The sequence below is a fragment of the Hydrogenophaga sp. genome (assembly GCF_014773545.1).
GTDB lineage: Bacteria > Pseudomonadota > Gammaproteobacteria > Burkholderiales > Burkholderiaceae_C > Hydrogenophaga.
In genome coordinates this window covers 55176-111505 of sequence record NZ_SDDV01000002.1, presented here as the reverse complement: position 1 = coordinate 111505, position 56330 = coordinate 55176, and the positions used below count along the sequence as shown (strand labels likewise).

Sequence of the window (56330 nt, the reverse complement as noted above, 5' to 3'; positions counted from 1 at the left end):
CCGGTTTTGACGTCGCGTCTAACCTGGTCGGCTACGCCCCGCTGGGGTTTTTGCTCGCACTGGCGCTGCAACGCAGCGGCTGGCAGCGCGCCTTTTGGCCACTGGCGGTCGGGCTGGCGGCCTTGCTGTCGCTGACGGTCGAGATGCTGCAAAACCTTTTGCCGATGCGCATCCCGTCCAACCTCGACGTGGCGCTCAATGTCGCCGGGGCGGCCCTCGGCGCTGGCCTGACCTGGGTACTGGTGCGGCTGGGCGGGGTGCAGCGCTGGAGCCAGTTTCGCGCCGCCTGGTTCGTCCCCCAGGCGCACGGCAGCCTGGTCTTGCTGGCGCTGTGGCCGCTGGCGCTGCTATACCCGTCGTCGGTGCCGTTCGGACTCGGCCAGGTCTGGCCGCGGCTCGAAGCCGTGCTGCTGCCCTGGTTGCAACAAACCCCCGGGCTGGCGTGGCTGTCCCTGCGGGTGCCACAGCCGCTTGCAACCACTGCGCTGACTGATGCACTCTGCGTCGCCCTGGGCCTGCTGGTTCCCTTGCTGATGGGCTACGCCGACATTCAAACCGTGCTGCGCCGCCTGGTGTTTGCGGTCTTGTTGCTGCTGTGTGCGTTTGCCAGCGTCAGCCTCTCAGCCGCACTCACCTACGGGCCCCAGCACGTTTGGGCCTGGATCAGCCCCATAGCGGTGCAGGGGCTGCTGTGGTCTGCACTGGCCGCGCTGGCCGCGCTGGCACTGCCGCGCCGGGCTTGTACGCTGCTCATGCTGCTGTGTTTGCTGGTCTTGCTCGGTTTGCTCAACCGGGCACCGCTGAGTCCTTATTTTGCGCAATCGCTTGAACTCTGGGAGCTGGGCCGGTTCATCCGTTTCCACGGCCTGTCCCAGTGGCTGGGCTGGTTGTGGCCCTATGCGGCGCTGATCTTTGGCGTACGCGTGTTGCTGCGGCGCAGCGGCCCGGCCTGAAGCTCAGGCAGACGGGCCATGCCCTTGGCAACCACGACTCTGAGCGAGCAGGCCGCTCCAGGTACCGGCGCCGCTCATCCAGACCTCAAGCGTGGGAGTGTGAGAATTTCTGTGTGTGAAGCGGTTTCTAGGATTATTCAGGGGCCTGCGGCAGCTTGAAAATCACCTGCTGTGCCCGTTGCAGCCAAGCGTCGCGCGATCGGGTCTAGGCGCCCAAAAAAACAAGGCAACGCCAGCGTTGCCTTGTTTTCAGCTCAGAGCCGACCTCAATCTGTCGAGGTTTACAGCAGCGACTTGAGCAAGCGAGCCATCTCTGAGGGGTTGCGCGTGATCGTAAAGCCACAGGCTTGCATGACGGCGAGCTTGGCTTCTGCGGTGTCGGCGCCGCCAGCGATCAGTGCGCCGGCATGCCCCATGCGCTTGCCCGCCGGCGCCGTCACGCCCGCGATGAAGCCGACAATGGGCTTTTTCATATTGTCCTTGCACCACAGTGCCGCTTCGGCTTCGTCGGGGCCGCCAATCTCGCCGATCATGATGACGGCGTCGGTGTCCGGGTCTTCGTTGAAAGCGCGCATCACGTCGATGTGCTTCAAGCCGTTGATCGGGTCGCCGCCGATGCCCACCGCACTCGACTGGCCCAGACCAATCTCGGTCAGTTGTGCCACGGCTTCATAGGTCAGCGTGCCCGAGCGCGACACCACGCCGATGCGGCCCTTTTTGTGAATGTGGCCCGGCATGATGCCGATCTTGATTTCGTCCGGCGTAATCAAACCGGGGCAGTTCGGCCCCAGCAGCAGTGTTTTTTTGCCACCAGCGGCCTCTTTGGCTTTCATGCGGTTGCGCAGTTCGAGCATGTCGCGCACCGGTATGCCCTCGGTGATGCAAATCGCCAGATCAAGATCGGCCTCGACCGCTTCCCAGATCGCCGCTGCAGCACCGGCAGGTGGCACATAAATCACCGATACGGTGGCGCCGGTCTGGCTGGCGGCTTCCTTTACCGAGGCATAGATCGGGATGTTGAAAATCGATTCGCCCGCTTTTTTCGGGTTCACGCCAGCAACGAAGCAGTTTTTGCCGTTGGCGTATTCCTGACACTTCTCGGTGTGGAACTGCCCGGTCTTGCCGGTGATGCCCTGGGTGATGACCTTGGTGTCTTTGTTGATGTAGATGCTCATGATGAATCCTTGTCAAAAACGCTCTGTGCTGGCGTGCGCTTGCTTTGTCGCTGCGGCTGGCGCGCCCGCGGGCCGTGCAGACCGCAGCCGCTGCCAAGCCAGTCGGCTCAGTTGACCGTGGCCACCACTTTCTGCGCCGCGTCGGCCATGGTGTCGGCGCTGATGATGGGCAGGCCGGATTCGGCCAGCATTTTCTTGCCCAGTTCTTCGTTCGTTCCCTTCATGCGCACCACCAGCGGCACCTGCAGGTTGACCGCCTTGCAAGCGGAGATGATGCCGGTGGCGATGGTGTCGCACTTCATGATGCCGCCGAAGATGTTGACCAAAATGGCCTTGACCTTGTCGTTCTTGAGCATGATCTTGAAGGCTTCGGTGACCTTCTCGGGCGTGGCGCCACCGCCGACGTCGAGAAAGTTGGCCGGCTCGGCGCCGAACAGCTTGATGGTGTCCATGGTCGACATGGCCAGACCGGCACCGTTGACCAGGCAGCCGATGTTGCCGTCCAGGCTGATATAGGCCAGATCGAACTTGCTGGCCTCGATCTCGGCCGGGTCTTCCTCGTCTAGATCGCGCAGCGCCACCAGTTCCGGGTGGCGATACAGCGCGTTGGCGTCGAAGTTGAACTTGGCGTCCAGCGCCATCACCTTGCCTGCGCTGTCCCGGTTGAGCGGGTTGATCTCGACCAGCGAGGCGTCGGTCTCCATGTAGCAGCGGTAAAGCTTTTGAAAAATGTCAGTCGCCTGGGCGATGGATTCGGCCGGCATGCCAATCGCGCTGGCAATTTTCTCGGCTTGCGCCTGCCCCAGACCGAGCAGCGGGTCGATGTACTCGGTGCTGATTTTCTCTGGCGTGGCGTGCGCGACTTCCTCGATGTCCATGCCGCCTTCGCTGGAGGCGATGAAGGCGAGTTTCTGCGTCGCCCGGTCGGTCACGATGGAGACGTAGTATTCCTTGCAGATCTCGGCGCCGTCTTCGATGTAGAGCCGGCGCACCTTCTGACCCTGCGGGCCGGTCTGGTGGGTCTTGAGCTGCATGCCCAGGATTTCAGCGGCCAGTCGACTGACGTCGGCCAGCGACTTCGCCACCTTCACGCCGCCGCCCTTGCCGCGACCGCCGGCGTGGATTTGAGCCTTCACCACCCAGACCGGGCCGCCCAGTTTTTGCGCGGCCTCCACCGCCTCTTGCACCGTGAACGCGGCAATACCGCGCGGCACCGGCACACCAAACTGGCGCAAGATTTCCTTGCCTTGGTACTCGTGGATCTTCATGAGGATTCTCTCAGGGATGGACTGACAACAGGCACGACCCCACCGATGGGCCGCGGGGTGAAGGGCGCCGAACAAGGGCGGCCGAAATTGTATTATGTTGCAACGCAGCAAAGCATTTGACGCCGCGCACATAATGCATAATTATACGGATTCGTAACTGAATCGAAACTGACAAGGCAGGGCGCAACATGGCTCAGGTATTCATTGACGGCGAAGCCGGCACCACCGGACTGCAGATTCGGGACCGGCTGCGCTTGCTGGCCGGCGTTGAACTGCTGAGCATCGCACCCGAGCGGCGCAAGGATCCGCTGGCCAAGGCCGACATCATGGCGCAGGCCGACCTGGTCGTCCTCTGTCTGCATGACGAGGCCGCGCTCGAAGCGGTCGCCATGGTAGACCGCCTGCCTGGCCGCAGGCCGCGCATCATCGACGCATCGACCGCACATCGCTGCGCCAGTGGCTGGGTCTATGGCCTGCCCGAACTCTGCCCCGGGCAGCGCGAAGCGGTGGCCAGCGCCGAACGCGTGGCCAACCCGGGCTGCTACGCCACCGGCGCCATTGCCTTGATTCGCCCCCTGGTGGCAGCGGGCTTGCTCGCGCCCGATGCCGCGCTGTCGCTGCCGTCAGTGAGTGGCTACTCGGGTGGCGGGCGCAGCATGATAGAGGCCTACGAGGCAGGTGCGGCGCCACCGTTCGAGGCCTACGCCCTCGGCCTGAACCACAAGCACCTGCCAGAGATCATGCGCTACACGGGCCTGACGCGCACGCCGATTTTCCTGCCGGCGGTGGCTAACTTCCGCCAGGGCATGCTGGTGCAATTGCCGCTGCACCTGGATCTGCTGCCGGGCCAGCCCAGCGCTGCCGATTTGCAGCAGGCCTTGCTCGACCACTACGGCGCCAGCGCCGCCGCCGCTGGCTGGATCAGCGTCGAACCCGCCAGCGCAGACGGCAAGCTCGACGCCAGCGCGCTCAAGGACAGCAACCGGCTCGAGTTGCGCGTATTTGCCAACGAGGCGCAACGTCAGGCGGTGCTCATCGCCCGCCTGGACAATCTGGGCAAGGGTGCCAGCGGTGCAGCGGTACAAAATCTGCAGTTGATGCTGGGCCTTTGAACCCGAAGCGGTGCCGCTGAGACGGCTTGCTGGCGCTTACGCGTCAGCGTCCGCGTCTTCGGCGCCGCCGACCACGCGCCGAACCACATCGGCAGCAAAGCCGCGCCCCAGCAAAAACCGCATCTGCTTGCCGCGCCCGGCGGCGTCGGCAGCCGGCGTGCCGAATTTTTTTTCCCATACGGCGCGTGCGCGCTGCACCTCGCTGCCGCGCAGTTGATCGACGGCCTGAGCTACGGCGCACGCATCCAGACCCTTGGCCTGCAGTTCTTGGCGCACGCGGGCGGCCCCCAGGCGGGCGGCGCGCCGGTGCAGCAGCGATTCGAGCACCCGCTGTTCGTCGATCAAGCCCCTGGCCTGCAAATCGTCGAGCAAGTGGCTCAGTTCGCCGACTTCGGTCTGATGCGCCATGAGCTTGCGCTCGAGTTCGAGCCGCGAATGCTCGCGCGTGGCCAGCAAACGCAGGGCGCGGCCCCGCAGGCTGAGGGATGTTGCGACCATAGGAAGCGAGAACGGTCTGGCTTGCGCGCCCAGCGCAGCGAAGCGCTCTTGGCTCAGCTCTGCGCCGCAGCCTTATCGGCCTTATCGGCCTTATCGGCCTTCTCGGCCTTCTCGGGCTTGGCGGGCTTGAGCGGCGCCGCCGCGCTGGCGTCCACCGGCAGCAGCGGCACGCCCAGCACAGCGCGCACCTTGTTTTCGATTTCGAGCCGCAGCGCCGGATTTTCGCGCAGGAACTCGCGCGAGTTGTCGCGTCCCTGACCGATTTTTTCACCCTCGTACGCGTACCAGGCGCCGGATTTTTCGATCACCCGATGATTGGCGCCGAGATCGAGAATTTCCCCCTCACGGCTGATGCCTTCGCCAAACAGAATGTCGAACTCGGCGGTCTTGAAAGGCGGTGCAACTTTGTTTTTTACCACCTTGACCTTGGTTTCGCTGCCGATCGCGTCTTCGCCCCGCTTGATCGTTCCGATGCGACGGATGTCGAGCCGCACCGAGGCATAAAACTTCAATGCGTTGCCACCGGTGGTGGTCTCGGGGCTGCCGAACATGACGCCGATCTTCATGCGGATCTGGTTGATGAAAATCACCATGCAGTTGCTTTTCTTGATGTGCGCGGTGAGCTTGCGCAGCGCCTGGCTCATCAGCCGCGCCTGCAGGCCGGGCAGCGCGTCGCCCATCTCGCCCTCGAGTTCGGCCTTGGGCGTGAGCGCGGCCACCGAGTCGATCACGATCAGATCGACCGCTCCCGAGCGCACCAGGCTGTCGACGATTTCCAGCGCCTGCTCACCCGTGTCGGGTTGCGAAATCAACAAATCGTGCAAGCGCACACCGAGCTTTTGCGCGTACTGGATGTCCAGCGCATGCTCGGCGTCGACAAAGGCGCACTGACCGCCGAGTTTTTGCATTTCGGCGATGACTTGCAAGGTGAGCGTGGTCTTGCCCGAAGACTCCGGGCCGTAAACCTCGATCACCCGTCCACGCGGCAGGCCGCCGACACCGAGCGCGATGTCGAGTCCGAGCGAGCCGGTCGAGACGACTTGAATGTCCTCGATCACCTCACCCTCACCGAGCCGCATGATGGTGCCCTTGCCGAATTGCTTTTCGATTTGCGCCAGCGCGACCTGCAAGGCCTTGGTTTTTTCGCTGTTGAGGGGATTGGCTTTGACGGCGTTGTCCATGAAAGGGCTCCAAGTCGGTGGGTGAGAAACGGGTTGCAGCGTCTGTTGCCGCCGGCTGCACGCTGGATGTTTGAACCGCAGTGTAGCTTCGAGCTGAAATGAAATTTTGACGCGCGCGTGCTGCACCTGGTGGCACACGACCCGAACGTGCCGCTGGCGCTGTCCAAGCTGGCGGCGCGCGCGCGGCGCATCGTCTTTACCGCCACCGGTTTGCTCTGGCAAGCCTATGGCGCAGGTCAAGCCTGAGGCCGCCGCGCCATAAAATGCATTCACCCCTGCAAGGAGACCGAGATGCGCATTCTGATTGCGGAAGACGACCAGGTGCTGGCCGATGGTTTGCTGCGCGGCTTGCGCACGGCCGGCGCGGCGGTGGACCACGTGGCCGATGGCTGCGAAGCCGAGGCCGCGCTGTTGACCAACACCGAGTTCGACCTGCTGATTCTCGATCTGGGCCTGCCTAGACTGCACGGGCTCGAAGTGCTCAGACGCCTGCGGGCGCGCGGCTCGGCGCTGCCGGTGCTGATTCTGACCGCGGCCGACAGCGTCGACGAGCGCGTCAAAGGCCTGGACTTAGGCGCCGACGACTACATGGCCAAGCCCTTTGCGCTGCAAGAGCTCGAAGCCCGGGTGCGCGCGCTCACGCGCCGCGGCATGGGCGGCGCCTGCGCCACCATCAAACACGGGCCCTTGCTATACGACCAGACCGGTCGGGTCGCCACCATAGACGGCAAACTGATCGAGTTGTCGGCACGCGAACTCGGCCTGCTCGAGGTGTTGCTGCAACGCGCCGGGCGCCTGGTCAGCAAAGACCAGTTGATCGAGCGGCTGTGCGAATGGGGCGAGGAGGTCAGCAACAACGCCATCGAGGTCTACATACACCGCCTGCGCAAGAAGATCGAAAAGGGGCCGATCCGCATCGCCACCGTGCGCGGCCTGGGTTACTGCCTTGAAAAAATCTCTGGCTGAAGACCCGCACGCCAGCGCTGCGGCGTTCGGTCTGCTTGAGCGCGGCCAGCGCAGCCTGTTCGGTGAAATTCTGGACTGGATGCTGACACCGCTGCTGCTGTTGTGGCCGCTGTCGCTGGCGCTGACCTGGCTGGTAGCCCAAGGCATTGCCAACAAGCCGTTCGACCGTGCACTCGAATTCAACCTGCTGGCTCTGAGTGCCTTCGTGCAGTCGCACGACAAGGCGCTCGCCTTCGAGCTGAATGCCCAGACTCGTGCGCTGCTGCACGCCGATGACAGCGTGCGCAATTACCACCAGGTGCTGGGGCCGGGCGGCAGGCTGATCAGCGGTGTGCGCGACTTTCCGCCGCCGCCACAGGCACGCGCGCCGGGCCGGGTGCTGCTGCGCGACGACGTGATCGCTGGCGAAGCTGTGCGCGTGGCCTACACCTGGATCGTGGTCGATGCGCGGCAGCCGCAGTTGGTGCTGATGCAACTGGCCGAAACCAAGAGCAAGCGGGCGGTGCTGGCGACTGAGATCATCAAAGGCGTGATGGTGCCGCAGTTCATCATCTTGCCGCTGGCGGTGTTGCTGGTCTGGCTGGCGCTGGTGCGCGCCATCCGTCCCCTCAACGAGCTGGAGCAGCGCATTCGGGCCCGCCAGACCGACGACCTGAGTCCGATCGCGCAGACTTTCGTGCCGCTGGAAGTCGCATCCCTGGTGGCGTCGATCAACCACCTGCTGGGACGGCTGAAGATCTCACTCTCGACGCAAAAACGCTTTCTGGCCGACGCCGCGCACCAGCTCAAGACCCCGCTGGCCGGTCTGCGCATGCAGGCCGAATTGGCGCTACGCGAAACCGATCCGCTGGAGATTCGAGGCTCGCTGCAGCAGATTGCGCGCTCCAGTGCGCGGGCCACCCGAACCGTCAACCAGTTGCTGGCCCTGGCGCGCGCCGAAACCACCGGCCGCACCCTGCCCAGTCTGCCGGTCGATCTGGCCGAACTGGTGCCGGCGGTGGTGCGCGACTCGGTGCCGCGCGCGCTGGAACACGGCGTCGATCTGGGCTACGAAGGCGCCGAGCCAGGGCCGGTCGATTACCCGCTGCACGGCAACCCCACGTTGCTGCAGGAAATGGTGCGCAACCTGGTCGACAACGCCATCCACTACAGCGGCCGTGGCGGCGTGGTGACGGTGCGCTTGCTGCCCGACCCGGACAGCGGCGTGCCGCTGCTGCAAGTAGAAGACAACGGGCCCGGCATTGCCGCGCACGAACGCGAGCGGGTGTTGCAGCCGTTTTATCGGGCACTGGGAACCAACGTCGACGGCTCCGGGCTGGGCCTGGCCATCGTGCACGAAATCGCCCTGCAGCACGGCGCCTGCATCGCCATGTCTGACGTCCACCCCGGGGCTGTCAACCCGGGCTTGCTGGTCACGGTCCGGTTCGCAGCACCAGGGCGCAGCGCGCACTCCGCAGAGCCGATCGACACTTGAAACGCGGGCGCGGCCACTGCCTGCTGGGCCAAGACCAGGGCCGCGCGACTGACGCCGAAAACCGGCAGCCCTCAGTGCCCGAGTCCGACCGGCGCCGGCGCGCTTATCAAAATACGGGCAAACAGGCGGTCGAACAGCGGGTCACGCGGAATGCTCGAGCACAGCGGGTCGCGGTTGCTGGCAAAGGCGGCGTTGAGCACGCGCCAGTCGGCTTCGCTCAGGTGCTTTTCCGCTTCGGGCAAGATCACGGCCTCTTCCTGCCGGATGTGCTGCAGGTAAAACCCGACGTAGCGCGTCACCTCGTCTTCAAATGCGCGCCGACGCGGCTCACCCAGGTATTCCCAGGCCATCAACAGGTGAATCAGCTCGCGCACCCGCTGCTCGCCGGTCATGTGTTCTTGCTCGAGTTGCTCGATCAGGCCCAGGGTGTGCGGCGCAGCCCGCGCCAGCCGCGGAAACAGCAAATCCGACTCTTTCGGGTGGTGGTGGCGCTCGGGGAATTCGTCGATGTAGAACAACATGGCTCGCAGCACGTCGAAATACAGCTCGCGCCGGTCCTTGCCATCCGCCTCGGGCCCGCGCTGCACCATCTGCAGCAAGGCGTTGAGCAGCGCAGTCAGCGTGGCATGCTCGTCGCGGATCACGCGCAGGGCTTCGCGATGCATGGTTTTGTCTCCGGTTCAATGGTGTTTTTTATCGGACCTTGGAGCATGTCAAAAACAACACGAATTCAATTTGATCCAGGTCAATGCCTGGCAAGCCCTGATCTGAATCCCATTCGTTCAGCGCCCCCGCGGCGGCTGCCAGCGCTTGAGCAGCAGCGCGTTGGCGACCACGCTGACCGAGCTCAGCGCCATCGCCGCACCCGCGATGATCGGACTCAGGTAGCCGAGCGCGGCCAGCGGGATCGCGGCGACGTTGTAGGCAAAGGCCCAGAACAGGTTCTGCCGGATCTTGGCCACCGTGCGCCGGGACACATCGAGCGCGGCCGCCACCAGCAGCGGGTCGCCGCGCATCAGGGTGATGCCGGCGCTGTGCATGGCCACGTCGGAGCCACCGCCGTGCGCGTGGCTCATCGCCACGCCCACGTCGGCGGCGGCCAGCGCGGGCGCGTCGTTGACGCCGTCACCGACCATGGCGACCACACTCTTTTTGCCGCCAGCGCCAGCGCGCAGACGCTGCACCAGCGCCGCCTTGTCGCCCGGCAGCACCTCGGCCAGCACCTCGCCGTCCTCGGCCTTGAAACCGAGTGCGCGCCCGATTGCCAGCGCCGCGCCCCAGTTGTCACCCGAGACCATGAACAGGCGCAGGCCTTGCGCGCGCAGGGCCTGCAGCGCCGCCGCCGCGCCCGGCTTGATCTGATCGGCGAAAGCCAGCACGGCCAGCACGGTCCAGCCACCCAGCGGCTGCGCCGCGGCCGATGGCGGGCGCTGCGCCAAAGCGTCGAGCTGGCCCTGCGCCCCGCTGGCGAGCGTCTGGCTGAGCAGCACCGACACCGTCGCGCCGCCGTCTTGCAGCTCCTGCGCGCGCGCCGCCAGCGGCCCCAGCGCCACCCCCAGCTCGTCGATCCAGCGCCGGCTGCCCAGCGCCAGCAAGACGCCGTCTACGCGGCCCAGGCTGCCGCGCCCGCTGACGGCCTGCACGTCGGTCGCGTCAGCGCCTGCTGGCGTCAGCCCGCGTTCGGCAGCGGCATCGAGCACGGCGCGCGCCAGCGGGTGCGCGCTGTGCGCCTGCAGCGCCGCCGCGGCGCGCAGCGCCTGCGCCGGGTCGACCCCGGCGGCGACCTCGAGCGCGCTCATGCGCGGGCGCCCGAGCGTGAGGGTGCCCGTCTTGTCAAGCGCCACGGTGTCGACCCGGTGCGCGACTTCGAGCGCCTGCACGTCCTTGATCAGGATGCCGTGCCGCGCTGCCACACCGGTGCCTACCATGATCGCGGTCGGCGTCGCCAGCCCGAGCGCGCAGGGGCAGGCGATCACCAGCACCGCCACCGCAGGCAGCAAGGCCGCCTCCAGCGTCGCACCCTGAGCGATCCAGCCCAGCAGCGTGGCCAGCGCGATCAGCAGCACCGCCGGAACGAACACCGCCGCCATCTGGTCGACCATGCGCTGCACCGGCGCCTTGGTGGCCTGCGCGTCTTCCACCAGCGCGATGATGCGCGCGAGCACGCTGGTGGCCCCGACCGCGCCCACCAGCACCTCGACCGCGCCCTCGCCGTTGATGGCGCCGCCAGTGACAAAGTCGCCCGGCAGCTTGGGCACCGGCATTGCCTCGCCGGTGAGCAAGGATTCGTCGGCCTGGGTCTGACCTGCGTGCAGCCTGCCGTCGGCCGGAAAACGTTCGCCCGGCAACACCCGCACCCGGTCCCCCGGCAGCAATTCATCGACCGCCACATCGATCACCTCGGTGCGACGCACGCCGCCCCGCAACAGGTGGGCGCGCTCGGGCCGCAGCGCGTGCAGGGCGCGGATGGCGCTGCTGGTCTGGCGCCGCGCGCGCGCCTCCAGCCACTTGCCGAGCAGCACCAGCGTGATCACCACCGCCGCCGTCTCGTAGTACAGATGCACCATCTGGCCCGGCTCGGCGCGCCACCACAGCCAGGTCGAGAGCGCAAACGCGGCACTGGTGCCAATGGCCACCAGCAGCTCCATATTGGCGCTGCGCGCCTTCAGGGCGTGCCAACTGGCCCGGTAGAACGGCGCGCCGAGCCAGAACTGCACCGGCGCGGCGAGCAGGAACTGAATCCAGGCCGGCAACATCCAGTGCTGGCCGAACAAATCCCCGGCCATCGGCAGCACCAGCGGCGCCGAGAGCAAGAGCCCGGCCAGCACCGGCAAAAAATCGATCGCAATGCCGTGCCAGCGCGCGATCTCCTCGGCCCGGATTTGCGGTGTGCGCGGATCGTAGCCGGCCTCGCGCACGGCGCGCTTGAGCCGCGCGCTGGCCTCGGCCACGTCAGCGTCGAGCAGCGTGATGCGCGCCGACTCGGTCGCCAGGTTGACACTGGCAGCGCTGACACCGGGCTGTTTCAGCAACGCCTTTTCGACCCGCGCCACGCACGAGGCGCAGGTCATGCCGCCGATGCCAAGGTCGATCTGCTGCGTCGGCGCAGCCGTCGGCGCGTTATTGGCAGCCGCAGTCGGAATGTCCATGGATTGAAGCATACCCTCTGGTTCAAGCAAAAAATTCCGCGTTGCTGCGGTGCCCTCTGCGCTCAGCGCACAATGTCCCACCATGCAAACCCAACTGACCCCCGAGTATCAAGGCAGCGCCGCTGGCCGCGCGGCCCAGGCCATCGTGCGCAAGTGTGTGCACTGCGGCTTTTGCAACGCCACCTGTCCCACCTATCAACTGCTGGGCGACGAGCTCGACGGCCCGCGCGGGCGTATTTACCTCATCAAGCAGGTGCTCGAAGGCAATACGCCGACACGCAAGACGCAGTTGCACCTGGACCGCTGCCTGAGCTGCCGCAACTGCGAATCGACCTGTCCGAGCGGGGTCGAGTACGGTCAGTTGGTCGACATCGGGCGCGTGCTGGTGGAAGAAAAGGTGGCGCGGCCAGCGGGTGAAAAGGCGTTGCGCTGGCTGCTCAAAAAGGGTTTGCCGTCGCCCTTGTTTGGCCCGGCGCTGCGCGTTGGCCAGGCGCTGCGCCCGCTGCTGCCTGCGGCGCTGAAGAAAAAGCTGCCGCCACGCCAGAACCCCGGCCGCTGGCCGAGCACGCGGCGCGCGCGCCGGGTGCTGCTGCTGGCCGGCTGCGTGCAACCGGCCATGCTACCCAATATCAACCACGCCAGTGCGCGCGTGCTCGACGCCGCTGGCATCGAGTGCCTGATCGCGCCGCAGGCCGGCTGCTGCGGCGCGCTCACGTTTCACCTGAACGACCCGAACGGCGCCAAGCAGCAAATGCGCGCCAACATCGACGCCTGGTGGCCCCACATCGAGCAAGGCGTGCAAGCGATCGTGATGAACGCTTCCGGCTGCGGCGTCATGGTGAAAGAGTACGGCCACCAGTTGGCCGACGATCCGGCCTATGCCGCTCGGGCCGCGCGCGTGAGCGCGCTGACGCAAGACCTCAGCGAACTGCTGCCGACACTGGTGCCGCTGCTGCGGCCGAAGTTGGCGCGCGCGCCCGACGCCGACCGCGTGCTCGCCTACCACCCGCCGTGCACGCTGCAACACGGCCAGCGGCTGCGCGGCGGCGTCGAACAACACCTGGGCGAACTCGGCTTCACGCTGCGCCTGACTGCCAGCGAGGCGCACCTGTGCTGCGGCTCGGCCGGCACCTATTCGGTGCTCAACCCGGGGCTGTCTGAGCAACTGCTCCAGCGCAAGCTCGAGCACCTGCAAGCGCTGGAGCCGAGCGAAATCGTCAGCGCCAACATTGGCTGCATCATGCATTTGCAAAGCGGCACCAGCACCCCGGTGCGGCACTGGGTCGAGCTGCTCGACGACGCGCTGCACGGCTGACGCAGGCTGTCGGACTCACAGCAGCGCCGGATCACGCGGCCGTCGCGGTCGATCAGAAGAGCCCGTTTCGGTCGATTGGGTCCGTCGCGGTCGCGCAAAGCGCCATCCAAGGGGCTGTTTTTCGCGTTCGAAGGGCCTTTTCCCCGCCTTTGGCACGCATTGTGCCCTCTCCAGACGGAATTGTCCCAAGGTGCGCATGCGCACCAAGTTGTAAGCCGCCATGGTCATGACGAAGACCTGACCCCATGCGCGGCAAGCCTCGTTCAAGTCAGTTCTGCACAACAAGCTCCAGGGCATCCTGGGTTACGTGCTGCGCTGGGTGGACCAGGGCGTGGTGACCGAAGCCCAGGTGCGCGAGACCTGCGAGCGCATGGCCGGTAACGTGAACACCAGCATGGCCTACCAGACCGCTGCTGCATGCCTGGCGCCTCAAAGTGAAAGCGGCCTGACCCCGCTTTGCACCCTCTCCCTCTGGGAGAGGGCTGGGGTGAAGGCTCTCACCGAGCCAACCCCTCGTTCAAACGGCGCCTTCGGGCGCCGTTTGTCTTTCCGTCTGGATAATGAGGCGGTAACTTACCCATCCGTCGAATGCCCCCAACCAAACTCACGCTCGCCCGCCTCGAAAGCCTGTTGATGACCGCCTGCGACGCGCTGCGCGGCAACATGGACGCCAGCGAATACAAGGAATACATCTTCGGCATCCTGTTCCTCAAACGCGCCAGCGATTTGTTTGACCAGCGCCAGGCCGAGATTCGCCAGCTAGCCGCAACCGATGGACTGGCCGAACCCGACATCCTCCAACTGCTCGAAGACGCCGACCAGTATTCGGGCAAGTACTTCTTCGTGCCCAAGCGCGCCCGCTGGAACACGCCCTGGGCCGACTACGCCATCGACAAGCACGGCGAGCTGCAGGTCACCCACCACCCGGCGCTCAAGCACGTCAAGGAAAACGTCGGCTCCATGCTCAACAAGGCGCTGGAGGCCCTGGAAGACGAGAACCCCGACGCCCTGCAAGACGTGCTCAAGGGCACCATCAACTTCAACCGCAAGATCGGCCAGACCACGCTGGACGACGACACCCTGGTCGATTTCATCCAGAACTTCGACAAGATCCCGCTGCGCGACGAAGACTTTGAATTCCCCGACCTGCTGGGCGCCGCCTACGAGTGGCTGATCAAATACTTCGCCGACTCCGCCGGCAAGAAGGCGGGCGAGTTCTACACCCCGGCCGAGGTGGTGCGCATCTGCGTGGAAATCTGCGACCCGCGCGAAGGCATGAGCGTGTACGACCCCACGGTGGGCTCGGGCGGCATGCTGATCCAGGCGCGCGACTACTTGCGCGAACACGGCGCCGACCCGTCCGAGCTGGCCCTGTTTGGTCAGGAAAAAATGGGCACCACCTGGTCCATCTGCAAGATGAACATGCTGCTGCACGGCATTTCGCACGCCGACATCCGCCAGCAAGACATGCGCAACACCACGAACATTTGTTGAAAGAGGCCACAACACCATGACCCACACGTCAACACCCCCATCGGCCCAGGCGCAGACCATGCTGCGCACGCTGCAGAACGCGGTGGCCAAAAACCTGGAAAAGAAACAGAAGCTCGGCCAGTACGCAGTGGTCTGGCAGAACGGGCGTCCGGTGCAAACGGGCGCCGATGCGCCCAAGACACCGACCTGAGTGACCACCTGAACAAGCCCTGTGAGCGAATACACAGAAGTCGAACGCCCCTTTCTCGACCAACTGGCCGCCCAAGGCTGGACGGTGATCGACCAGGGCCAGGGCGTGCCGCAGGACGCCACGCTCAGCCTGCGCCAGCACTTTCGCCAGACGCTGCTGCCGGGCGTGTTTGACGAAGCAGTGCGCGCCATCAACACCACGGCCGACGGCCAGCCCTGGCGCGACCCGTCGCGGCTGGAATGGGTGGTGGTGCGCGTGTACGAACCGCTGTGAACCTTGGCGGGGACAAAAAGTGGGCAAATCCACTCAATCAGCGCCATAATCAGAGCCAATTAAGGAGCCAATCATGGAAGCCATTTATGCCGATGTGACGATCAGCATGTCCGAGTTCAAGAAGAACCCGGCAGCCGTGTTGCGCGAGGCCAAGAGCCGTCCGGTGGCCGTGCTGAACCACAACAAGGCCGCTTTTTACATGATCGAGCCCGCTTTGTTCGAGGCCATGCTGGAAGAGCTGTCCGATCAAGAGCTGGGTCGCACGGTGCTGGCACGCATGGGCGAGCGGGCGCAGGCGATTGAGGTGGACATTGACGCGATCTGAGACACCCCAGCCAGCGCGCAAACACAAGTACCGCTTGCAGTTTGTGCCCAGCGCCTGGGCAGAGTGGCAAAAGCTGGACGGTTCGGTGAAGGAGCCGTTGCGCAAGTTGCTGAAAAAGTGGCTGGACAGCCCGCATGTACCGGGCGCAGCCTTGCTCGGTGCGCTGGCGGGGCATTACAAAATCAAACTCAACAAACAGGGTTACCGGCTGGTGTACGGCGTGCAGGACGATGTGTTGATTGTCATGGTGATGGCGGTGGACAAACGCGAAGACAGCGTGGTCTACCAGTCGGCGCTGGCGCGTGTGGCTGACATGGTGTCGACGCTGGCCAAGGCGGCGCCCAAGCGCTCAAAGCCCTGACACAAGGCCACCGTTGTGAAGCCCCAAGCGCTGCCCATCAACATCGCCGACCTGCTGCGCCAGCGCACGGTGGAGGGTGAGCGCATCGAATACAAGGCGGGCTGGAACCCGGACGCGATCATCCGCACGCTGTGCGCGTTTGCCAACGACTTCCAGAACCTGGGCGGCGGTTATGTGGTGATCGGGCAGGACTGCGACGCCAAGGGCCAGCCGGTGTTTCCGCCGGTGGGGTTGCAAGACAAGCAGCTCGACAAGATTCAGCGCGAGCTGCTGAGCCTGACGGCGCAGGTGCCGTGGGACGACCGCTTTGCGCAGCAGGCCAGCGTGGTCGACCTGTCGCGCCCGCTGATGCTGGACTACCTGCGCGAGGTGGGCAGCGCGCTGGCGGATGACGCCGACAGCCTGCCGCTGGAGGCGCTGGTGAACGCGGTCTACCACCGCTCGTACGAAGAGCGCGAACCGGTGGAGGTGCGCATCGGCTACGACGAGCTGGTGATCGTGAGCGTGCCGGGGCCAGACCGGTCCATCAAGACGGAGACGGACGACGACCGCCTGGCTTGCGCCGTGCATTTGCCCGCCCACCCGCAGGCCTGGCGCCCTGAACCAGGTGGGGCTGACACCGGCACCATGGATGTGACCATGGATGTGACCCCGGAAGTGTCCGGGCTGCTCAAGCGGGTCCAGGGCGAGATGTCGCGGGCCGAGCTGCAGGCGGTGATGGGGCTGCGCAATGCCGATCATTTCCGCAAGGCTTATCTGGCACCCGCCATGGCGGTCGGTGCGCTGGAGATGACCGATCCGACCAGCCCTCGCAGCACCCGACAGCGCTACCGTTTGACGACCAAGGGCCGCCCGTGGTTGCAGCAGCAGGCACAAGAGGGCCACCGGTGAGCGAATACACCGAAGTCGAACGCCCCTTCCTGGACCAGCTGGCCGCCCAAGGCTGGACGGTGATCGACCAGGGCCAGGACGTGCCACAGGACGCCACGCCCAGCCTGCGCCAGCACTTTCGCCAGACGCTGCTGCCGGGCGTGTTTGACGAGGCGGTGCGAGCCATCAACACCACGGCCGACGGCCAGCCCTGGCTGACCGAGCGGCAGTTGGACGAGCTGCGCACCCAGCTCACGCGCCACCCCAACCGCACGCTGCTGGAGGCCAACGAGGCGGTGCAGGCGCTGCTGTTCAAGGCGCAGACCGACCGCAACGAGCTGACCGGCGAGGCCGACCCGGTGGTGCGGCTGATCGACTTTCACACGCCGGCCAACAACCGCTTTCACGCCATCAACCAGTTCCGCGTGGACACACCGGGCTGCGTGAAGCCGTTCATCGTCCCGGACATCGTGCTGTTCGTGAACGGCATGGCGCTGGTGGTGGTGGAGTGCAAGAAGGGATCGGAAACCTGCGCCAACCCGATGCAGGAAGCCTTTGTGCAGTTGCAGCGCTACATGCGCCGCCGCGCCGCAACAGAAGCCGCCGGGTTGAAGGAGGGCGAGCCGCGCCTGTTCCACAGCAACCTGATGCTGGTGCGCAGCAGCGGCACGCTGGCGGACTACGGCACGATCACCTCGGAAGAAGAGCACTTTTACGGCTGGAAAACGCTCTACCCGCAGGACGACACGGCGCTGGCCGGCCTGAACGCACAGCAGCAACTGGTGGCGGGCATGCTGACCCAAGCCAACCTGTTGCAGATTCTGCGCACCAGCGCGGTGTGCATGGACACGGACGGTGGCCCGCGGGTGAAGGTGGTGTGCCGCTACCAGCAGTTCCGCGCGGCGGGCAAGGTGGTGCAGCGGCTGCGCAGCGGCCAGACCGCGCTGGAGCGCAGCGGCGTGGTGTGGCACACGCAGGGCTCGGGCAAGTCGCTGACCATGGTGTTTCTGGCGCGCATGCTGCGCGCCAGCCGCGACCTGAGCGACTTCAAGATCGTGCTGGTGAACGACCGCACCGACCTGGAAGACCAGTTGGCCGACACGGCCACGCTGATCGGCGGCAAGGTGAACGTGATCGAGAGCCGCCAGAGCCTGCGCCAGCACCTGGCCAGCGACAGCTCGGACATCAACATGGTGATGGTGCACAAGTTCCAGGAGCACAAGCAGACGCTGAGCAACACGGTGGCCGAGGCGCTGGGCACCTACCTGGCCATGCCGGCGGGCCAGACCTTTGGCATGGTGAACCCGTCCAGCCGCATCGTGCTGATGATCGACGAGGCGCACCGCACGCAAAGCTCGGACCTGGGCGACAACCTGTTCGAGGCGTTTCCCAACGCCACGCGCATCGCCTTCACCGGCACGCCACTCATCACCGAGCGCCACGGCGAGAAGCGCACGCACAAACGCTTTGGCGAGTTGATCGACGTGTACCGGATCATGGATTCGGTGCACGACGGGGCGACGCTGCAGATCCTGTACGAAGGCCGCACGGCGGACACGGCGCTGAACGAGAAGCACGCCTTCGACACCGCGTTTGAAGACCTGTTCCGCGAGCGCAGCGAGGCGGAGCTGCTGGCGATCAAGAAGAAGTACGGCGCGACCGGCGACATCCTGGAAGCGAAGAATCGCATCGACGCGATTGCGGCCGACATGGTGCGGCACTACGTGGACAACATCCTGCCCAACGGCTTCAAGGCGCAGGTGGTGTGCCACTCGAAGCTGGCGTGCGTGCGCTACCAGGCGGGCATTGAGGCAGCGCTGGCTGAACGGCTGACGCAGGAGCGCGCCAAGGCCGCGCCCGACACGGCGCTGATCGAGCGGCTGGCCTTTCTGAAAACCGCCGTGGTAATTTCGTCGGACGGCACGAACGAAGCGGCCTTCATCACCCAGGCGCGCAAGCAGGCGGCGCAGACGCGCGCGGTGCACAACTTCTGCCGCGGTTTCGACCAGCAAGACCCGGACAAGGCGAACACCGGCATTGCCTTCCTGATCGTGTGCGACATGCTGCTGACCGGTTTTGACGCGCCCATCGAGCAGGTGATGTACATCGACAAGAAGCTGCGCGAACACACACTGCTGCAGGCGATTGCCCGCACCAACCGGGTGAAGAAAGGCAAGCAGCGCGGCTACATCGTGGACTACATCGGACTGGCCAACCACCTGACCGAGGCGCTGAGCCTGTACGCTGCGGCTAACGAGTTGCAGGAGCTGCAGGACGGGATGAAGAACATCACCTCCGAACTGCCGGTGCTGGAGGAACGCTACCAGCGACTGCTGCAGCACTTTGAGGCGCTGGGCGTGAAGCACTTCAAGGCTTTTGTGACCGGCGACCTGCCGAGCCTGGACGCAGACGCGGCGCTGGTGCATGAGGCGGTGAAGGCGCTGAAGGACGAGAAGCAGCGCGCCGACTTTGAGGTGTACCTGAAGAAGTTTCTGATGAGCCTGGACATCGTGCTGCCGCGCCAGGAAGCGCAGCCGTACCGAGTGCCGGCGCGGCGCATGGGCTATGTGCTGGAAGTGGCCAAGCAGCGCTACAAGGACGAGAGCCTGAACCTGGGCAACGCGGGCGAGAAGGTGAAGGCGCTGATCAACGAGCACCTGATCAGCCTGGGTATCAACCCCAAGGTGCCCCCCGTGGAGCTGCTGGCCGAGGACTTCATGGCCCAACTGGCGGCGCACACGGGCGGCAACCCCGAGGCCAAGGCCAGCGAGATGGAGCACGCCATCCGCAAGCACTGCACGGTGCACCACGACGAAGACCCGGCGTTTTACAAGAGCCTCTCAGCCAAGGTGGACGCACTGATCGAGCAGCACCAGGACCAGTGGGACCTGCTGGCCGAGAAACTGACCGAGCTGCGTGGGCAAGCCGTGGCAGGGCGCCAGCAGGGCGAAGAAGGCCTGAGCAAGGAGGCAACCACGTTCTACGAACACATTGCCCAGGTGGGCTTTGCCGGTGGCGTGGTGGGCGAAGCGGACAAACCCGGCTTCAAGGCGCTGATGGAGACGGTGGTGGAGTTGCTGCAGGAGACGATTGGCAGCATCGACTTCTGGCAGAACCCGGACAAGCACAAGCGCCTGCGCGGTCTGATCAAAACCGAGATCGCCAAGACCGGCATCGACGAGCTGAAAACCAACCGCGAACGGGTGGCGGTAGAGATCATGCGGCTGGCCAAGAACCGGCACGACGAACTGGTGCGCACCGCGCGCGAGGGAGATGCCTGATGCAACTGCGGCAAGTGAAAGACATCCAGTACCGGCTGCTGCCGGGTGCGCAGCGGCGGACCACCGACATCGTGATCGAGCGCGACGGCGTGATCACCGTGCGGCCGCCGCGCCACATGGCCCCCGAACAGGTGGACGCCACCGTGCTGAGCAAGCGCATGTGGATTTACCGCAACCTGGCCGAGTGGCGCGACCTGAACGCCAGCGGCGTGGTGCGCGAGTGGGTGAACGGCGAGACCTTTCTGTACCTGGGCAGCAGCTACCGGCTGCAACTGGTGAACGAGCAGGAAGAGTCTTTGAAACTGAAGGACGGCCGATTCTTGTTGTTGCGTTCGCTGGTGGAGCAAGGTGGCGCCATGGCGGCACGCGCGGCGTTTGAAGCCTTCTACGCGGCCAAAGGGCTGCAGCGGCTGCAGCGCCGGGTGACCCATTTTGCGCCCCGGGTGGGCGTGGCACCGGGCGCGGTGCTGGTCAAAGACATCGGGTTCCGGTGGGCAACGTGTCAACCGAGTGGTGACCTGAACTTTCACTGGAAGTGCCTGATGGCGCCGCTGACGGTGCTGGACTACATCGTGGTCCACGAGCTGTGTCACCTGCACCAACGCGACCACAGCGACGCGTTCTGGAACGAGGTGGACAAGGTGCTGCCGGACTACAGCGAGCGCAAGGAGTGGCTCCGCTTGCGTGGCGCGACGCTGGACCTGTGAGGCTCAATACATGCCCTTGAACTACCTGATCTTCGACACCAGCGACGACGGCGAAGGCACCGGCACCTGGGAGGCCATGGCCAGCGTGCGCGCGGCCGATGTGCCTGCGGTGCTGGCCGAGGTGCAGACCGTGCTGGCCTGGGCCGGGCAACACAGCCCTGGACCGCGCGGCCCGCTGGACGAAGGCGGCGCCTGGGACGCCGACCAGCAGGTGCAGGCTGAGGGCGAATGGACCACGGTGACGCTGACGATCACCGGGCCTTGGGAGTGGGGTGAGGGGCTGGTGGGCCGGTTCACGCCGCGCGACTGAAGCGTTGCGGGCACCGCCTCAGCGCCGTTTGAAAAACGTCGCCCGCTTCGCCACGAACGAGGCTGCGCGCTTCTATGCATACTCGCGGTTCGCCAGCCGCTGCTGTACCGCATCGAACTCGGTCACCACCATCGCCCTGCACGACCTGAAAAAGACCAAGAAAGATCCGATCCGCAATTCTGCGTATTCCGTTGCCAATGCTTGATAGGCAACTGACTGGTGATGATGGTGGCGCGGTGGCTGGCCCAATCGTCAAGTAGCAAGACGTCGGGTGTTCTTGAGCGTGTCAAGCCAGCGCGTGAACGTGCCGTTGGCGTGCCGCATGCGCAGCTCCTTGCCCAGACGAGGTACGCGCAGGTACAGCGCACTGTGACCACGCCGGCAAGCAGGCTGGGCCAGCGCGCAACAATCTGCGCCGTCATGCAGGTGTGCAAGCCGCGCTTCACGGGGATAATGGGGGCGGCTGCGCCCGCGCAGCGGTGGTCTGTCCGGCCGCTGCAGGCAGCCAAGGGGTGCGCGAGCCGCGCGGCTCATGATGGCGGCTTATGGCACGCACACTCCGGGTTCGGACGCAGCCGACGGTCGGCGCGTCCGCACGGTTTCGCTGACTCCTGCACCCACATGCCACGACCGATTCTTGCCACCGTACACCCCCAAGCGCTGCGCCACAACCTCGCGCGCCTGCGCGCCTGCGCGCCCGACGCCCGCGTCTGGGCGGTGGTCAAGGCCAACGCCTATGGGCACGGCATTGAGCGCGTCTTTGACGCGCTGCGCGGCGCCGACGGCTTTGCGCTGCTCGACCTGGACGAAGCGCAGCGCCTGCGCGCACTCGACTGGCGCGGCCCCATCTTGCTACTGGAAGGGGTGTTCGAGCCGCGCGACCTGGAGCTATGCTCGCGGCTGCGCCTATGGCACACGGTGCATTGCACCGAGCAAATTGACTGGCTGGCGGCACACAAGACACAGCAGCCGCAGCGGGTGTTTCTCAAGCTCAACTCGGGCATGAACCGGCTTGGCTTTGCCCCGGCGGCCTTTCGCAACGCCTGGGCGCGCCTGAACGCCTTGCCGCAGGTGGAAGAAATTGCGCTCATGACCCATTTCAGCGACGCTGATGGCGCACGCGGCGTGGCGCATCAGGTGGCGGCATTCGAGGCCGCCAGCGCCGGCTTGCCGGGCGAGCGCAGCCTGTGCAACAGTGCGGCCATTTTGCGACACGCGCAACTGCCCTTGCACGGCGGCGACGGCCCGACCACGCTGGCGGCCGACTGGGTGCGCGCCGGTATTGCCTTGTATGGTGCCGCGCCCGACCACCCGCAACACCGCGCCACCGACTGGGGCCTGTTGCCCGCCCTCTCGCTGGCCAGCCGCTTGATCGGCGTGCAGCAGTTGCAGCCGGGCGAGACGGTCGGCTACGGCTCGACGTTTTGCACCAGCGTTCCTATGCGTATTGGCCTGGTGGCCTGCGGCTACGCCGACGGCTACCCGCGCCACGCACCGACCGGCACGCCGGTGCTGGTCGGCGGCGTGCGCACGCGCGTGCTTGGCCGCGTCAGCATGGACATGCTGGCGGTCGATCTCGCGCCGCTGGACGCCGCCGGCCTGGCCTGCGGCGTCGGCACCGAGGTGTTGCTGTGGGGGCGCAGCCCCTGCGGCGCGCTGCTGCCGGTGGACGAGGTGGCGCATGCGGCCGGTACGATTGCGTACCAGTTGCTGTGTGCAATCGCCCCGCGGGTGCCGTTTGCTTCTTGTTGATCCGGCCCGCAGAAGCCTGTCCTGAGCCTGTCGAAGGGTCTTGAGCTCCGTTCGGGCTGAGCCTGTCGAAGCCCTTCGACAAGCTCAGGACAGGCCCTTCGACTGGCTCAGGACAGGCCCTTCGACTGGCTCAGGACAGGCCCTTCGACTGGCTCAGGACAGGCCCTTCGACTGGCTCAGGACAGGCTTGTATTTCCGACTGTCCTGAGCTTGTCGAAGGGCAGGCTCAGGACGAACGGCTGATACTTCACTGGGCCCAAGCAATAAAATCGACCGCCTCATGCGCCTGTAGACTCTTTCACCGACCGCCGATGACCCACCCGACACCGCTGAAATTTCTCATGCCCGGCTGGTTCGCCCTGGTCATGGGCTTGTGCGGCCTGGCGCTGGCCTGGCTGCACGCCGGCGCGGCACTGGGCCCGCCAGCCAAGGGCGTCGCGCTGGTGCTGGGCGCCGGCGCCGTGTTGGTGTTTGCCGTGCTGCTGCTGGCCAGCCTGCTGCGGCAGCGCCGCTACCCGCAGGCGTTGGCCGAAGACCTGCGCCACCCGCTGCGCCACGCCTTTGTCGCCGCGCTGCCCCTGTCGCTGCTGTTGCTGGTCACGCTGGGCGTGGCGCTGTTTGGTCCGGCGCCGCTGTGGCAGCCGCTCTGGTGGCTGGGCAGTCTGGGCCAGCTCTGGGCCACGCTGTGGGTGCTGGGGCGCTGGCTGGCACCAGCGCCAGCGTCCGGTGCGGGCAGCGCCACGTTGTGGCCCACGCTCACACCCTTGCTGCTGCTGGCGGTGGTCGGCAACGTGCTGGCGCCGCTGGCGGGTCTGCCGCTGGGACAGGAGGTCTGGTCGATGGCGCAATTCGGCATTGGCATCCTGTGCTGGCCGCTGGTGCTGACGCTGATTCTGGCGCGTCGCATCGCACACGGCCCGCTGCCCGAGCGCGCGCTGCCAACCTGGTTCATCACGCTGGCACCGCCGGCGGTGATCGGCCTGGTGCTGCTGCAGTTGCAGGCGCCGGCGCCGCTGGCGCAGGCGTTCTGGGGCCTGGCGCTGTTTTTCCTGCTCTGGCTGCTGCCGCTGCTGCGCCGCATCGCCGCGCAAGACTTTGGCGTTTCATTCTGGGCGCTTTCGTTTCCGCTTGCGGCCTTCTGCGCCCTCACCCTGCGCTTAGCCGAGTTGCAAGCCGGCGCCGACTGGCATGGCATGCTGCAAAGCACGGGGTTGCTGCTGCTGGCAGCCACTTCTCTCGTCGTCCTGTGGCTGTGTGTGGCTACCCTGCGCGGTTTGCGCAACGGCAGCTTGCTGGCGCCCGAGCCGCTGGCCCCTATCGTTCCGGCCTCGAGTTGACACCGCCAACCGGGGCCCGGCTGGCGCCAACTGACCCGCGCCGCTTCATTCACCCCAGCAGCCGCCCCGGCGCGCCCGAACCGAATGACCATGGAACTGTTGACCACGATGGCGCTGCTGTGCGGCGCCGCCTTTGCCGCCGGCGTGCTCAACGCCGTTGCCGGCGGCGGCAGTTTTCTGACTTTTCCAGCGCTGGTGTTTGCCGGTCTGCCGCCGATTGTCGCCAACGCCACCAGCGCGCTCGCACTCAGCCCGGGCTATCTGGGCAGCGCGCTGGGCTTTCGCCCCGAGTTGCGCGCCCTGCCCAGGCAGCGGCTGCGCCGCGAGCTGCTGATCTGCGCCGTCGGCGGCGTGCTGGGCGCGTTGCTGCTGCTGGTGACGCCGGCGCGGGTTTTCAGCGGCATCGTGCCCTGGCTGCTGCTGTTTGCCACGCTGCTGTTTGCCGTCGGTCCGGCGCTGGCGCGGCGCGTGCTGAACGCCGCCGGCACGCCACTGGGCCCGCCGCGCTGGCAGGCACCCGCGCTGCTGCTGGTGGCTATTTACGGCGGCTACTTCAGCGGTGGCCTGGGCATCTTGCTGATGGCACTCTACACCGTGGGCGGCGAGTCGCGTCTGAACACCGTCAACGCGCTGAAAAACCTCAATTCACTGGTGTTGTCCTGGCTGGCAGTGGGGGCCTTCGTGCTGGCCGGCGTGATCGCCTGGAAAGAGGGCTTGATCATGATGCTGGCAGCCACTGGCGGCGGCTTTTGTGGTGCGCGCTGGTCACGCCAACTCAACCCGCGCCGGCTGCGCGTCGGCGTGGTGTTGATCGGGCTGAGCATGAGTGCGCTGTTTTTTCTGCGCCCCTGAGCCGGCAGCCCTGCTTCAGCGCGTCAGCAGCGTGCCCGCCTTGAGTTGGTCGCGCACCAGCGCCTCGCGGTCAGCCAGGCGCCGAAAGAACAGCATGACGACGCAGCTCGAGATGACGATGAAGACCGAATACAGCACCGGCACCAGCAACACCTCTTGCTGCATGGCCCCACCTACGCTCAGGGTGACGATCAGGATTGCCAGCGGCCCGTTCTGAATCCCGGTCTCCAGCCCGATGGTGCGGCTGCGGTTGCTGTCCTGGCGCAGCAGCCGCGCCAACAGGTAGCCCAGTGCAATGCCGAACAGCCCAAGTCCGATGGCGGCGAAATAGACCGGCCAGACGGTGTCGGCCAGCAGTTGGTGGTTGCGCGGCACCCAGGTCAGAATCAGAAAGGCGATCACCACCACGCCCATGACGCTGCCCACCAGCTCCAGGCTGGCGCCTATGTTGGGATTGGCCTTGCGCAACACCATGCCAATCAGTGTCGGCACCAGCAGCACCAGCAGCACCTGTGCCACGTTGGCGGCCGGAATCTTGAACTCGCTGGGCAGACCGGCCGCGCTGGAATAAAACTCCAGCAGCAACGGCACCATCAGCAGCGCGACCAGGGTGGATACGCTGGTCATCAGAATCGACAGCGCCAGCACGCCTTTGCTGAAGTAGGTGAAGACGTTGGAGGTGGTGCCGCCGGGCATGCACGCCATCAGAATCAGCCCCAGCGTCACCGCTGGCGGCAGGCCCAGCAGCATGGCCAGCGAAAAACCCAGAAAGGGCATGACGCCGTATTGGCACAACATGCCGACCAGCACGCCCTTGGGCTTGCGAAACGCAATCAGGAAATCGCGCCAGGTGAGTGAGGCCCCCATGCCGAGCATGATGACCATCATCATCAGGCCCAGCAGCTTGGTTTCGAATTCGGTGACCATGTGCTGTGTTCTCCGTCGTCGTTATGACTTTTCGCTGGGTGAGTTCAGGGCTTTTGGCCGGCCTGCACGGCGGCGCGCACTTCGGCTTTGAGGTTCTTGCGCAGCACTTTGCCGATCGGGCTCTTGGGCAGCTCGGTGCGGATCAGCACCGACTTGGGCACCTTGTAGCCGGTCAGCATTGTCTTACAGTGCGCCAACACGGCTTGCACGTCAAAGTTGTCGGCGTGGGCGGGATGCGGCACCACGTAGGCCCGCACCACTTCGCCGCTGTGTTCATCGGGCACGCCGATCACCGCCGCCTCCTGCACGCTATCGAGCTGGGCTATCACGTCTTCGATTTCGTTCGGGTAGACATTGAAGCCAGAGACCAAGATCACGTCTTTCTTGCGGTCGACAATGCGCAGAAAACCGTCGGCGTCCATCACTGCCACGTCGCCGCTGGCCAACCAGCCGTCGTGCAGCATCAGCGCGGTCTCGGCCGGGCTGTTCCAGTAGCCCAGCATCACCTGCGGGCCGCGAATCCAGATTTCACCCGGCCCGCCATCGGCCACGTCACGCCCGTTGTCGTCCACCAGCCGCAGCTCGGTGCCCGGCGCCGGAATGCCTATGCCTTCGCGCTGCTTGCCCTGAAGCGGGTTAAAGCTCACCACCGGCGCAGTCTCGGTCAGGCCATAACCCTCGGCAATCGGGGTACCGGTGACCTCGCGCCAGCGCTTGCCGACGGCGGCGTGCAGCGCCGCCCCGCCGGCGATCGAGGCCTTGAGCTTGCGGGGTGGGTAGGCAACAAACCACTCTTCGTTGAGCAAGCCGTTGAACAAGGTGTTGACGCCGGTAATCCAGGTCAAGGGGTAGTTTTCCACCGCGCGCTGCAGGTTTTGCACCGGCCGCGGGTTGGGAATCAAAATGTTGCGTGCGCCGCTGGCGATGAAGCCGAGCAAGTTGGTGGTGAAAGCGAAGATGTGATAAAGCGGCAACGCCGTTAGCACGCATTCGCGCCCATCTTCGATGTGGCTGGCGCCCATGGCGCGAATCTGCTGCACATTGCGCAGCAGGTTGCTGTGGCTGAGCATGGTGCCCTTGCTCACGCCGGTGGTGCCGCCGGTGTATTGCAGCAAGGCCAGTTGATCGGGAGTGAGGTCTTGCCAATAGGTGCGCGCCGGCGTTTTTGCCAAGGTGGCCTGTCCCTGCGCCAGTGCGTCGCGCAGCCGCAGGTGGGGCACGGTGACTGGTGGCAGCGTTTTGTACCAGACCTTTTGCACCAGCCGGATGATGGCGCGCGGAATGACCGGGAAAAACTCCGGCACGCCCGCCAACACCACATGCTTGAGACCGGTTTTCTGCAGCACGCCGGGCAGCTTGTGGGCGAACATGTCGACCAGCACCAGCGCGCGCACGTTGGCGTCGTTGAACTGGTGCACCATTTCGGCCTCGGTGTAGAGCGGGTTGGTGTTGACCAGCACGCAGGCGGCCTTGAAGACGCCAAACGCCACCACCGGGTACGACAGACTGTTGGGCAGTTGCACCGCCACCCGGTCGCCCGCCTGCAAACCCAGCACCTGACGCAAGTAAGCGGCAAAGGCGTCGGACAGCGCATCGACCTCGGCAAAACTCAGGCTGCCATTCATGCCGTTGGGGGCGACGCAGGTAAATGCCGGGCGCTTGGGGTCTTGCGCCGCAAAATACTGGCAGCGTTCGTGCACCATGGCAGCCAGGCTGGCGTGCAACAGGGGTGGCAGCTCGGTGACGATGCCAGCCTCGCGGTAAGACGCCAACCAGGGTCGATCTGCGGGACTGGGGGAATGGGCCGGGATCATCGCAGCGTTCATCTTTATCTCAGGCTTGTTGTTGTGCCGGGTGCTGAGCGCAGTCAAACGGGCCCGCGCCGACCTTTTTCACAGCGCAGCGCCCCGCACCAGAGCCAAGAGTGTAATGGTATGACAAGTCACGGCACGGCTGCTGCCATGCGTTTGCTGGACAAGCGTTTGACGACCGTGCCCTTGGGGCTGACGGCGTCGCTGGCAAACAGTGCCGTCCGGGAACGGTCTCGAAGCACTCAAAGACGATCGGAAGGGCCAGCACAGCATCCGCATCAATGTCCAATGGCGTCTGTGCTTTGTCGCACGCATTCCTCGCTGTTCGCTGCTCGCAGCAGTGAGGCTGGTGCCGGGTGCGGTCTAAATTAGCTTAGGCGTCGCAAGCAAAAAGGCTGCGTGATTCCTATGCACGCCGAGCTCTAGGTCGGCACTCTGGCGGGCCTTCTGCGCCAAGCAGATGTGTCGCCGGAGGAGTTCATGCAAGCCCTGTAACAGCGACCTCCAACCCTTCGTCCAACCGGACACGCTACAGCAGCACGCCGGTCAACTCAAATGTTATGAATAGATGCGCAGCCGCCAGGATCGCATCATTTTCCCCGGCGCGGCGCCTTCCGCCTGGCCGACCAGGTCTGCGTGCTGCGCTCGCTGACCCTTGGCCAACCAGTCCCATCAAGCGCGCCACACCACGCCAGTGTTGGCGTTACAAGCTGGGCAGCAGAGGCACCTACTCAATCAGTCGGTCCAATATCAGCACACCAAAAAACCCCAGCGCCGCCAGCACGGTCCACTTCAGAATCAAGAGCCCGTACTGGCGAAACCGCAGCTGCCCGGTACCCGCGTAAAGGGCAAAGCACAGGCCGGCCGCGAGCAGCAGCAGCGTAATGGTCCAGCGAAACAGCAGCATGAGCGGTGCTGCTCTCTACCAGGCTGCGGCCAGTTGACCCAGGCCCGCCGGTGCTTGTTCCAGTTCGAAGCTCACCAGTTCGTACGCCTCAGGCTGTTGCAGCAAGGCGCGCAGCAATTGGTTGTTGAGCGCATGGCCGGATCGAAAAGCGCTGTAAGCGCCCAGCAGCGGTTTGCCGAGAATGTAGAGGTCACCCATCGCGTCCAGTATCTTGTGCTTGACGAACTCGTCCTGGTAGCGCAGGCCGTCGGCGTTGAGGACTTTGAAGTCGTCCAGCACGATCGCATTGTCCAGCCCGCCCCCCAGGGCTAGGCCGCGCGCGCGCAGCGTTTCCACGTCGCGCGTGAAGCCGAAGGTGCGGGCGCGGGCGATTTCGCGCGCGTATTTGCCGCTACCGAGATCGAACTCGACCCGCTGACCGGTCGAATTCACGGCCGGGTGATCGAATTCGATTTCAAAGCTGAGCTTGTAACCGTGGTAAGGGTCGAGCCGCGCCCACTTCAGTTCGCGTCCCTCGCCAGACCGCACCTGCACCGACCGGAGGATGCGAATGAAGCGCTTGGGCGCGTTTTGCAGCACGATACCCGCGCTTTGAAGCAAATAGACGAAGGAAGCAGCCGATCCGTCGAGAATGGGGACTTCTTCTGCGCTGATGTCTACGTATAGGTTGTCCAAGCCCAGGCCGGCGCAGGCGCTCATCAGGTGTTCGATGGTATGCACCTTGACGCCCGCGCTGGAGATGGTTGAGGCCAGGCGCGTGTCGGTTACGGCCTGCGCATGAACGGCAATCTCGACCGGCTCGGGTAGATCGATGCGGCGGAACACGATGCCGGTATCAGGCGCAGCCGGCCGCAAAGTCAGCTCGACCCGCTGTCCGCTGTGCAGGCCAACGCCGACCGCTCGCGTCAATGTTTTGAGGGTGCGCTGTTTGAGCATGAACTCATTCTAAGGACTCAGTTGCAAAGGCGCGGCCATGCGGCTTAGTTCCCGCACAGCAGGGCCGGCGGCGTGAGCGCGCGCCGTCTGTTCGGATGCGGGATGTGCGCCGGGTGGATCAATCGGCCTGCTTGCGCAAAAAGGCCGGAATCTCCAAATCGTCCATACCCCCAGAGGCCAGCGCGTCGACCTTGGCTGCTGCCTGGGTGCGGTTGCTGCGCCAGACGCTGGGAATCGTCATCGCATGGTAGTCGGGCTGGGCCGAACCCGGGCCGGCCGACGCCGTCTTGATGCCGGCCAGACCGATTGGTTGGTTATCGGTGCCGGTGCGCAGCACTTGCAGCGGCGGCGCGGCGCGGCGTTCGCCCTGACGTGACAGGCCGGTGGCAATCACGGTCACGCGCATCTGGTCGCCCATCTGGTCGTCGTAAGCGGCGCCGTAGATGATGTTGGCTTCGGGCGCGGCGTAGGCCTTGACCGTGTTGACCGCCTCACCCGATTCTTTCAGCTTGAGGCTGGCACGGGACGCCGTAATCAGTACCAGCACCGCCTTGGCGCCCGAGAGGTCAACGCCTTCCAGCAGCGGGCAGCACACGGCCTGTTCAGCGGCAATGCGCGCGCGATCCGGGCCGCTGGCCAGCGCCGTCCCCATCATGGCCTTGCCCGGCTCGCCCATCACGGTGCGCACGTCCTCGAAGTCGACGTTGACGTTGCCGTACTCGTTGATGATCTCGGCAATGCCGCCAACGGCATTCTTGAGCACGTCGTTGGCGCGCGCAAAGGCTTCGTCCTGCGTCACGTCGTCGCCCAGCACCTCGAGCAGCTTGTCATTGAGCACCACAATCAGCGAATCCACATTGGCCTGCAGCTCCGCCATCCCGCTGTCGGCGTTGCTCATGCGGCGGCCCCCCTCCCATTCAAACGGCTTCGTGACCACGCCCACCGTCAGGATGCCCATTTCCTTGGCCACGCGGGCAATCACGGGCGCCGCCCCGGTGCCGGTGCCGCCGCCCAGGCCGGCGGTGATGAACAGCATGTGCGAGCCGGCAATGGCCGCGCGAATGTCATCGACCGCCTGCTCGGCAGCGTCGCGGCCTTTGTCGGGCTTGCTGCCCGCGCCCAGGCCGCTGCTGCCGAGCTGAACCGTCTTGTGCGCGGTGCTGCGAGCAAGCGACTGTGCGTCGGTGTTGGCGCAGATGAATTCCACCCCCTGCACGCCGTGCAGCACCATGTGTTCGACCGCATTTCCGCCACCGCCGCCCACCCCGATCACCTTGATCTGCGTGCCTTGGTTGAACGCTTGCACTTCAATTATTTCGATACTCATCTTGCTCTCCTGTTGGGCCCGCGATCCTGCTGTTGCGGGCGCTGTTACAAATTTGATAACCCATCCAAACGTCCGTCTTCTCAGCCGTCAACCGGACCCGCCGCTGCCAAAACGCCATCGATGCCGCGGCCCGCGGCCGCAGCGACTGCGCCGCGCCGGCGCAGCACGGCTGAAAATCTGACAGGACATCGGCTGTGGCTGTTGCATCAGAAAGTCCCGACAAACCAGTTTTTCGCACGCTGAATCACGCCTTGCATCGAACCCGCCTGGCGGGCCACTTTGTGGCCGCGCAGACGTGCCAGCCGGGCCTCTTCCAGCAAGCCCATCACGGTGGCGGCGCGCGTCTGCGCCACCATGTCGCACAGAGCGCTGGTGTAGGTCGGGATGCCGCGGCGCGCCGGCTTGAGAAAAATGTCTTCCGCCAGCTCGACCATGCCAGGCATGACTGAGCTGCCGCCGGTGAGCACTACGCCGGAGGACAACACCTCTTCAAACTTGGAATCGCGCACCACCTGCTGCACCAGGGTGAATATTTCTTCCACGCGCGGCTCGATCACGCCTGCCAGAGCCTGGCGCCCGAGCAGACGCGGGCCGCGGTCGCCCAGGCCCGGCACCTCGACCTGGTGCTGCGGGTCGGCCAACAACTGTTTGGCGCAGCCGCTCTCGACCTTGATGTCCTCGGCGTCCTTGGTCGGCGTGCGCAAAGCCATGGCAATGTCGCTGGTGATGAGGTCGCCGGCAATCGGAATCACCGCCGTGTGACGAATCGCGCCACCGGCAAAAATCGCCACGTCGGTGGTGCCAGCGCCAATGTCGAGCAGCACCACGCCGAGTTCTTTTTCGTCGCTGCTGAGCACCGACAGGCTGGAAGCCAGTGGGTTGAGCATGAGCTGATCGACCTCCAGGCCGCAGCGGCGCACGCATTTGAGTATGTTTTCCGCTGCGCTTTGCGCGCCGGTGACGATGTGCACCTTGGCTTCGAGCCGGATCCCGCTCATGCCAATGGGCTCTTTGACTTCCTGGCCGTCGATCACGAACTCCTGCGGCTCGACCAGCAGCAGGCGCTGGTCGGTCGAAATGTTGATCGCCCTGGCGGTCTCCATCACACGCGCGACGTCGGACGGCGTGACCTCTCTGTCCTTGATCGCCACCATGCCGCTGGAGTTGATGCCACGGATGTGGCTGCCGGTGATGCCGGTGTAGACGCGTGCGATGCGGCAGTCGGCCATCAGCTCGGCTTCTTTGAGTGCCTGCTGAATGCTGTGCACCGTGGCTTCGATGTTGACCACCACGCCGCGTTTGATGCCCTGACTCGGCGCGACCCCCAGTCCGGCGAGTTTGAGCTCGCCGCCCGGCAGCACCTCGGCCACCACCACCATGATCTTGGCCGACCCGATGTCGAGTCCGACCACCAAATCCTTGTATTCCTTGGGCATGCTTGTTCTCCTGTTAGCGCGTGCGCGCGGCGTCAGCGCCGGCGACCGGCTGCACCGTAGTGACGCCACGCACGCGCAGCGCGTAGCCGTTCGGGTAGCGCAGATCAACCGTCTGCAGCGCTGGCACGAAGCCCGCAGGCAGTTGCGCCAGCGTGGCCGTAAAGCGGCGCGTGCGCTCCTGCAACTGCTGCGCGTTGCCGCGACCGAGCTCGACGCGGGTACCGGTGTGCAAGGCGGCGCTCCAGTTGCCGCGCTCGCTCAACTCCAGCCGCACCAGCCCCAGGCCAACCCGCTCCAACTCAGCGCTGAGCGCTTGATACAAGACCCACAAGGCCGCTGACTGCGCCAGCGGCCCGGCCAGTTCCGGCAGCCCGGCGTCGTCGTCCGGGCTGGCCTGAAACACTTCGCCGTAGCGATCGACCAACTGGCCCGACCCCGCCTGCCCCCACCAGGCCACCGCCTGATGTTCCTGCAGCGTGACAAGCAGACGGTTCGGAAACTCGCGCTGCACCTGCGCCTGGCGCACCCAGGGCAGCGACTCGAACCATTGGCGCACCTGCTGCAAATCAACCACGAGCAGGCCGCCCGACAGATGCGTTCGCATCGGCTGCGTCAGTTGCGCGCGCAGGCCCACCTCGCTTTGCTGCGTCACGTCGCCCTGCACCGTGATGGACTCGATGGCCCAGACCGGGTGTCGCACCGCCCAGGCCGCCAGCGCCAGCGCCAGCATGAACACCAACAGCCCAAGCAGGGCGTGCGTGGTGCCGGTCATCAGCCGCACATCCAGGGGCAAGTCGTTCTGGGCCATGGGTGCTGCGCTCAGTCCTTGCCAACGGCCGGGTAGTCCTGCGTGGCGCTGACCAACAGGCGCAGACACAGCTCGGGGTAAGACAGGCCGGCTGCGCGCGCCGACATCGGCACCAGCGAATGGCCGGTCATGCCGGGCGAGGTGTTGATCTCCAGCAGCCAGGGTTTGCGCTCGGCGTCTATCATCACGTCGGCGCGCGCCCAGCCGCGGCAGCCCAGCACCTGATATGAGCGCAGCACCAGCGCCTGGATGCGCTCTTCCTCGCCGGCCGGCAGCCCGCAGGGCACCAGGTATTGGGTGTCGTCGCTGAAGTACTTGTTCTGGTAGTCGTAGTTGCCGTCGGGCGCAACGATGCGAATCACCGGCAGCGTGCGCGCTTGCTCGCCCGCGCCCAGCACCGCACAGGTGACCTCGTCGCCGGCGATGAACTGCTCGCACATGACCTGCGGGTCTTGCTGCGCCGCCAGCGCGTAGGCAGCGGCGCACTGCTCGCGCGCCAGCACCTTGCTCAGGCCGATGGTCGAGCCCTCGCGCACCGGCTTGACGATCATGGGCGTGCCCAGCGCGGCGAAGGCCGCTTCGGTCTGGGCGGTGCTGTGCACCTGACGCCAGGCCGGCGTGGCCAGCCCCTCGGCCAGCCAGATGCGCTTGGTCATGAGCTTGTCCATCGCCAGCGCCGAGGCCATGACGCCGGAGCCGGTATAAGGAATGCCCAGCAGTTCGAGCGCGCCTTGCACCGTGCCGTCCTCGCCAAAGCGGCCATGCAGCGCAATGAAGCAGCGCGCAAAGCGCTCGCGTTTGAGCTCGCTCAGATCGCGCTCGGCCGGGTCGAAGGCATGGGCATCGACGCCTTGCCCCTGCAAGGCCGCCAGCACGCCCGCGCCCGAGAGCAGCGAAATCTCTCGCTCGGCCGAACGCCCGCCCATTAGCACCGCCACCTTGCCCAGCGAGCGCACCTGGACCCCGCTTGATTGACTCGAATTCATGCCCTGGTCTCCCGCGTCAATTCGGCCACCTGTGCGGCCACCGCACCAATCGATCCCGCCCCCATGCACAGCACCACGTCGTCGGCGCGCGCGTTGTCCAAAATGGCCTGCGGCATGGCGGCCATGTCGTCCACGAACACCGGCTCGACCCGACCCGCCACGCGCAGCGCACGCGCCAGCGAGCGGCTATCGGCGGCAACGATGGGCGCCTCGCCGGCGGCGTAAACCTCGGCCAGCAGCAGCGCATCAGCCTGGCCCATCACTTTGACAAAGTCTTCGAAACAGTCACGCGTGCGGCTGTAGCGGTGCGGCTGGAACACCAGCAGCAGCCGGCGCCCTGGAAATGCCCCGCGCGCGGCCGCCAGCGTGGCCGCCAGCTCCACCGGGTGGTGGCCGTAGTCGTCGATCAAGGTGCAATGACCGCCGCCGGGCAAGGCGGCCTCACCATGGCGTTGAAAACGGCGGCCAACGCCCTTGAATTCGGCCAGTGCCTGCAGCACAGCGGCGTCTGGCACGCCCAGCTCGACCGCAACGGCAATCGCGGCCAGCGCGTTTTGCACGTTGTGGCGGCCCGGCAGGTTGAGCAACACGTCGAGGTCTGGCAGCTCGACGCCGTTGCGCCGCAGCACCCGAAACCGCATCTGCGCACCCTGTGCCCGCACGTCAAGGGCGCACACCTGGGCATCTTCGGCAAAACCGTAGCTGGTGATCGGACGCGCAATCTGCGGCAGGATGTCGCGCAGCACCGGGTCGTCCACGCACACCACCGCCGCCCCGTAGAACGGCATGCGGTGCAAGAACTCAAGGAACGCCGCCTTCAGGCGAGAGAAGTCGTGGCCGTAGGTGTCCATGTGGTCGGCGTCGATGTTGGTCACCACCGACAGCACCGGCAACAAATTCAGGAAGGAAGCGTCCGACTCGTCGGCCTCGACCACGATGTATTCGCCCGAGCCCAGCCGGGCATTGGCGCCCACGCTGTTGAGTCGTCCGCCGATCACGAAGGTCGGATCCAACTGCGCAGCCGCCAGCACGCTGGTGACCAGGCTGGTGGTGGTGGTCTTGCCGTGCGTGCCGGCAATCGCGATGCCTTTTTTCATTCGCATCAGCTCGGCCAGCATCACCGCGCGCGGCACCACCGGCAGCAAGCGCAGGTGCGCGGCCAGCACTTCCGGGTTGTCTGCCTTGACCGCCGTCGACGTGACGATGGCGTCAGCGCCTTCCATGTATTTGGCGTCATGGCCGCAGAACACCTGGGCCCCGAGTGCGACCAGGCGGCGCGTGGCGCTGCTCTCGCACAGGTCGCTGCCGGTGATGCGAAAGCCCTGGTTGAGCAGCACCTCGGCAATGCCGCTCATGCCGGCGCCGCCAATGCCAACGAAGTGAATGTGTCGAATCGCGTGCTTCATGGGGATTTCACCTTCGCCAGGGTTTCACAGGCCGCCACCAGGGCGGCGCTTGCGTTTGTTTTTTCCATTTGCTTGGCCTTGCAGGCCACGGCCAACAGGGTTTCTCGCTGCACACTTTGCAGCCGCAGCGCCAGCGCTTGCGGGGTCAATTCCGACTGCGGCAGCAGCCAGGCCGCGCCGCTTCGACTGAGAAATTGCGCGTTGCGGGTCTGGTGGTCGTCCACCGCATGCGTAAACGGCACCAGCAGCGCGGCAGCGCCAATGGCGGCTATCTCGGTCACGCTGCTGGCGCCGGCGCGGCAGACGATCAGATCGGCGTCGGCAAAGGCGCTCGCCGTGTCGTCGATAAAGGGCGTGAGCTCGGCCTGCACACCGGCGGCGGCGTAGCTGGCGCGCAGCGCGTCGATGTGCTGCGCGCCGCTTTGGTGCACCACCTGCGGCCGCTGCGCTTGCGGCAGCAGCGCCAGCGCCTGCGGCACGGTGTCGTTGAGTGCTTTGGCGCCCAGGCTGCCGCCCAACACCAGCAGGCGCAGCGGGCCGCTGCGCCCAGCGAAACGCTGCACGGGGCCGGGTTGGCGCAGAAATTCGACCCGCAAGGGGTTGCCGACCCACTCGGCGTTCTTCAACACGTTCGGAAAAGCGCTGAAGACCCGGTCTGCCAGCTCGGCCAGCACGCGGTTGGCCAGACCGGCGACGGCGTTTTGCTCGTGCAGCAGCAGCGGCTTGCCCAGCAGCGTGCCCATCATCGCGCCCGGAAAACTGATGTAGCCGCCCAGGCCCACCAGCACGTCGGGCTGGACGCGCCGCACCACCCGCAGCGCTTGCCAGAAGGCGCGCAGCAAGCGCAGCGGCAGCAGCGGCAGCGTGAGCAAGCCTTTGCCGCGCACACCGCCAAAGTCAATCGTCTCCAGCGCAAAACCGTGCGGCGGCACCAGTCGGCTTTCCATGCTGGCGGGCGCACCCAGCCAGTGCACGCGCCAGCCGCGCTCGCGCAGCGCCTGCGCCAGCGCCAGCCCAGGAAAAATATGGCCGCCGGTGCCGCCGGCCATGATGAGCGCGCAGGGCTGCGGTTTCATTTACGCGCCCCTCTCATGCGTGCTGCGTACCGCAGCCGCAGCCGCTGCGCGCCTGCCTCGCGGTTTTGGCAAAACCTCGTCATTTGCGCGCCCCTCTCATCAATTCGCGGTTTTCATAATCCACTCGCAAAACAATGGCGATGGCGATCAGGTTGAGCAAGATGGCGGAGCCGCCGTAGCTCATGAAAGGCAGCGTCAGCCCCTTGGTGGGCAAGGCGCCGAGGTTGACGCCGATGTTGATGAAGGCCTGGAAGCCTAGCCACAGGCCCACGCCCTGCGCCGCCAGGCCGGCAAACACCTGGTCGAGCGCGATCGCCTGGCGACCGATGTGCATGATGCGGCGCGTCAGCCACAGGAACAGGCCAATCAGCAACAGCACGCCGAGCAGGCCGAATTCCTCGCCGATCACGGCCAGCAAGAAGTCGGTGTGGGCTTCGGGCAGCCAGTGCAGCTTCTCCACGCTGCCGCCCAGTCCGACGCCAAAGATTTCACCGCGTCCGAACGCGATCAGCGCGTGCGTGAGCTGGTAGCCCTTGCCCAGCACGTGCTCCGCGCTCCAGGGGTCCAGGTAGGCAAAAATGCGCTCGCGCCGCCAGTCGCTGAGAAAAATCATGAGCGCAAACGCCGCCACCACCACCAGCGCTATCAGGAAAAACATGCGTGCATTGACGCCGCCGAGAAACAGAATGCCCATGGCGATGACCGCGATCACCATGAACGCGCCCATGTCGGGCTGGGCCAGCAACAGCAGGCCGACCACGCCGACGGCCGCCGCCATCGGCAGCACGGCGCGAAAGAAGTGCTCTTTGACCTCCATCTTGCGCACCATGTAGTCGGCGGCGTAGATCAGCACCGCCAGCTTGGCCAGCTCGGCCGGCTGAAAGTTCATCAGCCCAAGCGGAATCCAGCGCCGCGCGCCGTTGACCTCGATGCCGATGAAGGGAACCAGCACCAGCACCAGCAGCAGCAAGGCGCCGGCAAACAACCAGCCAGCCAATTGCTGCCAAGCCCGCATGGGGAATTGAAACACCAGCCACGCGGCGGCGCATCCAATGCCGATGGCCATGCCGTGGCGCAGCACAAAGTGGGTGTGCGCAAAGTGGGCAAAGCGCGGGTTATCAGGCAGCGCAATGGTGGCCGAGTACACCATCACCAAACCCCAGCCCAGCAGCGCCAGCACGACCCAGAACAGCGGCTGGTCAAAGCCGAACTGGCGCCGCGGCAGCGTTTGCGCCGATCGGGCACTGCGGCTCGACAGCCGCACCGGCAGACCGTCGGCAGCCAGCAGGGCGTGCGGGTCGCGCCCGAGCAGCCGGGCCAGTGCGGCGCGCAGCCTGGGCGTCATGGTGCGCCCTCCAGCGCCTGGCCCTGCGCGGCGGCCAGTTCGGTTACGGCCTGGACGAACACGCGCGCGCGGTGCACGTAGTTGTCAAACATGTCCAGGCTGGCACAGGCTGGTGAGAGCAACACCGCGTCGCCCGCGTGCGCCTGCTGCGCGGCCAGCCGCACCGCTGCGGGCAGGCTGTCCGCGTCGAACAGGGGGATCTGCGCCTGCTCCAGCGCCTGGGTCAACTGGGAGCGGATCAGCGCTGCATCACGCCCGATCAGCAACACTGCGCGCGCATGGTGCGCCAGTGCGTCGGCCAGCGCTTGAAAGTTTTGCCCCTTGCCGTCACCGCCCAAAATCACTACCAGCCGCCGCTCAGCACCCAGGCCGCGCACTGCTGCCAGCGTGGCGCCGACGTTGGTGCCCTTGCTGTCGTCGAAGTATTCGACCTGGTTGACGATCGCCACCGGCTCGACCCGATGTGGCTCGCCACGGTACTCGCGCAAGCCGTGCAGCATCGGGCCGAGTGCCGCGCCGGTGGAGCTGGCCAGCGCCAGCGCGGCCAGCGCGTTGGCGGCGTTGTGACGCCCGCGAATGCGCAGCGCTTGAACCGGCATCAGGCGCTGCAACTCCAGCGCGGCTGTGCCTTCCTGCAGGCGGCCGTTCGGGCGGGTTTGCTGCTGCGCCTGCGCACGCACCAGCCAGTCCATGCCGCGGGCGGCTTCAATGCCCCAGTCGCCTGCGCGGTGCGGCTGATCCAAGCCGAAAGTGAGGAACGCGCGAGCGGCCTGCTGCTGCTTGCGCGCGCCCACCTTGACCGTTTGCATGGCGGGCTGCAAGGCCATCACCCGGGCGTCGTCGCGGTTGAGTACCATCAGCGCTTGCTGGCCGAACACGGCCGCCTTGGCCTGCGTGTAGGCGGCCTGCGAGCCGTGCCAGTCCAGGTGGTCTTCACTGAGGTTGAGCAGCGCTGCCGCCGTCGGTATCTGGCCCCAGGCGCCGTTTGCCGTGCCGTCGAGCTGGAAGCTGGAGAGTTCGAGCACCCAGACCTCGGGCAGTGCGGCTGGCTGCGCTGCCTGCGCAGCGCTCAGCACGTCGAGCAGATTGGGGCCAATATTACCGGCCAGCGCCACGCGCAGGCCGGCGCAACGCAGCAACAAGCCGGTGAGCGAAGTCACGGTGGTCTTGCCGTTGGTGCCGGTGATGGCCAGCACCTGGGGCCGGTACGGCTGCGCCGGCTGCTGCGCCAGTTCGACCAGGGCCTGGGCAAACAAGTCGAGCTCTGTGACCACGCTGACACTGTGCGCGCGCGCCCAGTCGAACACGGTTTGCAGTTGCGCCGGTGCCAGCCCAGGGCTGCGTGCGATCAAGGTCCAGCGCGCGCGCGCAAGCAGCGAGTCGTCGAACGGGCCGGCCACGAAATCGGCCTGCGGGCAATCGGCTTGCAGGGCAGCGCGCTGCGGCGCCGACTCGCGGGTGTCGGCCACCGTCACGCGCGCGCCGTGGCGCAGGCACCAGCGTGCCATCGCCAGCCCGGATTGACCCAGGCCGAGCACCAACACCTGTTGCGCCTGTAGGTCTTTCATCGCAGCTTCAGGGTTGACAAGGCAATCAGGCACAGCAGCATGGTGATGATCCAGAACCGGATCACCACCTGCGTTTCAGTCCAGCCTTTTTTCTCGAAGTGGTGGTGCAGCGGCGCCATCTTGAACAGCCGGCGCCCCTGGCCGTAGCGGCGCTTGGTGTACTTGAAGTAGCTCACTTGCAGCATCACCGACAGCGCCTCCACCACGAAAATGCCGCCCATGATGGCCAGCACGATCTCCTGGCGCACGATGACCGCGATGGTGCCCAGCGCGGCACCGAGCGCGAGCGCGCCGACGTCGCCCATGAAGACCTGCGCCGGGTGGGCGTTGAACCACAGAAAGGCCAGGCCGGCGCCGGCCATGGCAGCACAGAAAATCAGCAGCTCGCCGGTGCCGGGAATGTGCGGCAGCAACAGGTGGTTGGCAAACACCACGTGCCCGCTCACATAGGCAAAAATGCCCAGCACCGAGCCGACCATCACCACTGGCATGATGGCCAGGCCGTCCAGGCCGTCGGTCAGATTGACCGCGTTGCTGGAGCCGACGATCACCAAGTAGGTCAGCAGCACAAAGCCAAATACACCCAGCGGATAGCTGACTTCCTTGAAAAAGGGCACCAGCAAACCGGCATGAGGCGGCAAGTCGACCGTGAAGCCAGAGGCAACCCAAGCCAGGAACAGCTCCATGACGCGCTGGTTGCTGTCCTCGGAGACGCTGAACACCAGCAAAAACGCCGCCAGCACGCCGATCACCGACTGCCAGAAATATTTCTCGCGCGAGCGCATGCCTTCCGGGTTTTTGTCGACCACTTTGCGCCAGTCGTCGACCCAGCCGATGGCGCCAAACCCCAAAGTGACCAGCAACACGATCCAGACAAAGCGGTTGCTGAGCTCAAACCACAGCAGGGTCGAGGTGGCAATCGAAAACAGGATCAGCACGCCGCCCATGGTCGGCGTGCCACCCTTGCTCAGGTGCGACTGCATGGCGTAGCCACGAATTGGCTGGCCGATCTTGAGCGCTCGCAGGCGGCGAATGACGAATGGACCGGCCGCCAGCCCGACCAGCAACGCCGTCATGGCCGCCATCACGGCACGAAAGGTGAGGAACTGAAACACCCGCAGGAAGCCAAATTCCGGCCCCAGCGTGTACAGCCATTGGGTCAGACTAAGCAGCATGGGCCGTCTCCTGGCTGCAGGCTGACGCAGGCGGGCACAGCGCCCGCAAGGCGTGCACCACGCGCTCCATGCGCATGCAGCGCGAGCCCTTGACCAGCACGCTGCGCGGCGCATCGGTTGCCGTAGCGACCCATTGGGCGACCTGCTCGGCCAGCGCCGGCACGTCGGCCCAGGCGCTCGGTGGCGGCCCTGCGCTGGCGGGCCAGGCAGCGCAGGCTTGCTGCATCCAGTCGCCGACGCAGTGCACGGCTTCGATGCCGCGCACCTGCGCGTGGCGCAGCACCTCCAGGTGCGCGGCCAGTGCCTGCGCGCCGACTTCACCCATGTCGCCCAGCACCAGCAGATGCGGGCCCGGCAGCTCGGCCAGCAAGTCGATGGCGGCCAGCACCGAATCCGGGTTGGCGTTGTAACTGTCGTCGATCAGGGTGACGCTGCGGCCGGGCAGCGCCAGCTCGAGCGCGCGCGAGCGGCCGGCCAGCGGTGCAAAGGCATTGAGTCCGCGTTCGATTGCCGCCAGTGGCACGCCGGCGGCCAGCGCACAGGCCACGGCGGCCAGCGCGTTGTGCAGGTTGTGCCGCCCGGTCATGCGCAGGCAGCAGCTCAGCGCCCCGGCCGGGGTCTGGCATTCGAGCAGCCAGGCGCCGTCGCTCCAGACGCTGCGCCGCACGTGTACGTCGGCGTCGGCATCGTTGACGCTGAAGCTGAGCACGCGCCGCCGCGCCGCCTGTTCGCGCCACAGCGGCGTGTAGAGGTCGTCGCTCGGGAACACCGCCACGCCATCGGCCGGCAAGGCGGCAATCACCTGCGCGTTTTCGTGCGCCACCGCCGCCACCGAGGCCATGAATTCCTGGTGCTCGCGCTGCGCGTTGTTGACCAGCGCCACCGTCGGCTGCGCCAGCGCGGCCAGTTGCGCGATTTCACCCGGGTGGTTCATGCCGAGCTCGACCACCGACAGCCGGTGCGTCGGGCGCAGCCGCAGCAAGGTCAGCGGCACGCCAATGTCATTGTTCAGATTGCCCTCGGTGGCGTGCGCCGCAGCACCCACGGCGGCGCGCAAAATGGCGGCAATCATCTGCGTCACGGTGGTCTTGCCGTTGCTGCCGGCCACCGCGATCAACTCCAGCCTGAGCTGCGCGCGCCAGCGCCGGGCCAGCTCAGCCAGAGCGGCGCGGCTGTCGGGCACTTCCACCCCACCCAGGCCGGCTGAGGCCAGGCCGGTTTGCGCCAGCGCCGCCACCGCGCCTTGCGCGCGCGCCTGCGGCAAAAAGTCGTGCGCGTCGAAACGCTCGCCCTTGAGCGCCACGAACAAATCACCCGGCTGCAAGCTGCGGGTGTCGGAGTGCACGCGCAGAATCGGCGCCCCTATCGTGCCCACCGGGCGCGCGCCTGACAGTTGCAGCAGCAGTTCAGCCACAGTTTTCATGCCGCCTCCCGCGCCGCGTCGGCGCGCTCTTGCAGCGCCTGTTGCGCCTGCGCCCGATCCGAAAATGGTTTTTTCATGCCCTGCACTTCTTGATATTCCTCGTGTCCTTTGCCGGCGATCAGCACCACGTCGCACGCCTGCGCGCCCCGCACCGCCAGCGCAATGGCGCGCGCGCGGTCGGGTTCGATCTGCGCTGGCGCCGGGCTGGACAAGCCGGCTTGCATCTGCGCCAAAATGGCCAGCGGGTCTTCGCTGCGCGGGTTGTCGCTGGTCAGCACCACCCGATCGGCGCCGCGTTCGGCGGCGGCCGCCATCAGCGGGCGTTTGGAGGCGTCACGCTCGCCGCCGCAGCCCAGCACCACCCAGAGTTGGCCGCCGCGCTGCCGTCGCAGCGCTTGCAACGCCTGCAGCGCTTTTTCCAGCGCATCCGGGGTGTGGGCGTAATCGATCAGCACCAGCGGTTGCTGCGGCGTTGCAGGGAGCACCGGCTCCATGCGCCCGGGCACCGGCGTCAGCGCGGCGCAAGCATGCAGCGCTGCCGACAAGCCAAAGCCCAGCGCGCGCGCCGCACCCAGCACACCGAGCACGTTGGAGACGTTGTAGCGCCCGACCAGCGGCAGCGTCAGGGTTTGGCTGTCAATTGGCGCGCCGGCCGCGTTGCGCTCACCGATCAGCAGGCGCTGACCGTGCTCGCTGGCGCCCAGCTCGCGCGCGAACAAACGGGCCGGCGGCCGCTGCGCCGACGCGGGCAGCGCCGAGTCATCGATGCCGACCGTCCACAGATCGAGCCCACGCGGTGCCAGCGCCGCAGCCAGCGCCACGCCCTGCGGGTCGTCCAGATTCAACACCGCCGCGTCCAGTCCCGGCCAGTCGAACAACATCGCCTTGGCGGCCCAGTAGCGCGCCATGCTGCCGTGATAGTCGAGGTGGTCCTGGGTGAAATTGGTGAACACCGCCAGTTTGATGCGGCAGGCGTTGAGCCGTCCTTCGACCAGACCGATCGACGAGGCTTCGATGGCGCAGGCGCGCAGCCCTTGGTCGACAAAGTGGCGCAGGTACGACTGCAGCAACACCGGGTCAGGCGTAGTCAGGCCGCTTGACTGCAACGCACCCGCGCTGCCCTGGGCGGCCAGCGGCGGCTGACCGATGCCCAGCGTTCCGACCAGCGCACACGGCCACCCGAGCGCGCCCAGCAACTGCGCCAGCCACCAGGCGGTAGAGGTTTTGCCGTTGGTGCCGGTGATGGCCAGCAGGTCGAGCTGCGCGCTGGGCTGGCCGTAAAACGCGCTGGCGACGGCGCCGGCCTGCGCTTTCAAACCCGGCATGGCGAGCACCGCGTCGCCGGGGCCAAAGTCAAACCCCTCGGCTCCCGCGCGCTCGACCAGGGCGGCGCTGGCGCCCGCTTGCAGCGCGGCGGCGACGAAGCGGCGCGCGTCGCTGGCGGCGCCGGGCCAGGCAACAAAACCGTCGCCAGCCTGCACATGGCGGCTGTCGCTTTGCAAGCGGATGACGCCGCGCGCGCGCAGCCAGTCGGCCACGTGCTGGGGCTGGTGCAGGGTCAACATCAGAACGACTCCTCGACCAGATCGGTGACAATCTGCGGCAGCACCGTCATATCGGGCTGCACGCCCAAAATACGCAAGGTGTGCTGCACCGTTTCACTGAACACGGGTGCGGCCACCACACCACCGAAAAACTGTCCGGCGCTGGGCTCGTCGATCATCACCGCCACCACGATGCGCGGTGACTCAGCCGGGGCGAAGCCGACAAAGAAGCTGCGGTGCCGGTCCTTGGCATAAGCGCCGCCTTCCTGTTTGCGCGTGGTGCCCGTTTTCCCTGCCACCGAATAACCCATGGTTTGTGCGTGGGCGCCGGTGCCGCCAGGGCCGGCGGCCAGCACCAGCATGTCACGCACGGCGTTCGCGCTCGCCTGGCCAAACACGCGCACGCCGCTGACCGGGCCGTCGGTTTTGAGCAGGCTGACCGGAATCAACTCGCCGCCGCGCGCAAACACGGTATAGGCCTGCGCGAGCTGAAACAGTGAAGTGGACAAGCCGTAACCGTAGCTGATAGTGGCCTGCTCGATGGGGCGCCAGTTTTTATAGGGCCGCACACGGCCGCTGACTGCACCGGGAAACGACAGTTGCGGCTGCCGGCCCAAGCCAATATGGGTGAACATCTCCCACATGTCACGCGGGTGCATCTGCATCGCCAGCATAACGATGCCCACGTTGCTCGATCGCGCCATCACCTCAGTCAATGTCAACACGTCTTTTGGCGTGCGGTCGCGGATGCTGATGCCACCGACGCTGACGCGCCCGCCTTCCATGTGAATGGGCGTCTCGGGCCGAGCCAGGCCTTTTTCCAGCGCCAACGCGGCCATGAAGGGCTTGACGATCGAGCCCGGCTCGAAACTATCGGTCAAGGCCCGGTTGCGCAACTGCGCACCGCTGAGGTTGCGCCGCTGGTTGGGGTCGAAGCTGGGGTAGTTGACCAGCGCCAACACCTCGCCGCTTTGGGTGTCGAGCACCACCACGCTGCCGGCCTGGGCGCGGTGCTGCTGCACCGTCTGACGCAGCTTTTGAAAGGCAAAGTGCTGCACCCTGCTGTCGATCGAGAGCCGCAAGTCGGTGCCGTCTTGTGGCGGCAACACCGCGCGCACGTCTTCGACCACGCGCCCGAGCCGGTCGCGGATGACGCGACGCGAGCCGTTGACGCCCACCAACTGCTCGTTGAAAACCAGTTCGACGCCTTCTTGGCCTTGCTCTTCCACATTGGTGAAGCCGACCACGTGCGCGGCGGACGCCCCCTCGGGGTAATGGCGCTTGAATTCGCGCCGCTGGTGTATCCCTGCGATGCCCAGCGCCGCAATCTGCTTGGCCACCGGCGCGTCAACCTGGCGCCGCAGCCACACAAACGTTCGATCTTCCAGCGCCAGACGCCGCTGCAACTCGGGCAGCGGCAGATCGATCAAGCGCGCCAACTCGGACAAATTCGGGTCGCTCGAATCAACGTCTTCAGGAATGGCCCAAATGCTTTGCGCCACCACGCTGGAGGCCAGTATCAGACCGTTGCGATCGAGCACCTGACCGCGATTGGCCGACAACTCAAATGTACGGACAAAGCGTTGCTCACCCTGGCGCTGGAAAAAATCGCTGTTAAACACCTGCACATAGGCGGCGCGCGCACCCAATACGACAAAGGCCAGCGCCAGTCCGGCAACGATCAGCTTGCTGCGCCAGACCGGCGTTTTGCTGGCCAGCAAGGGGCTGGCACCGTAGTTGATGCTGCGGCTCATCGCACGCTCTCAGCGCCTGGCAGACTGACGTACAAAGTAATGCCCGGCGTGACCGAATGCATGTGCAGGCGCGATTGCGCGAGCTGCTGCACCCGTGCAGATGCGGCGTGGGCGCGCTTTTGCACCTCCAACTGTTGGTGCTCGATGTCGATGCGGCGTGCCTCGGCCTGCGCCCGGTCCAGCGCGCTGAAGACGCGACGCGACTCGTACTGGGTATGCACCAGATAAAACGCGCTGGCCAGCAAGGCCAGCGACAACAGCAGGCTGAGCCGGATCAGCATGCCGGCGCCTCGGTGCGCTCGGCAGCGCGCAGCACGGCGCTGCGCGCGCGCGGGTTGCGCTGCACCTCGGCCAGCGCCGGCATGACGCGGCGCAGCCGACGCAGCGCCAGCGGCGCGGGCTCGACAAACGGCACCCGCCGATCGACCTGGACCCGCGAATGCCCCACCATGAACTGCTTGACCCGTCGGTCTTCCAGCGAATGAAAGCTGATCACCACCAGTTGGCCCCGAGGACGCAAGACCTGCAGGCTGGCGGCTAGCGCTTGTTGCAGCTCTTCAAGCTCGGCGTTGATGAAAATCCGAAAAGCCTGAAATGTGCGCGTTGCAGGGTCCTTGCCCGGCTCGCGGGTTTTGACCGCGCCAGCCACGACTTCGGCCAACTCAAGGGTGCTTCGAATAGGGCCCCGTTCCTGTCGGCGACGATCAATCGCCTTTGCAACCGATTGAGCAAACCGTTCTTCACCGTATTCACGTATCACCTCCGTCAGGGTGGCCACATCGGCCGTCTGCAGCCACTGCGCCACGCTCTGGCCGCGCGTGCTGTCCATGCGCATGTCCAGCGGCCCGTCGTGGCGAAAGGAAAATCCCCGTTCGGGGTCGTCGATCTGCGGCGAGCTGACCCCCAGGTCCAGCAGCACGCCGTCGGCGCTGGCCGGCTCCAACTCGCCCAGGCGACAAAAACTCTGGTGCCGGATGGAAAAGCGGCTGTCTTGTGCCGCCAGTTCTTGCGCCGCCGCCACGGCCATCGGGTCTTTGTCAAACGCGGTCAGGCGCCCGCGCGCCGAGAGTTGCTGCAGAATCAGGCGCGCATGCCCGCCGCGGCCGAAAGTGCCGTCGACGTAATGTCCGTCCGGGTTGATCGCCAGCGCCGTTATGGCTTCGTTCAACAAGACGGTTTGATGAATCCATGTGCTTTGCACCACCGACCTTCAGAATGAAAAGTCCTTCAAGACGTCGGGCATTTGCGCCTGCATCGCCTGCGCTTCCTGGGCTGCGTACTGCTGTGCGTCCCACAGTTCAAAATAAGCCCCCATGCCCAACAGCACAGCGTCCTTGCTGATGCCGGCTGCGGCGCGCAACTCGGGTGCAACCAACAAGCGAGCCGAGGCGTCCATCTCCACCTCCATCGCATTGCCCAAGAAAATGCGCTTCCACCACTGGGCCTGCATCGGCAGCGCGGCAATGCGCTCGCGAAAACGCTCCCACTCGTTGCGCGGAAACAGCATCAGGCAACCATGCGGATGCTTGGTGAAAGTAAGTGGATTGGCGGCGGCCGCGTTCAGGGCGTCCCGGTGCCGGGTCGGCATGGAGAGCCGACCCTTGGTATCGAGGCTGAGAAACGACGCGCCTTGGAACACCGACATCAATCCTTACGGCCACTTTTTACCACTAATCTGCACATTCTCCCACTTTAGCAGGAAGTTCGGCCAGTGCAAGGCATAGACGATGCATTTTTCAATGGAATCAATCGGTTGGAATCTGTTTCCAAGCATCGTTTGATAGGAAAATCCTACCCCGACAAGCAGTTGGATGAAATTGTGGATGTGATCTCTGAACACATCAGCAGATCGACGGCGCCAGCACATAGGGCTGCCCGCCCATCGCGCCGCCCCGCTCCGCGCTGCTCGGTGACAATAGAGCCTGCGCCACCAGACCGACCGGCGCCGAGGTGGCGAATGGCCACCCCGTGCTGCTTTTTCGACCCGTCGGCGCATCTGCAGGTTTTATTCTTGGCCCCTCCATTACCCCGAGCCGACATGCTGCAACACCACACCGTTCCGGTCACCGCCTTTGCGCAGAACTGCTCCATCGTCTGGTGCGACCAGACGCTGCAGGCCGCCGTCATAGACCCCGGCGGCGACATCGATCGGGTGCTGGCCGAAGTGGCGCGCCTGGGGCTGAACCTGAAAGCGATCTGGCTCACCCACGCGCACATCGACCACGCCGGCGCCAGTGCCGAACTGGCGCGACGCCTGAGCTTGCCCATCATCGGCCCGCATCCGGGTGACCAGTTCTGGATCGACGCTCTGCCGCAACAGGGCAGCATGTTCGGTCTGCCGCGCAGCGAGGCCTTCACGCCCACGCGCTGGCTGAGCGACGGCGACTCGGTGCAAATCGGCCACTGTGTGCTAAGCGTGCGCCACTGCCCCGGCCACACGCCGGGACACGTGGTGTTTCACTCGGCGCAGGCCAAGCGCGCCTTCGTGGGCGACGTGCTGTTTGCTGGCAGCATCGGCCGGACCGATTTTCCGCAAGGCGACCATGCGCAATTGGTTCGCAGCATCAAAGAACGCTTATGGCCTATGGGCGACGACACGGTGTTCGTTCCTGGCCACGGGCCGCAGAGCACCTTTGGACAGGAACGGCGCAGCAATCCCTACGTCGGCGATCGCTGAACGCCCCGGCGCGCCTGCTCGAACAGGCCCTGCACCTTGGGCAGGTTGGCCTGCAGCTCGCGAATCCGCTCTGGGCCCGCCGGGTGGGTGGAGAGAAACGCCGGACCGCCGTTGCGGGTGTGCGCGATCATTTTCTCCCACAGACTCACACTGGCGGACGGCGCAAAGGCCGATCGGGCGGCGATCTCCAGACCGACCAGGTCGGCGTCGGTCTCATCCTCACGGCTAAAGCGCAGGCTCAGCAACTGGGTGCCCAGATTGGCCGCCACGTTGCCCACGTCGCCCAGGCCCAGCATCTGCGACAGCAGCGACAAGCCCATGCCGGTGGCCTGCGTCTTGGCCAGCCGTGCGCGCGCGTGCTCGCGCACGGCGTGCGCCATTTCATGGCCCATGATCATCGCGGCCTCGTCATCGCTCAGCCTGAGCTGCTCCAGAATGCCGCTGAAAAAAGCAATTTTGCCGCCCGGCATGACGAAAGCATTGATTTGCGGACTTTGAATCAGGTTGACCTCCCAGTTCCAGTTGCGCGCGCGCCGGTTCCAGGGTGTGGCATGCGGAATCAGGCGGCGCGCCAGGCCACGCAGACGCCGTACCTGGGCGTGGCCGTCGGGCAGCAGCACCCGGTTGGCACGCGCCTCGGCCATCATGGCGCTGTACTGCTGGCTGGCGGCACGTTCGAGCTGTTCGGCCGGCACCAGATTGCGCAGCGCCGAAGTCTCGCCCACGGCCACCTGTGCGGCGGCTGGCAGCGCGGCCGCGGCCGCACCGGCCGCGCCAGCGAGCAAAAAAGCACGCCGCGCCGACCAGACATGTTCGGGCCGTGGCGCAGCCGCAACGGAAGACTTCAAATCGCAGAGCAAGCACATGTGCCGATAATAGACAAAACTTCGCGTCTTTGCTTGCTCGCCCACCCCGATGTCCGTGCCTCCTGCCCCTGCCGCTGCAATCACCCCCACGGTGCATGACCATCCGGCAAGCCCAAGCGCGCAACGCCCCAGTTGGGGGCAGGCGCTGCGCGTGTACCTGGAGCCAGCCAGCCTGCGCATGCTGGCGCTGGGTTTTTCCGCTGGTCTGCCGCTGCTGCTGGTGCTGGGTACGCTCAGTTTTCGCTTGCGCGAAGCCGGACTGGACCGCACCACCATTGGCTACCTGACCTGGGTCGGGCTGGCCTACGGCTTCAAGTGGTGCTGGGCGCCGCTGGTCGACCGCCTGCCGATTCCCGTACTGACGCGCTGGCTCGGGCGCCGCCGCAGCTGGCTGTTGCTGGCGCAACTGACCATCATCGCCGGCCTGATCGGCATGGCGCTGGCCGACCCGCGCACCCAATTGACCGCCGTGGTCTGGTTTGCGCTGCTGGTGGCCTTTGCCTCGGCCACGCAAGACATTGCGCTCGACGCCTACCGCATCGAGTCGGCCGATACGACGCGCCAGGGCGCGCTGGCCGCCACCTACCAAAGCGGCTACCGGCTGGCCATGATCTGGGCCGGCGCCGGCGTGCTATGGATTGCCGCCCGCGCCGAGGTGGCGCCCGCCGTCGCTGGCGTGGACGCCGCTCCCGGCGTGCTCTACCAGCAGGCCGCCTGGAGCACCGCCTACTTGGTGATGGCGGCATCCATGCTGGTGGGCGTGTGCACCGTGTTGTTCACGCGCGAGCCGCTGGCGGTGCTGCTGCCGGTGGCAAGAAATGCCGGCAGTTGGCTGCGCAGCGCGCTGATCGAACCCTTTGTCGACTTTTTGCACCGCTACGGCAAACATGCGCTGCTGATCCTGGCGCTGATCGGCGTCTACCGCATCAGCGACATCGTCATGGGCGTGATGGCCAACCCGTTTTACGTCGACATGGGCTACACCAAGGACGAGGTGGCCGCGGTCAGCAAGGTCTACGGCCTCATCATGACGCTGCTCGGGGCCTTCATAGGCGGCGCGCTGGCGATGCGCCTGGGCGTGATGCGGGTGCTTATGCTGGGCGCCTTTTTGTCGGCCTTGACCAACCTGCTGTTCGCTTGGCTGGCCGGTCACGGCCACGACCTGACGGCGCTGATTGCCGTCATTTCGGCCGACAACCTGAGTTCGGGTCTGGCCTCGGCCGCCTTCATTGCTTACTTGTCGAGCCTGACCAATGTGCGTTATTCGGCCACCCAGTACGCGCTGTTCAGCTCCATGATGTTGCTGGCGCCCAAGTGGCTGGCTGGTTTTTCCGGGGCCTTCGTCGACGCTTTTGACTACCAGACTTTTTTCATCATGACCGCCTGCCTGGGCCTGCCGGTACTGCTGCTGGTCTGGCTGGCCACGCGCATGGAAAACACAGTCGCAGCGGCGGCGCCCGACCCCGGTCGAGCGCCGCCGCTGGAGTAATCCTCGCGTGCCCGAGGCCCACCCGCACGCCGTGGGTCTTGGCCTCTCAGTCCAGCCGGCCCATGCGCCCGCTCTGGTAATCGGCCAGCGCCTGGCGAATCTGCGCCTGGCTGTTCATCACGAAGGGGCCGTGGCCCAGCACCGGCTCGTCTATCGGTTCGCCAGCCAGCCAGAGCACGCGGGCGTCGGTGACGGCTCCGAGCATGACGCCGGCGCCCTCACGGCGCCAGCCAATCAGTTCGCTCGCGTCGGCCTGCGCGCCGTCCGCCGTTTTCACCCGCCCCTGCAGCACCAAGGCCAGCGCGGTATGGCCGTCAAGGACGGGCAGCGTCACCGAGTGCCCGGCTTGCAGGCGCACATCCCCCACCTGTATCGGCGTGAAAGTCCTGGCCGGGCCTTGGGCGCCCAGCCATGAGCCGGCGATCAGACGCAGCGTGCCGGCGCCGTCGGGCAAGGGCACGGTGGGTATCTGCGCCACGCCTATGCTCTGGTAGCCGGGCGCTGTCATTTTGTCGCGCGCCGGCAAATTGACCCAGAGCTGCACCATATGAAACGGCCCTCCGCTGCGGGCAAAGGCTTCACTGTGAAACTCCTCGTGCACGATGCCAGCGCCGGCGGTCATCCACTGCACGTCACCCGGGCCGACGCTGCCGAGCGCGCCGGTCGAGTCGCGGTGCGACACCTCGCCGTCGAGGACGATGGTGACGGTTTCGAAACCACGGTGCGGGTGCGCGCCTACGCCACGCCGCTCGGCTGTCGGCTCAAAGGCGGTGGGGCCTGCGTGCTCAAGCATCAAAAAGGGCGAAAACAAAGCGGGATCGTCCTGGTAAGAAAACAGCGTTCGCACCGGAAACCCGTCACCCACCCAATGGGTCTGGGTGTTGCGCTGAATGTGAAAGGTGGATTTCATGCCCGGATTCCTTCGTGTGCTGCATTTCGAGTCCTCATTGTCCACCTGTTGCCGCGACGCTGCGCCGTAAGGGACAATCCTGTCCATGCGCATTGCACAACTGCGCGAGCGCCTGCAGGCGCTCGGCGCCCGCCCCAAACACGAGCAGCGCGTGTTGCGCCACTGGAGCCTGGCGTTGCCACAGACGGCGGGCCGGCGCAAGATCGAGCATTTTCTGCCCGCCGCCCTGCGCGCCGAGCTGCCGGCCATAGCGGCCGAGCTGGCTGCGCTGGCGCAGCTCGAATCGGAGCACCCAGGCGCAGACGGTTCGTCCCGTCTGCTGCTGCGGCTGGCCGACGGGCAAATGGTCGAGGCCGTGCTGCTGCCACGCGAGGGTTTGTGCGTCTCGACCCAGGTCGGCTGTGCTGTCGGCTGCCGCTTTTGTATGACCGGCACCAGCGGCTTGATCCGCCAGTTGGGCAGCGCCGAGATCGTGGCGCAGGTGGTGCTGGCCCGCACCCTGCGGCCGGTGAAAAAAGTGGTGTTCATGGGCATGGGCGAGCCCGCGCACAACCTGGACAACGTGCTGCAAGCAATCGCGCTGCTGGGAACGGTGGGCAACATCGGCCACAAAAACCTGGTTTTTTCTACTGTGGGCGACCGGCGCGTATTCGAGCTGTTGCCGCTGGGGCCGGTCAAGCCCGCGCTGGCGCTGTCGCTGCACACCAGCAAGGCCGACCTGCGCGCCCAACTGCTGCCGCGCGCGCCGCATCTGACGCCGCAGGAGCTGGTGCAGGCCGGCGAGCGCTACGCCCGCGCCACCGGCTACCCGATTCAGTACCAGTGGACGCTGCTCGATGGCGTCAATGACGGCGACGACGAGATCGAAGGCATCGTGCGCTTGCTAAGCGGCCAGCACGCCGTTTTGAACCTGATTGCGTACAACGCGGTATCCGGCTTGCCGTTTGCGCGTCCGAGTGGGGAAAAAGCCGCCGACATGGCGCGCCGCCTGCACCGGCGCGGCATTCTGACCAAGCTGCGCCAGTCCGCCGGGCAGGATGTGGACGGCGCCTGCGGCCAGTTGCGCGTGCGTGCAAGCGCTTTGGCGCGTCCGGTGCGCGTGTGGACTGCATAGCGCTGCAACCACTAAAATGCCACCCTCTCAAGGAGCGCTGCAGCGCCGGCCCCCGTGTCGGCGTCAGGCTTGAGTCAACCGGACAATAAGGTGCCTGCCGCTTGCCCGGCTCCAACGGCGCTCACCAGTTTCAGCCTGAACCCCTGGTGAGCCCATGTCCGCTGCGTCCAATCCCGCCGTTTCTCCCGCTTCGTCACCTGCCGTACCACCCATGCTGCTCTGCGGCCTGGAGCTGCTGCGCATCGGCGCCGTCTGTTCAGATGGGGACGGATCTGAAGGTCAGTCCCGAACCGCTTCGTTTGTGAACATTGGCGAGCGCACCAACGTCACCGGCTCCAAGGCTTTCGCCCGCATGATCCTGAACGGCGAGTACGAGCAGGCGCTGGCGGTGGCGCGCCAGCAGGTGGAAAACGGCGCACAGGTGATCGACATCAACATGGACGAGGCCATGCTCGATAGCCAGGCCGCGATGGTGAAGTTCCTCAACCTGATCGCCGGCGAGCCCGACATCGCGCGCGTGCCGGTGATGGTGGACAGCTCCAAGTGGGAGGTGATCGAGGCCGGCCTGCGCTGCGTGCAGGGCAAGGGCGTCGTCAACTCGATCAGCATGAAAGAGGGCCTGGCCGAGTTCAAGCGCCAGGCGCGGCTGGTCAAGCGCTACGGCGCTGCCGCGGTGGTGATGGCCTTTGACGAAAAAGGCCAGGCCGACACTTACGAGCGCAAGATCGAGATCTGCGAGCGCGCCTACCGCGTGCTGGTGGCGGATGTTGACCAAGGTGGGGTGGGTTTCCCGCCGGAAGACATCATCTTCGACCCCAACATTTTTGCCATCGCCACCGGCATCGAGGAACACAACAACTACGCGGTCGATTTCATCAACGCCACGCGCTGGATCAAGACGAACCTGCCGGGCGCCAAGGTCAGCGGCGGCGTGTCCAACGTGTCGTTCAGCTTCCGGGGCAACGACCCGGTGCGCGAAGCGATCCACACCGTGTTCCTGTACCACGCCATCCAGGCCGGCATGGACATGGGCATCGTCAACGCCGGCATGGTGGGTGTGTACGACGAGCTCGAACCCGAGCTGCGCGAGCGGGTGGAAGACGTGGTGCTGAACCGCCGACCCGACGCGGGCGAGCGACTGGTTGAAGTGGCCGAAAACGCCAAGGGCTCGGCCAAGGACGAGAGCAAGAAGAACGAATGGCGCGGCCTGCCGATCCGCGCGCGCCTCACGCACGCGCTGGTGCGTGGCATGAACGAGCACATCAGCGAAGACACCGAAGAGATGTGGCGCGAGATCGAGGCCGATGGCGGACGCCCGCTGCACGTGATCGAAGGCCCGCTGATGGACGGCATGAACGTCGTCGGCGACCTGTTCGGCCAGGGCAAGATGTTCCTGCCGCAGGTGGTCAAGAGCGCGCGCGTGATGAAGCAGGCCGTGGCCCACCTGCTGCCCTACATCGAGGCCGAAAAGCTGGCCCAGGCCGCTGCCGGGCAGGACGTGAAAACCAAGGGCAAGATCGTCATCGCCACCGTCAAGGGCGACGTGCACGACATCGGCAAGAACATCGTCACCGTGGTGCTCCAGTGCAACAACTTCGAGGTGGTCAACATGGGGGTGATGGTGCCCTGCCACGAGGTGCTGGCCAAGGCCAAGGAAGAGGGTGCCGACATCGTGGGCCTGTCGGGCCTGATCACGCCCAGCCTGGAAGAAATGCAGGTCGTGGCCAGCGAAATGGAGAAGGACGCGCACTTTCGCGAGCGGCAGATTCCGCTGCTGATCGGCGGCGCCACCTGCAGCCGCGTGCACACCGCTGTGAAGATCGCGCCGCACTACAGCGGCCCGGTGGTCTATGTGCCGGATGCTTCGCGCAGTGTGAGCGTGGCGCAGGGCCTGCTGGGCGAGCAGGCGGCGAAGTACATCGCCGAACTGAACGCCGACTATGACAAGGTGCGCACGCAGCACGCGAACAAGAAGCAGGTGCCGCTGTGGCCGCTGGACAAGGCGCGTGCCAACAAAACGCCCATGGACTGGGCGGGCTTCCAACCCGCGAAACCCAAGTTCATCGGCAAGCGCCCCTTCAAGAACTTCGACCTGGCCGAGATCGCCAAGTACATCGACTGGGCGCCGTTCTTCCAGACCTGGGACCTGGCCGGGCCGTACCCCGCCATCCTCACCGACGAGGTGGTGGGCGAGCAGGCTAAGCGCGTGTTTGCCGACGCGCAGGCCATGCTGAAGAAGATCATCGAAGGCCGCTGGTTGAGCGCCAATGGCGTGATCGGTCTGTACCCGGCGAATGCGGTCAACGACGACGACATAGAGCTCTACACCGACGAGAGCCGCAGCCAGGTCGCGCTCACCTGGCACGGTCTGCGCCAGCAGACCGAAAAACAGGAAATGGACGGCGTGCTGCGCCCCAGCCTGTGCCTGGCCGATTTTGTCGCCCCCAAGGGGGTGGCAGACGACTATGTCGGCCTGTTTGCCGTCACCGCCGGCCTGGGTGCCGAAAAGAAAGAACAACAGTTCCTGGACGCACATGACGACTACTCGGCCATTTTGTTCAAGGCGCTGGCCGACCGTCTGGCCGAGGCCTTTGCCGAGTGCCTGCACCAGCGCGTGCGCACCGACCTATGGGGCTACGCGGGCGCTGAATCAGCCAGCACGCAAGACCTGATCGATGAAAAATACCAAGGCATCCGCCCCGCGCCGGGCTACCCGGCCTGCCCGGATCATTCGGTCAAGCGCGCTGTGTTCGAGCTGCTGCGCTGCGAGGACATTGGCATGCGCCTGACCGAAAGCCTGGCCATGCGACCGGCCGCAAGCGTCAGCGGCTTTTACCTCAGCCACCCGCACAGTCGGTATTTCAACGTCGGCAAGATCGGCGCCGACCAGGTGCAGGATTTGGCGCGACGCAGCGGCTTGCAAGCCATCGAACTGCAACGCTGGCTGGGGCCAAATTTGTAATGACCCGCGTGCGCCGCTAACGGTGGCAGTCCCGCGGCTCCCCTGAAGGGTGACGTCGCAGGCGGCTCGGGTGGGTCACATCCTCACCAGCTGTTTACCGACATTTTTGCCTTTGAGCAAACCCAGAAAAGCCTCGGGCGCGTTCTCCAGGCCCTGCGCCACGGTCTCGCGCGGGCGCAGCTTGCCAGTGGCCACCAGCAGGCCCAGCTCGGCCAGCGCTTCGGGCCAGACTTCCATGTGTTCGCTGACGATGAAGCCTTCGATCTTCAGCCGGTTCATCAGAATCAGCGCCGGGTTGGCCAGCGGCAGCGGCGCGCCGTCGTAGCCCGCGATCATGCCGCAGACCGCGATGCGGCCGAAGGCGTTCATGCGCAGCAGCACGGCGTCCAGGATCATGCCGCCCACGTTCTCGAAGTGACCGTCGATGCCGTTCGGGCATGCCTGTTTCAGTGCCTTGGCCAGCGAATACATGTCTGGGTGTTGCCTGTGGTCGATGCAGGCGTCAAAGCCCAGTTCGTCCACCGCATAGGTGCATTTCGCCGGTCCGCCCGCGATGCCCACCACGCGGCAGCCGCGCGCTTTGGCCAGGGCACCGAAGGCACTGCCCACGGCCCCGGTGGCGGCGCTGACGACCACCGTCTCGCCCGCCTTGGGGTTGATGATTTTCACCAGACCGTACCAGGCGGTCACGCCCGGCATGCCGACCGCGCCCAGGTAATAGGACAGCGGCACGTGGGTGGTGTCCACCTTGCGCAGCGCGGCGGGCTGTGTCGCGTCCACCACGCTGTACTGCTGCCAGCCGCCCATGCCCACCACCGGGTCGCCGACCTTGAATCTGGGGTGTTTCGATTCGACCACCTCGCCCACGGTGCCGCCGATCATGACCTCGCCCAGCGGTTGCGCCGCCGCGTAGCTCTTGCTGTCGTTCATGCGGCCACGCATGTACGGATCCAGGCTCAGGTAGTGGTGCTTCACAAGCACCTGGCCATCGGCCAGGGCCGGGGTGTCGGTGGTGATCAGCTTGAAGTTGCCGACGGTGG

The 56330-nt window shown here is 65.8% G+C and carries 50 protein-coding genes, 2 pseudogenes and 1 riboswitch (2 of these 53 cut by a window edge); of the genes and pseudogenes, 23 read left to right on the top strand and 29 right to left on the bottom strand.

Translation table 11 applies throughout. The features are described from left to right. A protein-coding gene (locus tag EST26_RS02125) for a VanZ family protein (RefSeq protein ID WP_291065014.1) crosses the window boundary here: on the top strand, positions 1 to 953 show its 3' portion. 145 nt of this gene lie to the left of the window's left edge; 953 of the gene's 1098 nt are visible here — the last part of the coding sequence; its start codon lies beyond the left edge, outside the window; its stop codon occupies positions 951 to 953. A 281-nt stretch (positions 954 to 1234) separates the two neighbouring features. On the opposite strand, the gene sucD is transcribed toward EST26_RS02125, so the two are convergent. Both sucD and sucC read right to left on the bottom strand, forming a co-directional pair. Beyond that, positions 1235 to 2128, bottom strand: coding sequence for a succinate--CoA ligase subunit alpha (gene sucD, locus EST26_RS02120; protein ID WP_291065013.1), 894 nt, complete (start codon positions 2126 to 2128; stop codon positions 1235 to 1237). A 107-nt stretch (positions 2129 to 2235) separates the two neighbouring features. Continuing rightward, the gene (sucC, locus tag EST26_RS02115; RefSeq protein ID WP_291065011.1) at positions 2236 to 3396 is read right to left on the bottom strand and encodes an ADP-forming succinate--CoA ligase subunit beta; all 1161 of its coding nucleotides are present in this window, start codon (positions 3394 to 3396) and stop codon (positions 2236 to 2238) included. A gap of 188 nt (positions 3397 to 3584) precedes the next feature. Here sucC and argC point away from each other — a divergent pair, with 188 nt between their 5' ends. Then, the gene (gene argC / locus EST26_RS02110; RefSeq protein ID WP_291065009.1) at positions 3585 to 4508 is read left to right on the top strand and encodes an N-acetyl-gamma-glutamyl-phosphate reductase; all 924 of its coding nucleotides are present in this window, start codon (positions 3585 to 3587) and stop codon (positions 4506 to 4508) included. Positions 4509 to 4544: 36 nt separating this feature from the next. On the opposite strand, the gene recX is transcribed toward argC, so the two are convergent. Together recX and recA are read right to left on the bottom strand one after the other, a co-directional pair. Next, complete coding sequence (recX, locus tag EST26_RS02105; protein WP_291065007.1) at positions 4545 to 5006, bottom strand: recombination regulator RecX; 462 nt, start codon at positions 5004 to 5006, stop codon at positions 4545 to 4547. A 53-nt stretch (positions 5007 to 5059) separates the two neighbouring features. Further along, positions 5060 to 6187, bottom strand: coding sequence for a recombinase RecA (gene recA / locus EST26_RS02100; protein ID WP_291065005.1), 1128 nt, complete (start codon positions 6185 to 6187; stop codon positions 5060 to 5062). 105 nt (positions 6188 to 6292) lie between these two features. On the opposite strand from recA, the pseudogene EST26_RS02095 reads away from it, so the two are divergent. From EST26_RS02095 to EST26_RS02085, 3 genes and pseudogenes are all read left to right on the top strand, one after another. Continuing rightward, positions 6293 to 6370: pseudogene (locus tag EST26_RS02095) on the top strand (MarR family transcriptional regulator); the annotation flags it as partial. 108 nt (positions 6371 to 6478) lie between these two features. Beyond that, positions 6479 to 7153 (top strand): response regulator transcription factor, encoded by a 675-nt coding sequence (locus tag EST26_RS02090; protein ID WP_291065003.1) that lies wholly within the window; start codon positions 6479 to 6481, stop codon positions 7151 to 7153. 79 nt (positions 7154 to 7232) lie between these two features. Continuing rightward, positions 7233 to 8627: a sensor histidine kinase gene (locus tag EST26_RS02085; protein ID WP_291065262.1), complete on the top strand. Its 1395-nt coding sequence runs from the start codon at positions 7233 to 7235 to the stop codon at positions 8625 to 8627. A gap of 71 nt (positions 8628 to 8698) precedes the next feature. On the opposite strand, the gene EST26_RS02080 is transcribed toward EST26_RS02085, so the two are convergent. Next, entirely contained in the window at positions 8699 to 9292 is a 594-nt protein-coding gene (locus EST26_RS02080; protein WP_291065002.1) for a hemerythrin domain-containing protein, read from the bottom strand. A gap of 117 nt (positions 9293 to 9409) precedes the next feature. After that, on the bottom strand, positions 9410 to 11776 hold the full coding sequence (locus EST26_RS02075; protein ID WP_291065001.1) for a heavy metal translocating P-type ATPase: 2367 nt from the start codon (positions 11774 to 11776) through the stop codon (positions 9410 to 9412). An 82-nt stretch (positions 11777 to 11858) separates the two neighbouring features. Between EST26_RS02075 and glcF the strand changes: the two genes are divergently transcribed. The 11 genes from glcF (at position 11859) to EST26_RS02020 (ending at position 21107) form a co-directional block, all read left to right on the top strand. Next, entirely contained in the window at positions 11859 to 13091 is a 1233-nt protein-coding gene (gene glcF / locus EST26_RS02070; RefSeq protein ID WP_291065000.1) for a glycolate oxidase subunit GlcF, read from the top strand. Positions 13092 to 13679: 588 nt separating this feature from the next. Further along, positions 13680 to 14585: a class I SAM-dependent DNA methyltransferase gene (locus tag EST26_RS02065; protein WP_291064998.1), complete on the top strand. Its 906-nt coding sequence runs from the start codon at positions 13680 to 13682 to the stop codon at positions 14583 to 14585. 16 nt (positions 14586 to 14601) lie between these two features. Next, positions 14602 to 14775 (top strand): hypothetical protein, encoded by a 174-nt coding sequence (locus tag EST26_RS02060; RefSeq protein WP_291064996.1) that lies wholly within the window; start codon positions 14602 to 14604, stop codon positions 14773 to 14775. Positions 14776 to 14796: 21 nt separating this feature from the next. Then, a complete protein-coding gene (locus EST26_RS02055) occupies positions 14797 to 15048 on the top strand; it encodes a hypothetical protein (RefSeq protein ID WP_291064994.1) in 252 nt (83 codons plus the stop codon). A 73-nt stretch (positions 15049 to 15121) separates the two neighbouring features. Further along, positions 15122 to 15373 (top strand): type II toxin-antitoxin system Phd/YefM family antitoxin, encoded by a 252-nt coding sequence (locus EST26_RS02050; RefSeq protein ID WP_291064992.1) that lies wholly within the window; start codon positions 15122 to 15124, stop codon positions 15371 to 15373. Then, entirely contained in the window at positions 15360 to 15734 is a 375-nt protein-coding gene (locus tag EST26_RS02045) for a type II toxin-antitoxin system RelE/ParE family toxin (protein WP_291064990.1), read from the top strand. Before EST26_RS02050 ends, EST26_RS02045 begins: the two co-directional genes overlap by 14 nt. Positions 15735 to 15749: 15 nt before the next feature. After that, positions 15750 to 16625, top strand: coding sequence for a Fic family protein (locus tag EST26_RS02040; RefSeq protein ID WP_291064988.1), 876 nt, complete (start codon positions 15750 to 15752; stop codon positions 16623 to 16625). Continuing rightward, a complete protein-coding gene (locus tag EST26_RS02035) occupies positions 16622 to 19885 on the top strand; it encodes an HsdR family type I site-specific deoxyribonuclease (RefSeq protein ID WP_291064986.1) in 3264 nt (1087 codons plus the stop codon). The genes EST26_RS02040 and EST26_RS02035 overlap by 4 nt, the downstream gene beginning before the upstream one ends. Continuing rightward, positions 19885 to 20592, top strand: a complete 708-nt coding sequence (locus tag EST26_RS02030; protein WP_291064985.1) for a SprT family zinc-dependent metalloprotease — start codon at positions 19885 to 19887, stop codon at positions 20590 to 20592. Before EST26_RS02035 ends, EST26_RS02030 begins: the two co-directional genes overlap by 1 nt. Positions 20593 to 20602: 10 nt before the next feature. Continuing rightward, the gene (locus EST26_RS02025) at positions 20603 to 20902 is read left to right on the top strand and encodes a hypothetical protein (protein WP_291064983.1); all 300 of its coding nucleotides are present in this window, start codon (positions 20603 to 20605) and stop codon (positions 20900 to 20902) included. Between the two features lie 28 nt (positions 20903 to 20930). Continuing rightward, positions 20931 to 21107 carry a hypothetical protein gene (locus EST26_RS02020; protein WP_291065281.1) on the top strand — a complete coding sequence of 59 codons (177 nt, stop codon included), beginning with the start codon at positions 20931 to 20933 and terminating at the stop codon, positions 21105 to 21107. On the opposite strand, the pseudogene EST26_RS02015 reads toward EST26_RS02020, so the two are convergent. Next, a pseudogene (locus tag EST26_RS02015) lies at positions 21097 to 21307 on the bottom strand (ATP-binding protein); the annotation flags it as partial. The gene EST26_RS02020 and the pseudogene EST26_RS02015 overlap by 11 nt on opposite strands. A 216-nt stretch (positions 21308 to 21523) precedes the next feature. On the opposite strand from EST26_RS02015, the gene alr reads away from it, so the two are divergent. From alr to EST26_RS02000, 3 genes are all read left to right on the top strand, one after another. After that, positions 21524 to 22654, top strand: a complete 1131-nt coding sequence (gene alr, locus EST26_RS02010) for an alanine racemase (protein WP_291064982.1) — start codon at positions 21524 to 21526, stop codon at positions 22652 to 22654. Positions 22655 to 22965: 311 nt separating this feature from the next. Then, on the top strand, positions 22966 to 23991 hold the full coding sequence (locus EST26_RS02005; RefSeq protein WP_291064980.1) for a C4-dicarboxylate ABC transporter: 1026 nt from the start codon (positions 22966 to 22968) through the stop codon (positions 23989 to 23991). 90 nt (positions 23992 to 24081) lie between these two features. Continuing rightward, positions 24082 to 24843 carry a sulfite exporter TauE/SafE family protein gene (locus EST26_RS02000; protein ID WP_291064978.1) on the top strand — a complete coding sequence of 254 codons (762 nt, stop codon included), beginning with the start codon at positions 24082 to 24084 and terminating at the stop codon, positions 24841 to 24843. A 15-nt stretch (positions 24844 to 24858) separates the two neighbouring features. Here EST26_RS02000 and EST26_RS01995 read toward each other — a convergent pair whose 3' ends face one another. The 19 genes from EST26_RS01995 to mraZ all read right to left on the bottom strand — a co-directional run bounded on the left by EST26_RS01995 (position 24859) and on the right by mraZ (position 46911). After that, positions 24859 to 25770 carry a bile acid:sodium symporter family protein gene (locus EST26_RS01995; protein WP_291064977.1) on the bottom strand — a complete coding sequence of 304 codons (912 nt, stop codon included), beginning with the start codon at positions 25768 to 25770 and terminating at the stop codon, positions 24859 to 24861. A gap of 44 nt (positions 25771 to 25814) precedes the next feature. Then, the gene (locus tag EST26_RS01990; protein WP_291064975.1) at positions 25815 to 27596 is read right to left on the bottom strand and encodes an AMP-binding protein; all 1782 of its coding nucleotides are present in this window, start codon (positions 27594 to 27596) and stop codon (positions 25815 to 25817) included. A gap of 712 nt (positions 27597 to 28308) precedes the next feature. Beyond that, entirely contained in the window at positions 28309 to 28488 is a 180-nt protein-coding gene (locus EST26_RS01985; protein WP_291064973.1) for a hypothetical protein, read from the bottom strand. 15 nt (positions 28489 to 28503) lie between these two features. Continuing rightward, positions 28504 to 29424: a UDP-3-O-acyl-N-acetylglucosamine deacetylase gene (gene lpxC / locus EST26_RS01980; protein ID WP_291064971.1), complete on the bottom strand. Its 921-nt coding sequence runs from the start codon at positions 29422 to 29424 to the stop codon at positions 28504 to 28506. Between the two features lie 118 nt (positions 29425 to 29542). Beyond that, positions 29543 to 30751: a cell division protein FtsZ gene (gene ftsZ / locus EST26_RS01975; RefSeq protein WP_291064969.1), complete on the bottom strand. Its 1209-nt coding sequence runs from the start codon at positions 30749 to 30751 to the stop codon at positions 29543 to 29545. Between the two features lie 206 nt (positions 30752 to 30957). Further along, the gene (ftsA, locus tag EST26_RS01970; protein WP_291064967.1) at positions 30958 to 32187 is read right to left on the bottom strand and encodes a cell division protein FtsA; all 1230 of its coding nucleotides are present in this window, start codon (positions 32185 to 32187) and stop codon (positions 30958 to 30960) included. Positions 32188 to 32200: 13 nt separating this feature from the next. Continuing rightward, positions 32201 to 32995 carry a cell division protein FtsQ/DivIB gene (locus EST26_RS01965; protein ID WP_291064965.1) on the bottom strand — a complete coding sequence of 265 codons (795 nt, stop codon included), beginning with the start codon at positions 32993 to 32995 and terminating at the stop codon, positions 32201 to 32203. Positions 32996 to 33006: 11 nt separating this feature from the next. Then, a complete protein-coding gene (locus EST26_RS01960) occupies positions 33007 to 33981 on the bottom strand; it encodes a D-alanine--D-alanine ligase (RefSeq protein WP_291064963.1) in 975 nt (324 codons plus the stop codon). Continuing rightward, a complete protein-coding gene (murC, locus tag EST26_RS01955) occupies positions 33978 to 35387 on the bottom strand; it encodes a UDP-N-acetylmuramate--L-alanine ligase (protein ID WP_291064961.1) in 1410 nt (469 codons plus the stop codon). The genes EST26_RS01960 and murC overlap by 4 nt, the downstream gene beginning before the upstream one ends. Further along, positions 35384 to 36463, bottom strand: a complete 1080-nt coding sequence (gene murG, locus EST26_RS01950; RefSeq protein ID WP_291064959.1) for an undecaprenyldiphospho-muramoylpentapeptide beta-N-acetylglucosaminyltransferase — start codon at positions 36461 to 36463, stop codon at positions 35384 to 35386. Before murG ends, murC begins: the two co-directional genes overlap by 4 nt. A 79-nt stretch (positions 36464 to 36542) precedes the next feature. Continuing rightward, positions 36543 to 37808, bottom strand: coding sequence for a putative lipid II flippase FtsW (ftsW, locus tag EST26_RS01945; protein ID WP_291064957.1), 1266 nt, complete (start codon positions 37806 to 37808; stop codon positions 36543 to 36545). Next, positions 37805 to 39376: a UDP-N-acetylmuramoyl-L-alanine--D-glutamate ligase gene (gene murD / locus EST26_RS01940; RefSeq protein ID WP_291064955.1), complete on the bottom strand. Its 1572-nt coding sequence runs from the start codon at positions 39374 to 39376 to the stop codon at positions 37805 to 37807. The genes ftsW and murD overlap by 4 nt, the downstream gene beginning before the upstream one ends. Then, a complete protein-coding gene (gene mraY, locus EST26_RS01935; protein ID WP_291064954.1) occupies positions 39373 to 40551 on the bottom strand; it encodes a phospho-N-acetylmuramoyl-pentapeptide-transferase in 1179 nt (392 codons plus the stop codon). Before mraY ends, murD begins: the two co-directional genes overlap by 4 nt. Beyond that, positions 40541 to 41974 carry a UDP-N-acetylmuramoyl-tripeptide--D-alanyl-D-alanine ligase gene (gene murF, locus EST26_RS01930; RefSeq protein WP_291064953.1) on the bottom strand — a complete coding sequence of 478 codons (1434 nt, stop codon included), beginning with the start codon at positions 41972 to 41974 and terminating at the stop codon, positions 40541 to 40543. The genes mraY and murF overlap by 11 nt, the downstream gene beginning before the upstream one ends. Then, positions 41971 to 43539 carry a UDP-N-acetylmuramoyl-L-alanyl-D-glutamate--2,6-diaminopimelate ligase gene (locus tag EST26_RS01925; RefSeq protein ID WP_291064951.1) on the bottom strand — a complete coding sequence of 523 codons (1569 nt, stop codon included), beginning with the start codon at positions 43537 to 43539 and terminating at the stop codon, positions 41971 to 41973. The genes murF and EST26_RS01925 overlap by 4 nt, the downstream gene beginning before the upstream one ends. Next, positions 43539 to 45272 carry a penicillin-binding protein 2 gene (locus EST26_RS01920; protein WP_291064949.1) on the bottom strand — a complete coding sequence of 578 codons (1734 nt, stop codon included), beginning with the start codon at positions 45270 to 45272 and terminating at the stop codon, positions 43539 to 43541. Before EST26_RS01920 ends, EST26_RS01925 begins: the two co-directional genes overlap by 1 nt. After that, the gene (gene ftsL, locus EST26_RS01915) at positions 45269 to 45553 is read right to left on the bottom strand and encodes a cell division protein FtsL (RefSeq protein ID WP_366474135.1); all 285 of its coding nucleotides are present in this window, start codon (positions 45551 to 45553) and stop codon (positions 45269 to 45271) included. Before ftsL ends, EST26_RS01920 begins: the two co-directional genes overlap by 4 nt. Continuing rightward, positions 45547 to 46473, bottom strand: coding sequence for a 16S rRNA (cytosine(1402)-N(4))-methyltransferase RsmH (rsmH, locus tag EST26_RS01910; RefSeq protein WP_291064947.1), 927 nt, complete (start codon positions 46471 to 46473; stop codon positions 45547 to 45549). The genes ftsL and rsmH overlap by 7 nt, the downstream gene beginning before the upstream one ends. Positions 46474 to 46482: 9 nt before the next feature. Then, entirely contained in the window at positions 46483 to 46911 is a 429-nt protein-coding gene (mraZ, locus tag EST26_RS01905; protein ID WP_291065258.1) for a division/cell wall cluster transcriptional repressor MraZ, read from the bottom strand. 399 nt (positions 46912 to 47310) lie between these two features. On the opposite strand from mraZ, the gene EST26_RS01900 reads away from it, so the two are divergent. Then, positions 47311 to 47949, top strand: coding sequence for an MBL fold metallo-hydrolase (locus EST26_RS01900; RefSeq protein ID WP_291064945.1), 639 nt, complete (start codon positions 47311 to 47313; stop codon positions 47947 to 47949). Here the strand turns inward: EST26_RS01900 and EST26_RS01895 are convergent. After that, on the bottom strand, positions 47931 to 48815 hold the full coding sequence (locus EST26_RS01895) for a M48 family metallopeptidase (protein WP_291064943.1): 885 nt from the start codon (positions 48813 to 48815) through the stop codon (positions 47931 to 47933). The genes EST26_RS01900 and EST26_RS01895 overlap by 19 nt on opposite strands. A gap of 91 nt (positions 48816 to 48906) precedes the next feature. Here EST26_RS01895 and EST26_RS01890 point away from each other — a divergent pair, with 91 nt between their 5' ends. Then, positions 48907 to 50304: an MFS transporter gene (locus EST26_RS01890; protein ID WP_291065256.1), complete on the top strand. Its 1398-nt coding sequence runs from the start codon at positions 48907 to 48909 to the stop codon at positions 50302 to 50304. A 46-nt stretch (positions 50305 to 50350) separates the two neighbouring features. Here the strand turns inward: EST26_RS01890 and EST26_RS01885 are convergent, their stop codons facing one another. Beyond that, a complete protein-coding gene (locus tag EST26_RS01885) occupies positions 50351 to 51214 on the bottom strand; it encodes a pirin family protein (RefSeq protein ID WP_291064941.1) in 864 nt (287 codons plus the stop codon). Positions 51215 to 51299: 85 nt separating this feature from the next. Here EST26_RS01885 and EST26_RS01880 point away from each other — a divergent pair, with 85 nt between their 5' ends. Beyond that, the gene (locus EST26_RS01880; protein ID WP_291064939.1) at positions 51300 to 52328 is read left to right on the top strand and encodes an RNA methyltransferase; all 1029 of its coding nucleotides are present in this window, start codon (positions 51300 to 51302) and stop codon (positions 52326 to 52328) included. A gap of 23 nt (positions 52329 to 52351) precedes the next feature. Continuing rightward, positions 52352 to 52458: riboswitch (S-adenosyl-L-homocysteine riboswitch) on the top strand. 24 nt (positions 52459 to 52482) lie between these two features. Continuing rightward, positions 52483 to 55290 (top strand): methionine synthase, encoded by a 2808-nt coding sequence (gene metH, locus EST26_RS01875; RefSeq protein ID WP_291064937.1) that lies wholly within the window; start codon positions 52483 to 52485, stop codon positions 55288 to 55290. A gap of 75 nt (positions 55291 to 55365) precedes the next feature. On the opposite strand, the gene EST26_RS01870 is transcribed toward metH, so the two are convergent. Continuing rightward, positions 55366 to 56330: the 3' portion of an NADP-dependent oxidoreductase gene (locus tag EST26_RS01870; RefSeq protein ID WP_291064935.1), read on the bottom strand. The gene runs 49 nt beyond the window's last position; only the last 965 of its 1014 coding nucleotides appear in the window; the start codon falls outside the window, past its right edge — the gene reads right to left on this strand; the stop codon is at positions 55366 to 55368.

What these genes read in the sequence shown, in the direction of transcription:
- EST26_RS02090 (WP_291065003.1), top strand. Translation starts at nt 6,479, where the DNA reads ATGCGCATTCTGATTGCGGAAGACGACCAGGTGCTGGCCGATGGTTTG.
- ftsW (WP_291064957.1), bottom strand. Translation starts at nt 37,808, where the DNA reads ATGACGCCCAGGCTGCGCGCCGCACTGGCCCGGCTGCTCGGGCGCGAC.
- metH (WP_291064937.1), top strand. Translation starts at nt 52,483, where the DNA reads ATGTCCGCTGCGTCCAATCCCGCCGTTTCTCCCGCTTCGTCACCTGCC.
- sucD (WP_291065013.1), bottom strand. Translation starts at nt 2,128, where the DNA reads ATGAGCATCTACATCAACAAAGACACCAAGGTCATCACCCAGGGCATC.
- ftsZ (WP_291064969.1), bottom strand. Translation starts at nt 30,751, where the DNA reads ATGAGTATCGAAATAATTGAAGTGCAAGCGTTCAACCAAGGCACGCAG.
- EST26_RS01885 (WP_291064941.1), bottom strand. Translation starts at nt 51,214, where the DNA reads ATGAAATCCACCTTTCACATTCAGCGCAACACCCAGACCCATTGGGTG.
- EST26_RS01985 (WP_291064973.1), bottom strand. Translation starts at nt 28,488, where the DNA reads ATGCTGCTGTTTCGCTGGACCATTACGCTGCTGCTGCTCGCGGCCGGC.
- murC (WP_291064961.1), bottom strand. Translation starts at nt 35,387, where the DNA reads ATGAAGCACGCGATTCGACACATTCACTTCGTTGGCATTGGCGGCGCC.
- EST26_RS02065 (WP_291064998.1), top strand. Translation starts at nt 13,680, where the DNA reads ATGCCCCCAACCAAACTCACGCTCGCCCGCCTCGAAAGCCTGTTGATG.
- EST26_RS02080 (WP_291065002.1), bottom strand. Translation starts at nt 9,292, where the DNA reads ATGCATCGCGAAGCCCTGCGCGTGATCCGCGACGAGCATGCCACGCTG.
- mraY (WP_291064954.1), bottom strand. Translation starts at nt 40,551, where the DNA reads ATGCTGCTTAGTCTGACCCAATGGCTGTACACGCTGGGGCCGGAATTT.
- EST26_RS01895 (WP_291064943.1), bottom strand. Translation starts at nt 48,815, where the DNA reads ATGTGCTTGCTCTGCGATTTGAAGTCTTCCGTTGCGGCTGCGCCACGG.
- EST26_RS02050 (WP_291064992.1), top strand. Translation starts at nt 15,122, where the DNA reads ATGGAAGCCATTTATGCCGATGTGACGATCAGCATGTCCGAGTTCAAG.
- EST26_RS01965 (WP_291064965.1), bottom strand. Translation starts at nt 32,995, where the DNA reads ATGGCCCAGAACGACTTGCCCCTGGATGTGCGGCTGATGACCGGCACC.
- argC (WP_291065009.1), top strand. Translation starts at nt 3,585, where the DNA reads ATGGCTCAGGTATTCATTGACGGCGAAGCCGGCACCACCGGACTGCAG.
- ftsA (WP_291064967.1), bottom strand. Translation starts at nt 32,187, where the DNA reads ATGCCCAAGGAATACAAGGATTTGGTGGTCGGACTCGACATCGGGTCG.
- glcF (WP_291065000.1), top strand. Translation starts at nt 11,859, where the DNA reads ATGCAAACCCAACTGACCCCCGAGTATCAAGGCAGCGCCGCTGGCCGC.
- sucC (WP_291065011.1), bottom strand. Translation starts at nt 3,396, where the DNA reads ATGAAGATCCACGAGTACCAAGGCAAGGAAATCTTGCGCCAGTTTGGT.
- EST26_RS01925 (WP_291064951.1), bottom strand. Translation starts at nt 43,539, where the DNA reads ATGTTGACCCTGCACCAGCCCCAGCACGTGGCCGACTGGCTGCGCGCG.
- recA (WP_291065005.1), bottom strand. Translation starts at nt 6,187, where the DNA reads ATGGACAACGCCGTCAAAGCCAATCCCCTCAACAGCGAAAAAACCAAG.
- EST26_RS01920 (WP_291064949.1), bottom strand. Translation starts at nt 45,272, where the DNA reads ATGAGCCGCAGCATCAACTACGGTGCCAGCCCCTTGCTGGCCAGCAAA.
- EST26_RS02060 (WP_291064996.1), top strand. Translation starts at nt 14,602, where the DNA reads ATGACCCACACGTCAACACCCCCATCGGCCCAGGCGCAGACCATGCTG.
- EST26_RS02030 (WP_291064985.1), top strand. Translation starts at nt 19,885, where the DNA reads ATGCAACTGCGGCAAGTGAAAGACATCCAGTACCGGCTGCTGCCGGGT.
- EST26_RS02005 (WP_291064980.1), top strand. Translation starts at nt 22,966, where the DNA reads ATGACCCACCCGACACCGCTGAAATTTCTCATGCCCGGCTGGTTCGCC.
- murD (WP_291064955.1), bottom strand. Translation starts at nt 39,376, where the DNA reads ATGAAAGACCTACAGGCGCAACAGGTGTTGGTGCTCGGCCTGGGTCAA.
- EST26_RS02025 (WP_291064983.1), top strand. Translation starts at nt 20,603, where the DNA reads ATGCCCTTGAACTACCTGATCTTCGACACCAGCGACGACGGCGAAGGC.
- EST26_RS02085 (WP_291065262.1), top strand. Translation starts at nt 7,233, where the DNA reads ATGCTGACACCGCTGCTGCTGTTGTGGCCGCTGTCGCTGGCGCTGACC.
- recX (WP_291065007.1), bottom strand. Translation starts at nt 5,006, where the DNA reads ATGGTCGCAACATCCCTCAGCCTGCGGGGCCGCGCCCTGCGTTTGCTG.
- alr (WP_291064982.1), top strand. Translation starts at nt 21,524, where the DNA reads ATGCCACGACCGATTCTTGCCACCGTACACCCCCAAGCGCTGCGCCAC.
- EST26_RS02075 (WP_291065001.1), bottom strand. Translation starts at nt 11,776, where the DNA reads ATGGACATTCCGACTGCGGCTGCCAATAACGCGCCGACGGCTGCGCCG.
- murG (WP_291064959.1), bottom strand. Translation starts at nt 36,463, where the DNA reads ATGAAACCGCAGCCCTGCGCGCTCATCATGGCCGGCGGCACCGGCGGC.
- EST26_RS01960 (WP_291064963.1), bottom strand. Translation starts at nt 33,981, where the DNA reads ATGAATTCGAGTCAATCAAGCGGGGTCCAGGTGCGCTCGCTGGGCAAG.
- EST26_RS01900 (WP_291064945.1), top strand. Translation starts at nt 47,311, where the DNA reads ATGCTGCAACACCACACCGTTCCGGTCACCGCCTTTGCGCAGAACTGC.
- ftsL (WP_366474135.1), bottom strand. Translation starts at nt 45,553, where the DNA reads ATGCTGATCCGGCTCAGCCTGCTGTTGTCGCTGGCCTTGCTGGCCAGC.
- murF (WP_291064953.1), bottom strand. Translation starts at nt 41,974, where the DNA reads ATGAAAACTGTGGCTGAACTGCTGCTGCAACTGTCAGGCGCGCGCCCG.
- EST26_RS01995 (WP_291064977.1), bottom strand. Translation starts at nt 25,770, where the DNA reads ATGGTCACCGAATTCGAAACCAAGCTGCTGGGCCTGATGATGATGGTC.
- EST26_RS01990 (WP_291064975.1), bottom strand. Translation starts at nt 27,596, where the DNA reads ATGAACGCTGCGATGATCCCGGCCCATTCCCCCAGTCCCGCAGATCGA.
- EST26_RS02000 (WP_291064978.1), top strand. Translation starts at nt 24,082, where the DNA reads ATGGAACTGTTGACCACGATGGCGCTGCTGTGCGGCGCCGCCTTTGCC.
- EST26_RS01880 (WP_291064939.1), top strand. Translation starts at nt 51,300, where the DNA reads ATGCGCATTGCACAACTGCGCGAGCGCCTGCAGGCGCTCGGCGCCCGC.
- lpxC (WP_291064971.1), bottom strand. Translation starts at nt 29,424, where the DNA reads ATGCTCAAACAGCGCACCCTCAAAACATTGACGCGAGCGGTCGGCGTT.